The sequence below is a fragment of the Pseudogulbenkiania ferrooxidans 2002 genome, assembly GCF_000174355.1.
GTDB classification, from domain to species: domain Bacteria; phylum Pseudomonadota; class Gammaproteobacteria; order Burkholderiales; family Chromobacteriaceae; genus Pseudogulbenkiania; species Pseudogulbenkiania ferrooxidans.
In genome coordinates, this window is sequence record NZ_ACIS01000004.1 from 56,325 (window position 1) to 112,476 (window position 56,152).

The following is a 56,152-nucleotide window of genomic DNA, read 5'->3' on the forward strand; positions in this document are numbered from 1 at the left end:
TGCTGAAGTTCGGCGGCTGAGCAGCGCGCAACAGCACACCCCGCCGGGATCATAAGGTTGGCCGAAGACCGTCAAGCGCGCGGTCTTCGGCCAACTTTTTTGCTGTGTTGCGGTCATTCGGCTGTGGAGTCCGCTGTGCCGTTCGTGCGCCAGGCCGGGGCCCAAGCACCGGCAAGCGGCGGTGGCTCTGTGGTAGATTGCGCTCATCGTGCGACAGGGTCATCCAACAGGGGGGCAATATGGAAGTGGAAATCAGTGTCGAGGCCAAGAAGAAGCAGCTGAATAATGCCGTCGCGATCACGGTGGTGCTGCTGTCGGTGTTCATGGGGGTGTCGAAGATCAAGGACGACAACATCGTCCAGGCCATGCAGCTGGCCAAGGCCGACGCCGTGGATTTCTGGGCCGAGTACCAGTCCAACAAGGTCAAGCTGCACCTGGCGGAAAGCAATCTGAACCAGACCCGGCTGCTGGCGCAGAGCCTGCCGGGCAACGCCAAGGTGATGGCCGCCGAAGAGGCTCGTCTGGCGCGGGATGTGGAGAAGTACACCGCGCGCTCGGTCGCCATCCAGAAGCAGGCCAAGGCCAGCGAGGCGGAGTACGACCGGCTGAACTTCCACGACGACCAGTTCGACATGAGCGATGCCGCCTTGTCGGTCGCGCTGGCCACGGCCGCGGTGGCGGCGCTGGTGGAAAACTGGCTGCTGTTGCTGTCGGCCTGGGGTTTCGGCGCGTTTGGTGTGCTGTTCGGGCTGGCCGGCTTTGCCGGCTGGGCGATCCACCCCGGCTGGCTGGTGGCCTTGCTGTCCTAGCCGGACGATGGGGTGGGGCGGCGCACGCTGACGCCATTCGCAGGTACAATCGGGTCTTCATCCCCTCGCCAGCGTCACGCCATGTCCCGCCCTGTTTTTTCCGTCCAAGAGGAGGAGGTCGACTTCTCCGCCATCCGCGCGCAGGGCGCGGGCGGGCAAAACGTCAACAAGGTGTCGTCGGCCATCCATCTGCGCTTCGACGTCACCGCCTCGTCGCTGCCGGCCTACATCAAGGAGCGGTTGTTGCAACTGGGTGACCAGCGGGTCAGCAAGGAGGGCGTGGTGGTGATCAAGGCCCAGCAATACCGCACCCAGGAACAGAACCGGGCCGACGCCCTGCTGCGCTTGCAGGCGCTGGTCGACAGCGTCAGCCACACCCCCAAGGCGCGTCGCGCCACCAAGCCGACCTTCGGTTCCAAGCAGCGCCGCCTGGAGGGCAAGGCCCGGCGCGGCGGCATCAAGTCGCTGCGCGGCAAGGTCGATCTCTGAGAACCGGTTTACGATCTGCTGCGCGTCGGCGATACGGCGTTAAAAACGTCTTCGGAATGCTCATTGACCACGTGTAAATGCCGCTTCCTCAGCCGCTTTTGCCTTGTCTCGCTCTAGCTCGCGAGATCGTAAACAGGCTCTAAGGCGGCATGCCCGCCTGCCGCCATTCATCCCGCTTTTTCCCCGCCTGCGGCCGTCACGAATCAGGGGGGCGGCGCGTCGTCACGATACAGCGCCAGCGCGCGCCGACCCGTGCCATCGATCATCGCCCGATACATACCCGCACTGTTGAACGGCATCGCCACGTGGCCTGCCGCGTCGACGGCGATCACGCCGCCACTGCCGCCCAGCGCCGGCAAGGTGCCGTGGATCACGCTGTCGGCGGCGTCGGCCAGCGTCTGCCCGGCGTAGGCGAGGCGGGCGGCGATGTCGTGGGCGACGGCGGCACGGATGAAGTGCTCGCCATGCCCGGTGGCGGATACCGCGCAGCGCCCGTCGGCCCAGGTGCCGGCACCGATCAGCGGGCTGTCACCGATGCGCCCCGGCCACTTGCCGGCGCGCCCGCCGGTGGAGGTGGCGGCGGCGAGCCTTCCCTGCGAATCGAGCGCGACCGCGCCGACGGTGCCATGACCCTGGCTCGCCTGTCCCTCGGCCTGGCGGGCCTTCTCGCGCTGCAGCGCCTGCCAGCGGGCCTCGGTGAAGAAATACTGCGGGGGTTCGCATTCCAGGCCCTGGGTGCGGGCGAAGGCGTCGGCGGCGGCAAAGCCCAGCATGACGCAGGGGGTCGCCTCCATCACACGGCGGGCGAGCCGGACGGGGTTCCGGGCGATACTGACGCCGGTGACGGCGCCGGCGCTCCGGCTGTGGCCATCCATGATGGCCGCTTCCAGTTCCACCCGGCCGTCCAGGGTAAAGTCGGCCCCGCGCCCGGCGTTGAATAGCGGGTCGTCCTCGAGCAGCGCGACGGCCACGGTCACGGCATCGAGTGCGCTGCCGCCCTGTTGCAGTACGCGATGACCGGCGTCGAGCGCCGCCGCCAGCCCGGCGCGCAGCGCCGTGTCCCGCTCTGGATCGAGTTCGGCGCGCTGGACCGGCCCCGCGCCACCGTGCACGGCAAAAGCGATGGTCATCGTGATGGCTCCCCCGGATTTGGCCGCAAGCCGGATGCGGCTTGGCTATGCTTTATATAGCGTAGCCCGCAATTGTGATTGCGATTGCGATGGTGGGCTTTCAACGCCGAGGGGCGTGTCATGCAGAACGAAAAAACAAGACAAGTATTCGAGTTGCTGCTGTTGTCGCTGGGCTGGTTCGCACTCGGCCTGCAGCTCTATCTCGGCATCGTGGCCGAACTCCACCGGGGTGTGGCGTGGCAGTGGACGGTGTTCAACTATTTCAGCTACTTCACCATTCTCACCAACCTGTTTCTCGCCGCCGGGCTGACCGTCCCGAGGCTGCGACCACACTCCCGCTTCGGGGATTTCCTGCGGCGCCCGACGGTGCGCTCGGCCTCGCTGGTGTACATCACCATCGTCGGCCTGGTGTACGCCATCCTGTTGCGGCACCTGTGGAACCCCACCGGCTGGCGCTGGCTGGGCGACGTGCTGTTGCACGACGTCATCCCGATCGGCTACTTCGTCCACTGGGTGCTGTTCGTGCCGCCGGCCCGGCTGCGCTGGCGCGACGCGCTGCTATGGCTGGCCTATCCCGGCGGTTATCTCGCCTACACCTTGCTGCGCGGCGTGTTCGTCGGGCTGTATCCCTATCCCTTCCTCAACGTGCTGCGCCTGGGCTACCAGGGGGTGCTGGTCAACTCGGCCTTCCTGGCGCTCGCCTTCGTGGCGATGGGCTGGCTGGTGGTGGTGCTGGACCGCCACGTCAAGGGCCTGCTGGCGGTACGGGTGAACACCCGGCGCTAGGGTGGGGCATCGATGGCTTCCCGCGCCGCGCCGGCACCATTGCTGACACCCACCAGGCCCGCTTCCTCGCCGCCGAGCCGTCATCCCGCGCTCAAGGTTTTTCCATGTTCCGCCGCGCCGACGGCATGCCGCCTGCTCTTCGGCCAACCTTGATGCCCTCCGAGCGCATTTGCCCCGAGCCCGTCGGCGATGCTACAACGTCGGGTTCTGGCGGCCGCGGCCGTCGTGCTCTGGAGGGTTCATGCCTCATTCCCAGCCCATTTCCGGCAAGGGGGCCATGCTGTCGCTGCTGGCGTCGGTGCTGTTCGCCCTGTTGTCGGGTTACACCACCCTGCTGAAGCCGCTGGATGGCCTCGCCATCTACGCCTGGCGCGTGCTGTGGACGCTGCCCGGCGTGCTGTTGCTGCTGGCGGTGCGTGGCCAGTGGTCGTCGCTAGGGAGGCAACTGGCGCGGCTACGCCGCGAACCCTTGCTGTGGCTGCTGCTCCCGGCGATGGCGGCGTTGCTGGCGACCCAGCTGTGGCTGTTCATGTGGGCGCCGCTGCACGGGCAGGCAATGGCGGTATCGATGGGCTACTTCCTGCTGCCATTGACCATGGTGCTGACCGGCTGCGTGCTGTACGGCGAGCGGCTGTATCGCTTGCAATGGCTGGCGGTCGCCTGCGCCATGGTGGGGGTGGCGCACGAACTGTGGCTGACGCGCGCCTTCGCCTGGCCGACGCTGCTGGTGGCGATAGGCTACCCGCCGTATTTCGTCTTGCGGCGCTGGTCCAGGCTCGAGCCGATCAGCGGCTTCGCTCTGGAACTGGCCCTGATGAGCCCGGTGGCGCTGCTGCTGTTGTGGCACTTGGGCGAGGCCGGCTGGGGCGTGCTGGCCGAGCCGAAATTCTGGCTGCTGCTGCCCGGGCTGGGCCTGATCAGCACCGTGGCACTGGCCAGCTACATGGTCGCCAGCCGCCACTTGCCGCTCGGCCTCCTGGGCATTCTCGGCTATGTCGAGCCCGTGCTGCTGTTCCTGCTGGCGGTGCTGCTGCTGGGCGAACCGCTGTCGCTGGACAGCCTGCTGACCTATGCGCCGATCTGGCTCGCGGTGCTGCTCACCGGCATCCATACCGCGCTGCATCGGCGCCGATCGCTGCGTGCCGCGTAGCCGATGGCAGGGGGAGCCGGGGCGTCTCGATGCCGGTCTAGAGGGATGCAGAGTCTGGCCTCCTGCCCGCTTGTCGGCCGGGGCCGGCTGGCGAGCCCCAGCATTGCCGCGCTTACCTCACCGATACCCCCTCATGACCGCCTCTTTGAAGGCGCCGATCCAGCCCGCCGCCTTATCTCCTCGCGCAGCTTCAAGCCAAGAATGATCGACGACAGCAGCAGCGTCATGGCATTGGAAGCAATCAACGGCCCGGCCCCGAGCAGGATGCCGTAAGCCAGCCACAACGCCACGCCGCTGACGAACATCAGGTACATCGACAGCGAGATGCTGCTCAGGTCGCGCGTGCGCAGGGCGTGCAAAACCTGGGGCAGAAAGCTCGATGTGGTGAGAAAGGCGGCCAGGTAGCCGTAATATTCGAGTTTCATGATATATGGCTGAGACCAAAAGGCCAGCTTAACAGGGTCTTATCCTGTCAGCGATCAGATCGGGTGCTGTTCTTTTCTGAATGATGACCTCTTTGTCTCTTTTGCCAAAACGGGGATAGCTGGACGGCATTGCATGGTGCAACCCGGCCAAAAAGGGGTGATAGGCGTAGCGCTTTGAGTTCAGAGCATGGCGTGTGGCTGCACTTCAGGGGTCTGGCAATCCGGTAGGGGCCGTGATATCGCCAAGCGGCCAGATAGCTTTCTGTATTTGTTCATATCGATATTTTGACTATTTCAAGCGCTATCCAGTCATATCGACATTGCCCTGCAGACGTCGAGAGACAGACTTCAGACAAGGAATGACATACTGATTAACTGTGATATGCTTTAGTCATTACTTGGTGGCTGCCTGATTTAAATGGCATTCTGATCAAGGGAAATGGGAGAGCGGTCATGGGGTGGTGGAAATCGGCAGGGCAGGGCAGCGAAAAAAAACAGTTGTCCTCAAATCAGCGCTCTCGCTTGCTACTGCAAGCGCTGGAACCCAGATTGATGTTCGACGGCGCAGTTGCTGTCTCGCTGGCGGCTGCCGAGCCACATCCTGATGCGTCGCATACCGTCGTGGACAAAACGGTGGATGCACCCGCGCCCACCGATGCCCGCGCCACCACGACGGAATCGCTCGCAGCGCCGGCCCCCACCAACACCGCGAAGCAGGTGGTGTTCGTCGAATCCAACGTCGCCAACTACCAGACCCTGCTCGCCCAGATGCCGACCGGTGCCGAGGTCGTCGTGCTCGATAGCAGCAAGGACGGCTTGGCCCAGATTGCCCAATGGGCGAGCCAGCATCAGGGCTACGCCGCCATCCATATTCTGTCTCACGGCGAATCCGCCGACCTCATGCTGGGCAGTCTGGAATTGACCCAGGGCAACATCGCCAGTCATCAGGCCGAACTGGCTACGATAGGCCAAGCCTTGCAGCCCGGTGGCGATATACTGCTGTACGGCTGCGATATCGGCGTGGGCAGCAGCGGCGCGACGTTTGTCTCGACATTGTCCAGCTACACCCATGCCGACGTGGCGGCGTCCACCGATGCTACCGGCGCCGCCAGCCTGGGTGGCAACTGGACGCTGGAGCGCAGCTCCGGCCAGATCGATGTGGATGGCCTGCATCTTGACTATGACGGCTTGCTGGCGCGGCCGGTAACCGGCACCACTGATTTCAGCTTGTCGGATGGCTATACCTATAACCCCTCAGGTAGCGTGGTTAATGCCGGTGACGTCCAAGGCTGGGATTTCACGTTGCAACTGGGATCGACCAACAACGGCGGCCAGGTGATCATTATCGAGAAGCCCGGCTCGGTGACCACGGAAACGGTGGACGGCTACAGCGATGGCAACATCCCCATCTCCTATTTCAGTGTCAAGTCCAACGACAACAGCCATTTCACGCTGAATTCCATTGGCGTGGTGCTGAACGGTTACGATTCGGGGACTTCCGGCGGCAATCTGCAATTGGTCGGCTACATCAACGGCGTGGCGGTCAGCGGGGCGACGCTGACCCTGAACGTCGGCGACGCGCTGCAAGGCAGCGGCACGCTGGTGACCTTCAATGTGTCCGGCAACAGCGCCTTCCAGGGCATCGATTCCTTCCGTGTGCTGGCGGCCAGCGGCCATAATGTGACGGGCATGATAGGCATAGGCGCCATCGACGCCATCAACTTCGGTTTTGCGCCGGTGCTGACCGCCAGCGGCGGCTCCAGCGCCTACAGCAGCGGCACCGGCACCGCGGTGACGGTGGATAGCGGCATCACCCTATCCGATTCCGACAGCAGCACCCAGGCCAGCGCCACGGTGTCCGTCACCGGCAACTTCCACAGCGGCGAGGACGTGCTGGCCTTTACCAACAACGGCAGCACCATGGGCAATATCACGGCCAGCTACAACAGCGGCACAGGGGTGTTGACGCTGACCTCCAGCGGCGCCACCGCGACGCTGGCGCAATGGCAGGCCGCCCTGCGCGCGGTAACTTACTCTGACAGCTCGCTGTCGCCCAATACCAGCTCCCGCACCATTAGCTTTGCTATCAACGACGGCGCGATCAACAGCAGCGCGGTGACCAAGACGGTCACGGTAGCAGCGGATTCTGCACCGGTGATCGGTAACCTGAACGGCGACAGCCCCACCTTTACAGAGAAGGGCGGGGCGGTGAAGCTGGATGCCAGTACTGTGGTCACAGTGACGGATAGCGACACCCCCAACTTCAACAGCGGCAACTTGACCGTGCACATCTCCGCCAATGGACAGAGCGGCGAGGACGTGCTGGGCATCGATACCAGCGGCACGGTGTCGCTTAGTAACGGCACCAGCGTGGGCAGCGTGGTGTCCGTGGGCGGCGTGTCCATCGGCGTGATCGCCACCAACGGCGATGGCGTTAGCGGTCATGACCTGATCGTGACGCTAAACAGCAACGGCACCCCGTCGCGGGTCGCCACGTTGGCGGCGGCGCTGACCTACAACAACACTAGTAGCGACCCCAGCACCGCCACCCGCACGGTGAATGTCAGTATCAACGATGGCCGTGGCGGCACCGGCTCCAGCAATGTGACGGTGGCGATGGCGGCGGTAAACGACGCACCTACCGGCAGCGCCACCGCCTCCAACCCCACCTTCACGATGGGCGGCTCCGCGGTGGCGGTGTTCAGCGGCGCCAGCATCAGCACCGTCGAATCCAGCCAGAGTGTGATCCTGCTGACGCTGACCGTGTCCGGTCTGCAAGACGGTAGCAGCGAAATTCTCTCCATCGACGGCAGCAATGTAGCGCTGACCAACGGCAACGCGCTTACTACCAGCGGCAACGGCCTGAGCGTTACCGTCTCTGTATCCAGCGGCACCGCCACTGTGTCCATCAGCAGCAGCGGCATATCCGCCAGCACCGCGGGCAGCGTGGTCAACGGCATCACTTATCGCGACAGCAGCGGCAGCCCCTCCATCGGCAACCGGGTGGTGACGCTGACCAGCGTCAAGGACAACGGTGGTACCAGCAACGGCGGTGTCGATACCACCACGCTAGCCGTAGCTTCCACCGTCAGCGTGGCGGTGGTGCCGGTGGTGACCACCAGCGGCGGCAGCGCGGCGTTCACCGCCGGCGACAACATCACCTCCACCCCGGTGGTGGTGGACAGTGGCCTGATGGTCACCGACAGCGCCAGCTCCACGCTGGCCAGCGCTACGGTGGCGATCACCGGCAACTTCCACAGTGGCGAGGATGTGCTGGCCTTCACCAACGATGGCAGCACCATGGGCAATATTGTCGCCAGCTACAACGCCGGCACCGGCGTGCTGACGCTGACCTCCAGCGGCGCCACGGCGACGCTGGCGCAATGGCAGGCGGCGCTACGCGCTGTCACCTACACCGATACCGCAATCACGCCCAACAGCGCCACTCGCACTATCAGCTTCCAGGTTGACGATGGCAGCGCCAGCAGCAGCGTGGTTACTCGCACCGTCACGGTCACCCCGACCGACCAGACCCCGATTGTCACCATCAGCGGCGGCAGCGCGGCGTTCACCGCCGGCGACAACGCCCCCTCCACCCCGGTGACCGTCGATCCCGCTCTCACCGTCGCCGACCTCGACAACGCCACGCTGGCCAGCGCCACGGTGGCGATCACCGGCAACTTCCAGAACGGCGAGGACGTGCTGGCGTTCAGCAACACCAACAGCAGCACCTACGGCAACATCGTGGGCAGCTACAACAGCGGCACAGGGGTGCTGACGCTGGCCTCGAGCGGTGCCACCGCCACGCTGGCGCAATGGCAGGCGGCGCTGCGTGCGATTACCTACACCGATACCGCAATCACGCCGAACAATGCCACGCGCACCGTCAGCTTCCAGGTCGACGACGGCAGCAAGAGCAGCGCCGCCGTCACGCGCACCGTGACCGTCACCCCGACCGATCAGACCCCGATCGCCACCACCAGCGGCGGCAGCGCGGCGTTCACCGCCGGCGACAACGTCGCCTCGACCCCGGTGACCGTCGATCCCGCTTTCACCGTCGCCGACCTCGACAACACCACGCTGGTCAGCGCCACGGTGGCGATCACCGGCAACTTCCAGAGCGACGAGGACGTGCTGGCGTTCAGCAACACCAACAGCAGCACCTATGGCAACATCGTGGGCAGCTACAACGCCGGCACCGGAGTGCTGACGCTGACCTCGAGCGGTGCCACCGCGACGCTGGCGCAATGGCAGGCGGCGCTACGTGCGATCACCTACACCGATACGGCGATCACGCCCAGCAGCGCCACGCGCACCGTCAGCTTCCAGGTCGACGACGGCAGCAAGAGCAGCGCGACGGTGACCCGCACCATCACGGTCACCCAGACTGACCAGACCCCGATCGCGACGACCTCCAGTGGCTCCGGTACTTATGTAATCGGCAGCACGCCGGCCCCGGTGGCGGTGGACGGCGGCCTTACGGTGTCGGATCTGGATAACACGACCTTGTCTAGCGCCCACGTGGCGATCACCGGCAACTTCCAGAGCAGCGAGGACGTGCTGGCGTTCAGCAACACCGACAGCAGCACCTACGGCAACATCGTGGGTAGCTACAACGCCGGCATCGGGGTCTTGACGCTGACCTCCAGCGGTGCCACCGCCACGCTGGCGGAATGGCAGGCGGCCTTGCGCGCGGTAACCTATTCGGACTCCTCGGCATCACCGAACACCAGCACCCGCGTGATCAGCTTCTCCATCAACGATGGTGCCAAGGACAGCGCGGTAGTGTCCCGCAATGTGATCATGCAGTTGCCGGCTCCAACGGTGAGCGGCTTGAGCCCAGGCACCGATACCGGCAGTAACAACCATGACGGAGTGACCAGCGACAGCACGCCCACCATCGTTGGCACCGCCATCGCCAATAGCGATATCACCATCTATGTGGATGGTGTCAGCGTTGGTGTGACCACGGCGGATGGCACTGGGGCTTGGAGTTTTGGCCTGCTCACTACACTGAGTGACGGCCCACATGCGATTACCGCAATGGCCAGCAGTGGTGCGGTCAACAGCGGAGTGTCCACGGCCTATGGTGTCTCCATTGACACCGGTGCGCCCAGCGTACCCAGCGGCCTCGGCCTGAGTTCGGCCACCGACACCGGCAGCAGCAGCTCAGACGGTGTCACCGGCAACAACCAGCCGACACTCACCGGCACGGCCGAGGCCAACAGCGCGGTGACGGTGTACGTGGATGGCGTGGCCGTCGGTACCGCCATGGCCGACGGTAGCGGGGCATGGAGTTACAGCCTGACCAGTGCGCTGAGCGACGGGAGCCACAGTATTCGCGCTACGTCGACCGACCTGGCTGGCAATGCCAGCACGCAATCGTCGGCTTACGCCATAACCGTGGATACCGTGGCGCCACAGGTTGCGTCGATTACCCCCTTGGATACGCTTTCCACCAGCGCCAGCAGCGTCAGCTACGACGTGGTGTTCTCCGAGCCGATTACGGGGCTCGACGCTGGTGCGATCAGCATCGTGACCAGTGGCAGTGCCCATGGCTCAGTTGCTGCCATTACCAAATTGAGCGAAAGCCACTATCTGGTGCAATTGTCTGGCGTGGGAGGTGATGGTTCGTTGGCAATCGCCGTGCGTGCCGGTGGGGTGACCGATATGGCGGGTAATGCGATTCAGCAGCAGGTAGTGGCTACGGCATATCAAGTCTTGACACCCGTCATACAGCCTCCTGTTACCGTCACTCCGGAAATTGTGGCGGCTCCGAGCAGCGAAAGTCCCATCATAGAGATTGCGCCGATTACGCCCAATATCGTGTTGGAGGCAGTTGCGTCGAGCGGTAGTAATACCATTGCGATGTTTGCAAGCGACATCTTCTCCGTTGCCAATGAGGTGCGCAGTATTGTGCCTCCGCTGCAGCTAGCCTTTGGGCAAGATCATTTCAGCAGCGTTGCTCCCAATCGTTTGCCGACTGGGCAAATGCCCCCGCCGGGGACGAGTGATAACGGCTTTGCCTTGCCGTTCGTCAGCCGTTTGACCCTTGCACAGGGCGCTCCTCTGCAGGTCTTGCCCGATCTGGGGGTTAGGTCGTTGATCGTAGGACAGACCTTCAGCTTTGGTTTGCCTCCGGGAACGGTACTAACTCGTAACCCCGATGTCGTTCTCAGTATTAGTGCAAGGCAGAGCAATGGCCAGCCGTTGCCTTCTTGGATTCGGTTTGACCCCAAGACAGGGCGCTTCAGCGGCACGGTGCCGGCAGGTTGGAATAAGTCCGTGTCGCTAGAGGTGACAGTGCAGGACCAAGACGGTCATCGTGGTGTGACACGTATACAGATCAAAGCCGACGGGCAAGCCGCTGTACCGGCAGAAGGGGAAGAGGCATCGCCAGCGTCCGGCAAGTCCTCTCTCAATGAACAGTTCCTGCAGCATGGCAAAAGCGCTTTCGAGCAACAACTGGCGCAATGGTTGCAGCCGGACAACGTGGTTTGAATCGGGTTGCCGGGCGACTCATTGCGGGTCTCGCCAGAGACAATATTTCAGTAGCACAAGGGGACAGGGATGAGAAAACAACATAAACAGAGGGAATCGGCTGGTCGTTATCGCTTGCTTGCCGCATTGACGGTGCTGGCCTTGACAGGATGTGCAGTCACTCCCAAACCACTGAGCTTGGGAGAGAGGCAGGTGACGCTGGCGGCTGATCGCCAGGCGATGTTCGGGACCCAGGAGGCGTTGAATGGGCCTGTCACCCTGCAGGAGGCCATGGCGCGCGCGCTGAAGTACAACCTGGATTACCGCGTGAAGCTGATGGAAGAGGCGATGGCGCAACGGCAGCTGGACTTGTCCAGCCTCGATATGCTGCCCAAGCTGGCATTGGCAGCGGGGTATACCGCACGGGACAAGGACAATGCGTCGTCCTCGCAGAACGTGGCGACGGGTGAGCAATCCCTGGTGCCGTCCATTTCCACCGAAAAGCAGACGCGTACCGCAGACCTGAACTTGAGCTGGAATGTGCTGGACTTTGGGGTCAGTTATTACACGGCCCAACAGCAATCGGATCGCGTGCTGATCTTGCAGCAGCGCAAGCGCAAGGTGGCGCAGCAACTGATGCAACAGGTGCGCGAAGCGTGGTGGCAAGCGGTTGGAGCACAGCAGCTGGAAGGCCGTATCAACTCCCTGCTGAAAGAGGCCAATAAGGCACTGGAGGATGCGCGTCAGGTAGAGCAGCAAAAATTGCGTTCACCGCTGGAGGCGCTGACTTACCGCCGTCAGCTGCTGGATGTGATTCGTCAAATGGGGATGATCCGCAATACCTTGTCCCAGGCCAAACCCAGGCTGGCTGCCATCATGAATGTGCAACCAGGTGCGGATTTCGAAGTAGCAATGCCTTCGGACATGCCAATACCGACTCTGGCGTTGACGCTGGATAAGATGGAGGAGATGGCCCTGCTCAATCGGCCCGAGGTCAACGAGGCACGTTACAACGAGCGTATCGGCGTACTAGAAACTCGGAAGGCCATCGCCAAACTTTTGCCGGGGCTGGAGTTCAGCGTCGGCCATCATTACGACAGCAATAAATTCCTGGTCAACAACTCGTGGAGCGACGCCGGTCTGCGCATCAGCTGGAATCTGCTCAACTTGTTCAGTGCCGGTCCCATCACGCGATCGGCCGAAGCGCAGCTGGAAGTGGCGAAGGCGCAGCACATGGCGTTGAACATGGCGGTGTTGACCCAGGTACATGTTGGCTACCTCGACCTTCAGGGGCGTACTCGCCAATTCGCGTTGGAAAAAGAGCTGAACGATGTCGAGTTGCGTATCTATGAGCAAAACCGCAACGCGACAGCCAGTGGTGCACAAGGCCGGCTGCCGGCGATTCTGGCCGATGCCAATGCCGTGTTCTCGTCGTTGCGGTTGTATCAGAGTTATGGCGACTTGCAGAATGCTTATGGTCTGATGGGGGCGAGCCTGGGTCTGGATCCTCTTCCCAACAGCACTGCCGGATATGATTTGCCAACCCTGGCAGCTGCGTTTAAAGGGGCGGAAACCCACTGGAAGAGCACGGTATCGGGAGACCCGTTATGAGCCGTTGCCTGATCATGGGGATTTCTCTGTTGGCGACCGCAGGGGCTATGGCGGCCGCACTGCCAGCCAAGCCGCTGCCCGCCGCTGCGGTCACCAATGCCAGCGATGGTCGTATCCGAGTGCAGTTGATGGCCCGCAATGCCGTGACCCTGTCGGGTGAAGTCGCAGCCAGAATTGCGGCCTTGCCGGTATCGGAAGGGGGAAGTTTCAAGCGCGGCCAAACCTTGGTCGAGTTCGACTGCAGCAGCTATCGGGCTCAGTTGAATAAGGCCCAGGCTTCGTTGGAGGCCGCCAACCAGTTGGCCAAGGTCAACAATCAACTGGCAAAACTCAACTCCATCGGGGTGATGGAGGTGACACAGGCCGAGGGCAAAGCAAAAGAGGCGGCGGCCGATACCCGTTATATGCAGACCGTTGTCGGCAAATGCGTGATCAGTGCGCCGTTCAATGGCCGGGTGGCGCGACGTGTTGCCGCCGTCCATCAATATGTTAGTCCGGGCAACCCCGTGCTAGATATTGTCGACTCCGGACCGTTGGAGTTGCGCATGCTGGTGCCGTCCAAATGGTTGAGTACGTTGAAACCCGGCAGCCGTTTCACTGTGGCTGTCGATGAGCTGGGAACGAGCTTTCCGGCCAAGATAGAACGTCTCGGCGCGCAGATCGATCCCGTCAGCCAGTCCATTCTGGCGGTGGGTGTGATCGACAGCAATGCGGGCAATCTGTTGCCGGGCATGAGCGGCTGGGCCAGCTTCAAATAGGGTGGGCATGGGGCACGCAGACAAAAGTCGAGAACTGGCCCGCCTGTTGCAGCTGCTGCACCGTGCGCGGGAAGCGGTCAACGTTGCGCAACTGGGTTTCATTGTCGTCAACGAAAGTCAGCAATTGCTGTCCTATCGGCAAGCAGCCTTGTGGCGCGAAGGCGTGCACCGCCATGTGGGTGCCTTGTCGGGACTGGCAGAACTGGACCCTACGGCCCCCTACATGCAGTGGTTGGGAGGAGTCTTCCGGCATGTGGCGACAGTCGTGGACTCCCGGTCCAGCCAGGTTGTGTCCGCGGACGATCTGCCGGAAAGGCTGGCCGCCGAATGGTCCTTGTGGTTTCCCGAGCATGCGCTGTGGCTACGTCTGGGAGGGCAGGGGGCACTGTTGCTGACCAGAGAGTCGGCCTGGAGCGAGTATGAGGTGAAGCTGGCTGAAGAGCTGGCGCATGGCTATGGCCATGCTCTGTCTCTCTTCTTACCGCGACGTAACTGGCGAGAACAGGCCATGCAGTGGCTGCGGCCCGGCTCTCGGCAACGTAAGTTGTTGCTGGTGGCTTTGTTGATTGTTTGCCTGCCGATACGTCTGACCGTATTGGCGCGTTCCGAAGTGGTGCCGCAAAAGCCGTTGCTATTGCGCGCGCCCATCGCAGGGGTGATCGACCATATCGCGGTGGAGCCCAATCAGCGTGTGGCCAAGGGGGCGCCGTTATTCGACCTGGACGCCACTGCGCTGTCGGGCCAGTACGCCATGGCCGCGCGCGAACGCGATGCCGCACAGGAGAGCTTCCGTGCCAGTGCGCAGTTGGCTGTGACCGACGACAAGGGCAAGTTGGCGATGGCGCAGGATCGCGCCAAGCTGGAGGAGAAGAGCATTGCCGCCGATTACACCGGGCGCGAACTGCAGCGTCTGCATGTGACCGCGCCGGCAGCCGGAGTGGTGGTGTTTTCCGACCGCAACGACTGGCAGGGCAAGGCCGTTGCAGTAGGGGAGAAGGTGATGACCTTGGCCGATCCGACCATGGTCGAGTTGGCCGCCTGGTTGCCGGCCGCCGAGGCGATTGATGTCGCTCCCGGCGCCAAGGTGACGTTGTATCCCAATGCCTCTCCGATCGAATCCTACGATGCCGAAATTATTCGTGTCGCTTACAAGGCCGAGGCGGTAGAAGGAGGGCTGTTGGCCTACCGCTTGCAGGCGCGCTTCGTGAGCGGTGACAAGCCACGGCTTGGTCAGATGGGTACTGCCCGGGTGTATGGCGACTGGGTCCCGTTGATCTACTACGCGCTGCGTCGCCCGCTAACGGCGGCACGTCAGTGGCTGGGGTGGTAGATGCCGGCCCGTACTTTGCCCCCATTGCGGCAGGAGTTGACCTTGCATGCCGGCTCGCTGCAAGCGGACGGTTCCCCTAGCTGGGTCCTGCACGATCCTTGTGCCAATCGCTTCTATCAGTTGGGCTGGGCCAGCTTTGAGGTATTGTCACGCTGGTCCCTCGGGTCGGTGGACGTGATCGTGGCGGCGGTCAATGCCGAGACATCGCTGCAGTTGGTCCCGGATGACGTCGAGGCGGTGATCAACTTTCTATCGCGGCATCAGCTGTTGATGGCGGTCTCTGCCGAGCAGAGCCACTGGCTGTGGCAGATGCATGAGGCCAATCGTCCAAGCCGTGCCATGTGGCTGCTGAAAAACTACCTGTTCTTCCGTGTTCCGCTGGTTCGGCCAGAAACTCTGCTCAACCGCCTGCTGCCGTGGTGTGGCTGGCTGTTCCAGACCCGGTTCTGGTGGGCCATGGCGGGCGTGCTGATCTTTGCCTTGGCCATGGTGTCGCGGCGTTGGGATGAATTCACCCACACGTTTTCCGCTTATGGCGGCGTCAGTGCCGCCATCGGCATCGGCCTGTCGTTGAGTTTGGCCAAGGTGCTGCATGAAATGGGGCATGCGCTGACCGCACGGCATTTTGGCTGCCGGGTGCCGGCAATGGGAGTGGCGTTCCTGGTGATGGTGCCCGTGCTGTACACCGATACCAACGATGCCTGGAAATTGCCGTCCCGCAGGCAACGGCTGTTGATCGGTGGGGCCGGGATGCTGGCGGAACTGCTGCTGGCGATCATCGCGACTTTGCTCTGGTGTTTTTTGTCGGATGGTCCCTTGCGGGCCGGAGCATTCTTGCTGGCGTCCACGACTTGGCTCGCGACACTTGCCGTGAATGCCAGCCCGTTCATGCGTTTTGACGGCTATTTCCTGCTATCCGACTACCTGGGGCTGCCCAATCTGCATTCCCGGGCCTTTGCCTTGGCCCGCTGGCAGTTGCGTCGCTGGGTCCTGGGGTTGGATGACCCGGAGCCGGAGTATTTTCCGCAGGATCGACGGCGTGGCTTGATTCTGTTCGCCTGGGCCACCTGGTTGTATCGCCTGGTGCTGTTCCTGTCGATTGCCTTTCTGGTCTACCACTTGTTCTTCAAGGCTCTGGGCTTGCTGCTGCTGGCCGTCGAACTGGGCTGGTTCATCATCCGGCCGATCGTTGGTGAGTTGCTGATCTGGTGGCGGCGGCGTACGGAACTGCACTGGCAGCAGGCGACCCGGCGTAGCGCGGCGCTGTTCGGCATGCTGCTGTTGCTGGTGGTGCTGCCCTGGCAGTCCGATGTATCCAGCCCGGCGATCTTGGGAGCATCGCAATCTCAGGGCTTGTATGCGCCGGCCGCGGCGGAGGTAGATAAGGTGTGGGTGCGGGAGGGGCAAGCCGTCAAGGCCGGGCAGTTGCTGGCCCACTTGCGCTCACCTGTCCTGGCGGCACAGTTGGACTTGGCCGAAGTGCGTGAACGTGCCGTGGCCTGGCAGGTGTCGCAGCAGCCGTTCGACACCGAGCTGCAGCAACAAGGGCCGGCTTTGCAAAAGCAATGGCAGGTGGCGCAAGAGCAGGTCAAGAGTTTGCGTCAGCAGATGGCCCGGTTGGCTCTGGTCGCCCCATTTGCCGGCAGAGTGGTGGATAGCAGCGAGGCGTTACAGGTCGGGACCATGATTGCCGAAGGTGAACGCTTGCTGGACGTCGTCGGTCCTCATGGCGTCAAGGGCGAGGCCTTTGTCGATGAAGCGGCGCTGGCGGGTTTACGACAGGGGCAGGTGGCCAAATTTGTCGCCGATGGGGGTGAGCATTGGGCCGTGTCCTGCCGTTTGGGGCCGATCGACCGTCTCAACCTGACAGTACTGGATCAGCCCTTGCTGGCCTCCAGTTACGGCGGACCGATTCCGACCGAGTTACGAGAGCATGGCCTTGCGTTGTTGTCGACAACCTTCCGCGTGCGTTTGGAGCATTGCGACGGCCAAGCAGCTCCATTGAGGGAAATGGCCGGGGTGGCACGCTTGCAAGGGGAACGTCACAGTGTGTTGGGCCGCATGATTCGTTATCTGCTGGCTGCGGTGCAGCGTGAGGCTGGATTGTAGTGCTAGGCAGGAGGTCCGCAGAGCTATGGCGAAGTGTGGTGGTGTTGCGTGGGCGGGTTGTCAGGGCCAATCGGAAGAGGGCTGGCGCGCGACTGTCAGGTTGACGATGCCCGGAATGCCCGGCTTTCTGCAATGGGATTGAATTGAAAAGGAGCGGGCAGTGACGACTATCTTGAACACATCTTCACTGGCGCAGGGACTGACGCTGCGGCCGGCCAGACAAAGCGATGCCGCCTTCATCGCGCAGTTGTATCGCAACGCACGACCCGATCTGCGATTGATCGATGGTGAAGACGACCTGATCCGGACCGTACAGGAGCAGCAGTACCAGGTATTACTTCAAGGGGCGGGCAACAACTATCCCAATGCGATGCATTTCATCATTGAAAAGACGCTTTCTCGGATCGGCGTGGTGATGGTGGATTTTGGCCATAACGAGATCCGCATCATCTTTCTGACGCTGTTGCCCGACGTACGTGGTCTGGGGTATGGGAAACAGGTGCTGACGGGTTTGCAGCAAGCGGCCAGAGAGGTACGCGCTCCTCTGGCCGTGGTGGTATGGCACAGCAATGTTCAGGCTCGGCGGCTCTATCAACAGCTCGGTTTTGTCCTGGAAGAGGCGGGGGATATCGCCGACAAGCTCGTGTGGTACCCCGATGCAGGCTTCTCGCAAAGCCGCGCAGGGGGAACTGTTCAGTTGAATGGCAGCTGGAAGTAGGCCAGAGACGGATCGCGCCCGGCCGGGATCACCCGGCCGATCCAAACCAAATCCAGCTGGCGTGTTTCAACAGTGCCATGCCCTGGCAGGGTGAAGCGGCCGACCGCATCGACCACGGTGGTGTTTGGAGATGCCGCCAGTTCCACGACGAAAGGTGTACGGCGCGAAGTCGCACTGGGCGTTTGAGCTTGGGGTCTCAGTTTGACGGCCTGGATCTGCAATGTCAGTTCCGGGTGGTGTTCGCTCTGGAAGGAGCAGTATTGGCCGACCAGACCAATGAAGTCGTCGGCGCATAAGGTTGCCAGCATGACGGTATCTTTCAGTTCAAAACAGCGGGCATGGCGCGTGCTGCTTCTGCCCGCTGTTGGCGTGTTGTCGTGGGTTCAGGGACGGACCGGATAGAGTCCGTTGATAGCAATACAGAAATTGAGCGCGAGGAAGGGGTTGAGCACGCTCACCGGTGAGTTGCCGCCGGTAAGGTCGGTGTTCCCTGTCGCGGAAAGCCCCTGAACGCTGACAGGATTGTTCAGGGCGGAGGACCAGATATTTGCCAGACCCGTACCGCCGCCGGAGGCACCCAAGTAGGGGTTGGAAGCACTAGGCGTACTGGCCGGCGTGGCTGGCGTCGGTGTGCCGGCGGCGTGGAAGGTCACCGCCATCGAGGTGGCGGTGTGGGAGTGCGCAGGCAGATTGGCGACGCTCAGCGCGACATTCTGGGTGCCGCCGAACTGGCCAGGATTATAGGCGGGCAGGTTGTAGGTTGGCTGGGCGGGTCCGGTGCCGATGGGCATGCGGCCAGTCAGGTTGGGTAGCTTGAAATTTTGCGAAGCAGTGCCGCCGTAGAGGGTGCCAAGCAAGGAGTACAGTGCTTCATATTGCGAGACCTGATAGGTTTGGCCTTGGCATAGCGCCCAGTCTTGGGGGGCGTAGTTGAAGCCGAAGACCGTGATCGTGCCCATGTATGCATCCATGCTTTTCCTCCTGTAGATTGCCTTGGCGGCGGCCTCCCCCTAAGGAGGGCTCTCCGTATAATCGAATTGATTATGCTATTTGTTTAACACAATGATAAATTTATGCAATATAAATTTATGCATTTGTTGTATTTGTTGGGCGCTTAAACGGAGTTAGTCGGCATCTGCGCGCGCGGCGGTATTGCATGGCGCTTGTCATGCGGCAGAAAGCTGTTCCCTGGCGCGCTATGAAAACCAGGCCGGCTTGTGTTAGGTTTTATCGATTCGACATGTCACCCGCTGATCTTTGTCAGGGAGTGCGATGTCGCTGTCTGTGACGACGATACCCCGCACTGGAACTCGCGATGCCAGAAGCCCATTCCCCCACCGAAAAACGGGTACGCCATTTCCGCCAGATTCTGGTGTGGCCGCTGCAACTGATGCCGATCCATGCTAGCAGCCAGATTCAGAAGCACTGGGAGCTGTTGCAGCAAAGCGGTGCCGACAACCCCTGGCGCGAGATCGACGACGTTTTCCCCGACGATCCGGCGCGGTTTCATGCCCAGCAGTACCACGAGTTCATCACCTTTCTGCCGCATGTCCAGCGCTTTCTGTACGGCGAGAGCCGCACCGCGCGCCAGGGTCGCGTCGCTGGTGCCTCGCCGATGAGGGTGTTCCGTCGCCGTGACATCGCCGCAGTGCGGCTTGTGCCGGAGCCGGGTAGCGCTCCGTTGACGTTGCAGGTGGCGCGGGTCGATCTGCATTTTTTCTTCGACATCGATGTGGTGCAACTGGTGGTCGAGGTGGCCGGCGACGACCTGACGTTGTTCCAGGCGCAGGACACGCTGTACCGGTTCGGCCGGGCCTATCCAGCAGGCTGGGACGAAACAGGGCAGGGTGTGCACTGTCTGCACCGCGTAGAGTGGCTGGGGGCGGATGGCGGCACACTGGCGGCGTCCGACTTCGAGAAGCGCGACAAGTACCTGTCCTTCGTCGGCCGCCATCGGGCGCCGTGCATCGCGGCGCATTGGGATTTCCTGCTGCGGCCGCTGGTGCTGGACCATGCCGACGAACCCGGCCTGATCCGTTACCGCCAGCTCGAGTATTACCGCATGCCGGTGATCGCCTACCTGGCGCTGGACGATCCTCGCGCCTTGTCGCGCAGCGACTTCATCCGCCTGGGGTTGCTCACTGCGGCCAGTGAGCAGTCGGGCTTGCCGTACGCCGACCGGCACGTTGCCGACTTCGAGCAGCGCTATTGCTACGACCGTTATTGGGGGGATCGGGTGGACGGTCCGCCGACGCGGTTTTTGTGCTGTGGCCATGCCCTGGTGATGGTGGGCGATGCGGCCTCGCCGGTGTTTACCGGGGCGGAGACCGGGCTGTTGGCGCAGTTCCGGCACCAGTATTTCCTGCTGTTTCTGATCGCGCATTTCCAGAAGGCGAGCCTGCTGATGTTTTCGGACCGGCTGGTCGAGGCGCTCAACCGGCTCGACATCCATCACGCGGAATCGGTCAAGGAATTCAAGCGGGTGATCCGCCAGCTGTTCGAGATTTTCCTGCGCTTTACCCACCGCTATTGGTTCCACGAGCTGTCGGACCTGGCGCAATCGCGAGCCTTGTTCCGCATGTGTACCGATCATCTCGGCACCGCCGCCTTGTTCGACGAGGTGCGCGACGAGATCCGCGAGATGAGCGAATACCTCGACAGCGACAGTCTGCGCCGCCAGGCCAATACCGTGGTGCGGCTGACCATCGTCACCACCTTCGGCCTGATCGGTTCGATCACCACCGGTTTTCTCGGCATGAACCTGCTGGCCGCAGCGGACAGTCCGTTCCCGCTCAAGGTGTGGTATTTCCTGCTGACGCTGATTCCGACCACCTGGCTGACACTCTATACCGTGGTGAAGTCGAAACGCCTGTCGGACTTCCTCGAGGCGCTGTCGGACGAACGCCTGCCGCGCCGGGCAAAGCTGGGGGCGCTGATCGCGGTCTGGCGTCACAAAAAGGCGGCGGGGTGAGCCGCGAGCGTGGCGAGCCTGGCGCCGTGTCCTTGCCAGGAGCCATTTTCTGACGTTTGCCGTCGCGATTTGCCTGCCCGGCGGCGTTCTATCGCGGCGGCGGCGTGGTAAACTCGGTGGGATTTCGTTTTTATCCCCCGCAGCGTCGACCGGCCTCCTGCACAGACCCGGTGACGTTGCCGCAATCGGCAATACTCATGGAGCCCCTGATGACCACTTCGATCTTCGCCGCCGTGGAAATGGCGCCGCGCGACCCCATTCTCGGCCTGAACGAAGCCTTCAACGCTGACACCCGTGCCACCAAGGTAAACCTGGGCGTGGGCGTGTACTACGACGACAATGGCAAGATTCCGCTTCTGGCCGCCGTCAAGGCCGCCGAGAAGGCCCGCCTGGAAGCCATGCCGCCGCGCGGCTACCAGCCGATCGAAGGTCCGGCCGCTTACGCCCAGGCCGTGCAGAACCTGCTGTTCGGCGCCGGCAGCGAGCTGGCCGAGAGCGGCCGTGTGGTGACCGCCGAAGCGCTGGGCGGTACCGGTGCCCTGAAGATCGGTGCCGACTTCCTGAAGCGCCTGAACGCGTCGTCCAAGGTCTACATCAGCGACCCGAGCTGGGAAAACCACCGTGCGCTGTTCGAGTCCGCCGGTTTCGTGGTGGAAAACTACCCGTACTATGACGCGGCCACCCGTGGCGTGAACTTCGCCGCGATGAAGGAGTTCCTGCTGGGTCTGGATGCGGGCTCCGTGATCGTGCTGCACGCCTGCTGCCACAACCCGACCGGCGCCGACATGAGCGACGCGCAGTGGGCTGAGGTAGTGGAAGCCTGCCGTGCCCGCGGCCTGGTGCCGTTCCTCGACATGGCCTACCAGGGTTTTGCCGACGGTATCGACGCCGACGCCGTGGCGGTACGCCTGTTCTCCGCTTCCGGCCTGCAGTTCTTCGTGTCGAGCTCGTTCTCCAAGAGCTTCTCGCTGTACGGCGAGCGCGTCGGCGCGCTGTCGATCGTGACCGCGTCCAAGGAAGAAGCCGGCCGCGTGATGTCGCAGCTCAAGCGCGTGATCCGCACCAATTACTCCAACCCGCCGATCCACGGCGGCGCCATCGTGGCGGCCGTGCTGTCCAGCCCGGAACTGCGTCAGCAGTGGGAAGACGAACTGGCCGGCATGCGCGACCGCATCCGCGCCATGCGCTCGAGCTTGGTCGAGAAGCTGCAGGCCAAGGGTGTGGCCCAGGACTTCTCGTTCGTGATCAAGCAGCGCGGCATGTTCTCCTACACCGGCCTGACCGTGGAGCAGGTCGAGCGTCTGAAGAGCGAGTTCGGCATCTACGCCGTGTCCACCGGTCGTATCTGCCTGGCCGCGCTCAACAGCAAGAACATCGACTACGTGGCCGATGCCATCGCGGTGGTGGTCAAGGGCTGATTTGGTCAGTCGCCGTTTCAGAGAAACCCGGCCGGAGCGATCCCGCCGGGTTTTTTTTGTGGCCGGCCTCAAGGTTGGCCGAAGATTCGCCGCGCGCGCCGCGCCAAAAAGCGCGATAATCGCGCTCCTTTCCATCCAACCACGAAGCCCCTGCCATGAGCGATACCGTCCGCCTGTCGAAACGCATGACCGAACTGGGCCTGTGCTCGCGCCGCGAGGCCGACGAATTCATCGAGATGGGGCTGGTCAAGGTCGACGGCGTGGTGGTGAACGTATTGGGCAGCCGGGTGCGCCCGGAGCAGACCATCGAGCTGACGCGCCAGGCGATGGCGCTACAGGCCGAGCGCGTCACCTTCCTGCTCAACAAGCCGGTGGGCTACGGCTCCGGTCCGTCGGAGGCCGGCGAGCGCCCGGCGTGGCAGTTGATCAAGCCGGAGACCCGTTCGCCCAGGGACCGTTCCGGCTATACCTTCCTGAAGAAACATCTCAATTACCTGGCGCCGGCGGGCAAGCTCGACGTCGATTCGTCCGGCCTTTTGGTGCTGACCCAGGATGGCCGCATTGCGCGAGCGCTGATGGCCAAGGCAGCCGACTTCGAACAGGAGTTCCTGGTGTGGGTCGAGGGTGAGGTCAGCGATGCCATGCTCGAGCAGCTGCGCCATGGCCTGAGCCTGGACGGCGAAGCGCTCAAGCCGGTCAAGGTCAGCCGCCAGAGCGATAGCCAGCTGCGCTTCGTGTTGCGTGATCCGGTGCGGCGCCAGATCCGCCGCATGGCCGAGCTGGTCGGCCTGCGCGTGACGGCGGTGAGGCGCATCCGCATCGGCCGCATCGCGCTGGGCGATCTGGAGCAGGGGCAGTGGCGCTACCTCACCGAGCACGAACGGTTCTGACGCACACCGCTCGGGGCTGCGGGTCGTGGCGAGCCGCTACCCGGCGTTGCCGTCCAGTCCGATCATGGCATGGCCGGCGACTCAGCGCGTGGGCGCGGGGCTGACCCGCACCAGCTGGCCGTCGTCCTCGTCGGTGAGCAGGTAGACCAGGCCGTCCGGGCCGACGCGCACGTCGCGGATGCGCCCCAGCGCGCCCTTCAACATGCGCTCTTCTGCTACCACCTTGTCGCCGTCCAGTTTCAGCCGCACCAGCATCTCCCCCTTCAAAGCGCCGATCAGCAGGTCGCCCTGCCAGTGCGCGAACGGTTTCCCCTGGTAGAACGCCATGCCGGACGGGGCGATCGACGGCACCCATACCTTCCGCGGCTGTTCCATGCCGGCTTTGTGTGTTCCTTCGCCGATCGGCAGGCCCAGGCCGTAGGTCTTGCCGTAGGTGATCACCGGCCAGCCGTAGTTGGCGCCGGCGCGGATCACGTTGACCTCGTCGCCGCCCTGCGGGCCGTGCTCGTGGGTCCAGATGGCGCCGCTGCGCGGGTTGAGCGCCATGCCTTGCTGATTACGGTGGCCGAGGGTGAATTTCTCCGGCTTCCAGCCGGAATGACCGACCCAGGGGTTGTCGGGCGGCACGCTACCGTCGTCATTGAGGCGGATGACCGAGCCGGCGTGATCGTTGTGGCGCTGGGCGCGGGCGTCCTCGCCGCGGTCGCCCAGTGACAGGTAGAGCTTGCCGGCGCGGTCGAACAGCAGGCGGCCGCCGTAATGGTGGTCGGAATCGGAACGCGGCAGTTGGCGGAAGATCACTTTGAGGTCGCGTAGCGCGTGGCCGTCGAGTTGGGCGCGAGCGATCTCGGTGCTGCTGGCTTCGGGCGTGCCGCCGGCGTAGCTGAGGTAGATCAGGTGGTTGTCCGCGAAACGCGGGTGCGGCAGCACGTCGAACAGCCCGCCCTGGCCCACGGCGACCACCGCTGGTACGCCGCTCACCGCTTGCGGGTCGATCCGGCCCTGGGCATCGAGCAGGCGCAGGCGACCGGCGCGCTCGGTGAGCAGCATGCGGCCATCGGGCAGAAAGGCCAGCGACCAGGGGTGGTTCAGCCCGCGGGCCAATGCGGTTAGCTGCAAGGGATAAAGCTGGCTGGGGTAGGGGTTGGCCGAAGCGAGGCCGGCGAGGCCCAGCAGCAGTGCGGCGAGGATGAAGCGCAGAGGCATGGCGGATTCTCCTGACGAGGGCAGGCCGAACGGGCGGCGCCGCTCCTTGTCATTGATTATGATGGAGAAAGACGGCCTTGCCAGGTGCTGCGTCGGCCAATGTCGGGGGCCTGGCCATGCCCCCATCGTTGCCTGAGCGGGGATGCGGGGCAGTTGCTTTCCCTTCAAACGCGAGTCCCCGGCTGGGCCGCCGGGGCAGGAGAAAAATCATGAAGATGCTGATGATGGCGCATATTCCCCACGAACCGTTCAACCAGCTGGTGCGGGAGGGGCGGGCCGCCGAGATCATTGCGCAGATCGTGGACGAACTGAAACCCGAGGCGATCTACTTCACCGAACAGAACGGTCTGCGTACCGTCGTTGCGGTGATCAACGTCAACGAGTCGAGCGAGATTCCGCGCTATGCCGAACCGTTCTTCCTGCAGTTCGAGGCCGATTGCGAATTCCGTATTGCGATGACGCCGGCCGATCTCAACCGCGCCGGCCTGGAGCTGTTGGGCAAGCGCTGGGGGTGATAGCCTACCCTAGGCAGCAAAAAGGCGGCGCCGTAGGGCACCGCCTTGTTCTTGGGGGCGTCAGTCAGTGATCAGTCGTCCCAGCCGCGGCGCTCCCAGCCGCGATGCTTCCAGCCGTGATGCCGCCATTCCGGGCGGCCTGCCCAGTACGGGCCCGGGCCGTAATCCACGTAGCGCTCGCGTTCGATGATGACCGGGCGCGGGCGGACGTAGACCGGCTCCTCGACCACCACCGGACGCGGCGGGGCATAAACCACGGGTGCCGGCTCGTAGTAGTAGGGGCGCTGACTGATGGCGACCCCGGTCGCGGCACCCAGGGCACCGCCGACGATGGCTCCGTCACGCCCGCCGATGGACGAGCCGATGACGGCGCCGGCTGCACCACCGAGCGCACCACCCAAGACGGCGTCGGAATGTGCCTGGGCGGCGGTGGCCGCGAGCCCCAGCGACAGTACGGCAATCCATTTCTTCAGCAGCATGATCGTTCTCCCGTGTGTTGATGAGCTTAGTGTAGGCACTCCCCGGAGGCCGTGGGGCGGCAAACTGTTAGCAAATGTTTAGTACCGGAGGATGGTGACGCGGGAGGGGTGAGGGGCCGGCTTCGGGGCCGTGCCGCGCATGGTGTCGGGACATGGCAAGCCCTTGTCCGGAAAGGATTATGCCGGATCGTGGCGAGGGGAAAGGGCGCTGTCGGACGGATGCGCAGAGGGGGCAAAGTGTTAACGGCGCTTCATAAAATATCCGGTGGCCACTGTGTCGTCGGGGCTACATTGCCGTGACTGACGCGAGCGGTGGTGTGTTCGCCTCTGGCGATGCCGATCGGCGGGCGTCCCGGCCTGCGGTGTCGGTTTGAAGGGCGATAGCGATAGCGTACGGTTGGCGACGGAGGCGGGGGCTCGGCATCGAAGCTGCGGACCAGACCGACACCACTGTAACGGCCACCATGCCGTGCCGACCGCGGGCGTCGGGACGAAGGGCACCTTCAGGGGTTCTGCTTGACGGTGTTCTGGCGTTGCGGAAAAATCCTGTCCGCCCATATTGCGGGCCGTTTCAGCGGCGGCAAGGTGCCGCCTGGTGCGTTTTGTTTTCCTTTCTCCATCATGAGCGAAAAGAGCAATCCGTGTCTGCGTTGCGGTGCCTGTTGCGCTGCCTTCCGCGCCTCGTTCTACTGGGCCGAAGCCGATGACGGCGGCGGTCCGGTCCCGCTGCATCTCACCGAAAAAATCAACGATTTTCGCCGCTGCATGCGCGGCACATGGTCCGACACACCGCGTTGTGTGGCCTTGCAGGGCGAGGTTGGTCGCGAGGTCGGCTGTGCTATCTACCCACAGCGCTCGTCGACCTGCCGTGAGTTCGAGGCCTATACCGAGGCGTGCAACAGGGCGCGGGGGAAGTACGGGCTGGCCGAGCTACCGGTACTCGTCGCGGTCGCCTGAACTCCGCTCGGCGTCCGTGACGCAGGGCACAAAAAAGCGCCGGCCCCGCACAAGCGGGACCGGCGTCATGGTGTGCCGGTGCAGGGCTTAGTGGCCGGAGCAGCCGCAGCCACCGCCACCGCCGCCGCAACCGCCGCCCTGGGCCGGCGCTTCGCTCGTGGCTTGCTGCTGACCGTCGGCAGCCTGCTCGCCCAACTGCACCTTGAAATCGATAACGATATTTCCCGGCTCGCGGGCGACGTAGCTGAAGGTCAGCTGGTGGCCGTAGCGCTGACGCAATTGGTCCAGCAGCGGCAGCGGATCGTGATCGTTGATGAAGCGCATGGTGTCGCCGTCGTACAGCGATTCGATGGCGCCGAAAATGGCGGCATGACGGAAACGCTTGGCTACGCCGCGCGCGTCGAAGGGGAAGACGTTGTTGTCGAGTACCGGCAATTCGCTCATGGTAGGGGTCCTGTCATGTGGGTGAACAGTTGGCAGGATGCCCGTAGCAAGGCGACGCATCCTTGAGCGAAGATAAGAAAAGTGCGAGCCGGAACGACAGGCAAGAAAAATGGCGACCGAGGTCGCCATTTTTCATTGCTGCCGCTTAGTCGGCGGCGCGAGTGGTGCGGTTGCCGTAGCCGCCGCCGCTGCCACCCTGGCGCGGACCACGGTTACCGTAGCCACCGTTGCCGCCCGGCTTGCGGTTGTTGCCGCCATAGCCGCCGCCACGACGCTCACCCGGCTTGCCGCTGCCGGCGCGGCGCGGGCCGCCCTTCGGCGGGCGACGGGTCGGTTCCATGCCTTCGATCACGCCTTCGGTGATCTGGCGCTTCAGGTACTGCTCGATGCGGCGCACCTTGTGGAATTCCTTGGACTCGGCCAGGGTGATCGCCACGCCGTCGCGACCGGCACGACCGGTACGACCGATGCGGTGCACATAGTCTTCGGCCTGCTTCGGCAGGTCGTAGTTGACCACGTGGGTGATGGTCGGCACGTCGATGCCGCGCGCAGCGACATCGGTGGCCACCAGGATGCGCACGCGGCCGCGACGCAGGTCGTTCAGGGTGCGGTTACGCCAGTTCTGCGGCATGTCGCCGTGCAGGCAGGCGGCAGCGTAGCCCTGGTCCGACAGCTTGTCGGCCAGCTCTTCAGAACCGATCTTGGTGGCGGTGAAGATCACCGCCTGGTCGAAGCCGGCTTCCTTCAGGATGTGGTCGAGCAGACGCTCTTTGTGACGGTTGTCGTCGGCGTACAGCAGGTGTTCTTCGATGTTGCCGCCGGTTTCTTCGCGGGCGATTTCGATACGCTGCGGGTCGCGGGTCAGCTTCTGTGCCAGCTTGCCGACGGTGCCGTCCAGCGTGGCCGAGAACAGCACGGTCTGGCGGCTGTCCGGGGTGGCCTTGACGATGGTTTCGATGTCTTCGATGAAGCCCATGTCGAGCATGCGGTCGGCTTCGTCGAGGATCAGCATTTCCAGTCGCGAGAAATCGATACGGCCGGAACGCATGTGGTCCATCAGGCGACCCGGGGTGGCAACCATGATGTCAACCGGGCGCGCCATGGCGCGGATCTGGTAGCCGAAGGAGGCGCCGCCGACCAGGCACACGGTACGCAGCCAGCGCAGTTGGCTGCCGTATTCGGTGGCGTTCTTTTCCACCTGCTGCGCCAGTTCGCGGGTCGGGGTCAGCACCAGGATGCGCGGGCCCTGGCCCGAGCCGGTGGAGCGTTCGGTCAGCTTCTGCAGCGAGGGCAGCAGGAAAGCGGCGGTTTTGCCGCTACCGGTCTGCGCCGAAACCAGCAGATCGTGGCCAGCCAGCGCGGCCGGGATCGAGGCGGCCTGAACCGGAGTCGGGGTGGTGTAGCCGGCAGCGTCGAGAGCGGAGGTAATAGCGGGGGCGAGGCCCAGATCAGCAAAATGCATGATGTCCTTTCAGTGCCGGCATGTCCGGCGTCACTTGGCCTGGTATAGGCGGGATGCGGTGACCATCTTCAAAATCGGGTCACCCGACTCATCGGCACTAACCAAGCAAGCGGCGAACAGCGGTCCGGAAAAGGAGCATTCCGTGGTCGAAGCCTAAAATAGCGGTCAGGGACGATGAAACTCTGTTTGAGCGGGGCAAAGGCGTGAACTGCTAACTGCAGGGGGAGAACAACGAAGAAGCCCGGCTGAAACTTCAAGAGGCCGGATAGTACGGGAAAAAAAGCCGCCTGGCAAGTTATTCCGCCAAACAGCCTTTCTAAGTGATTGATTTGCGTGTGTCTTGTCGCGGGCGTCCGGAAAATTTCACTCCGCCGCCCACGTGGCAGGCAGCCACGGTGCCGTATCAGGGCTCCCGGTACAGTTGCACCACAGTGCTCAGGTCGGCCTGAGCGTGACCCTGTCCGGCGTGCAGGCGCATCAGCTGGTCGGCCAGCGCCGCCAGGGGCGAGCTCGCGCCGGCCTCGCGTGCCAGCTTGACCGCGTTGTCGAGGTCCTTGAGCAGCGTCGCCACCTTCCATTGCACCGGTTCGAAGCTCTGGCTGGCCATGCGCGGCGCCAGGATCTGCAGCGGCAGCGAATCGGCAAAGCCGCCCGCCAGCGCCGGCGCCAGCAGCGCAGCATCGACGCCAGATTTTTCTGCCAGCGAGACCGCCTCGGCAATCAGCAGCGCGTTGGCGGCGACGATCAGCTGGTTGCATACCTTGGTGACTTGGCCGGCACCGACCGGGCCCATGTGGGTCAGGCGCTGACACAGCGCCGCCGCCAGCAGGCGCAGGCGGGCGATGTCGTCTTCCTGCCCGCCCGCCATGATCACCAGTTGGCCGCTTTCCGCCCCGCGCACCCCGCCCGATACCGGTGCATCGACCCAGTGCATGCCGCACTGCGCCTCCAGTCGCGCCGCCATCTCGCGCGTGGCGGCCGGTTCGATGCTGGAAAAATCGACCAGCAACTGATCCGGGCGGCCGTGCGCGGCGAGGCCGTCCGCGCCGAACACCACTGCTTCCACGGCCGGCGTATCCGACACGCAGCTCATCAGCAGGGTGCAGTCGCGAGCCAGTTCGGCCAGGCTGGTTGCGATGTGGGCGCCGTGTCCGGCCAGTGCCTGGCTTTTCCCCGGGTTGCGGTTCCAGACGGTGACGTGATGCCCGGCGGCCAGCAGCCGCCTGACCATGGGCTGACCCATCAGGCCCAGGCCGATAAATCCGATCCGTTCCATGTGCTATTCCTGTTGCTGGAGGCGTCCATGGTAGCGGGGCCGGGTGCCGGCTGTCATCGGGCGCATGCCGTGGCCGGAGGAACAACCGGGCGGAACGGATAAAACCAGCTTGGACTTTATCTGCGATGAATGTGACATTATCCTGAGAGCTCGCCATCCACAGCGGGGTGGCGGTAGCGCACACGACGCTGGACGAGCAGGATGAAATCAGTCATGGGGCGAGAGGCGGAATGCGCAAGTTGAAAATGGTGTGGGGCCGGGCCCTGTTGGGGGCTCCCGCGTGGGCCGTCTATGTCTCGGCCATGGTGCTGTGCGTCCTCGTCGGGGTGCTGCTGGTGACGCTGGAGTCGCGGCTGACGCTGGCCATGGGCGGGCTGCTGGCGCCGCTGTTGATGGCGTTGCTGGCGGGGGGCGCTCTGGGCTGGGCCATCAACAGCACCAAGGACAGCCGTAATTCCAATAACTGGGAGATCGCCCAAGGGCTGCGCAAGCGCGAGTTTTTCGTCCACTACCAGCCCATCGTCACGGCCCAGTCGGGTCATTGCATCGGCGTCGAGGTGCTGGCGCGCTGGCGCCATCCGGTGCAGGGCTTCATCCCCTCGCAGCTGTTCATTCCGGCGGCGGAGGAGGCCGGACTGATCGTGGCGCTGACCCGCTACCTGCTGCGCTGCGTCGGCCACGAGCTGGGGCAGATGATGCTGCCGGCGGGGTTCGTGGTCGGCGTCAATATATCCGCCAGCCACCTGACCACGCGCGACATCATCGAGGACTGCCGGTTGCTGCTGTCGGTGTTGAAGGACAAGCACATCCAGCTGGTGCTGGAAGTGTCCGAGCGGGTCGCGCTGGAAGAGCACGAAGAGAGTCTCAAGGTGGTGCGCGAGCTCAAGGCCATGGGGGTCCAGCTGGCGCTCGACGACTTCGGTGCCGGCCACGCCGACCGTCACTACCTGCAAACCTGGGGTTTCGACTACCTCAAGGTGGAAAAGGGCTACGTCTCGGCTATCGGCAAGGAGGGTTTCCGCGGCAACATCCTCGACGACATCCTGGTCAATGCGACCCAGCTCGGCCTCAAGGTGATGATCAAGGGCGTGGAAACCCAGGGGCAGCAGAGCTACCTCAACGCCAAGGGCTTCCAGTTCCTGCAGGGCTTCTTCTTCGGGCGGCCGATGACGTTGAATCATTTCCGCCGCTGGCTCTACGCCGAAGTGGCGTCCGAGACCGAGTCGCCGCGTCCGGCGGCGCCACGGGTGGAAGGCACCTGAGCCCGCTTCAGGGCAGGCTTTGAACGGCAAAACCAAGGTCGGCTACAATCCGGCCTTTTTTCTTGGCGGACATCCCGATGAGTATGCAATACGGTGTGCAGCGTTACGCCCTGACCCGGCCTTGGGCCAAGCGCGTCGGGCAACTCTTATCCCAGCCCGGCAGCGCCACGTTGGCTGAAGACGCTGTCGGTGAACTGGTCGGGCGTGAGCTGGCCCGGGTTGCCCAGGTGTACGGCGAGGCGGACGGCGTGCCCGAGGCCGAGCGGGTGCTGGCCTTGGCGTACGGCGGCCACGTCCGGCACGGCCGCCTGATCGCCGAGTTCGACGCCGGACTGGCACGGGCGTTGGCGCACACGCGACTGCCGTCCCATCTGCCGGATACGCTGATCCTGCCGGCGGAGGCCTTCTTTCTGCAGGTGAGCGGCGAGGCCAGCGGCGGGGCCTTCATCCGCCATCGGCCCGCTGACCGGCAGCTCGATCTGGTGCTGGTAGAGGCGGCGTTCTCCGGGCAGGGGACGAACTGGTGGCAGGTTCCCGAACCGCTGTGGGCCCTGACGGTCAGCTACCCCGGGGAGCTGGCGCCGCAACTCGACGGCGTGCCGGCACCGTGGCGTCCTCTGCTGGAGTCGGTGTTGAACGGTTTTGCCATGATGACCCAGCCGAAGGTGACGCTGGAAGCGGTGTGGGAAGCGGGCTCTACGGCGGGATGGGTGGCGGCGGCCACGCACCCGACCTGTCCCAAGACGCGCCAGAAAGGGCGTGGCGCACTGCTCAAGGCGGGGTTCATCGAAGTGACGCGCTGCCAGGTGCCGGAGTTGCCGGGGCTGGACGGCGTGGTGAACAGCGCCGGCTACTGGCGCCGCCAGGCACTGGGTGACGACAAGAGCCGCAGCCGGCTGGTCTGGGTGGCGCCGCGCTAACCGCGCCACGCCCTCGGGTCAGGAGCGCTCGGCGACGAACTGCCTGACTAACTGGCGGATCACCGCGGTGTCGAACGGCTTGTCGCACACCGCCGACACCCCGGCGTCCTGCACCGCCGCCAGCCGGCGCTGGTCGGTTTCGCTCGAGACCATCAGGATCGGCACGGTGAACTGCATGCTCTGGGTGCGGATGTACTCCACCAGTTGCTTGCCGTCCATGTGCGGCATGTTGTAGTCGGTCACCACCAGGTCGAAGTGGGTGGCGTTGATCAGCGGCACCGCCTCGCTGCCGTCCTCGGCTTCGGCGATCTGCTCGAAGCCGATTTTTTCCAGCACGGTGCGGATCAGGCGGCGCGAAGTGGCGCTGTCGTCGACGATCAGCACCTTCAGCATGCTGAAATCCTCGTCGCACTCGTTCAGCATCGGATCGCTGTTGAGGTACTCCAGCACGTTGCCGAGCGCCTTGTCGAGCTGGGCGGTGGTGAACGGCTTGGGCAGGATCGCCAGCGCGCCGGCCTGGCGTACCGGGTTGAGGTAGTGCGGCTTGGTCTCGCTGGAGATCAGGATGAACGGGCGGTCCCGGTGGGGGGGCTGTGCCCGCAGCGTATAGACCAGTTCGGTGCCGGTCATGTCGGGCAGGTAGAGCGCGCTGATCACCACGTCCGGGGTGTGCTGCTGCAGGTGTTGCAGCAAGGCTTGCCCGCTGTGGAACACGTCCACATTGCGGATGCCCAGTTCGTTCAGGGCATGGCGGATGATCTGGGCCTGCAGCGGCGAGGGCTCGGCCAGGGCGATGGTCAGGAGCTGTGGAAGCGGCACGTCGGCGTCCTCGTTGGCTTGGCGGGATGGGATGTTACAGTCCGGTCGGACGGTTGGCCGAAAAAAAGCCCGTGCGGGGCACGGGCTGGTTCTGGGGCTTACTCCGCGTGGTAGCGGGTGACGAGCTCCACTTCTTCCTTGGAACCCAGGAACACCGCCACGCGCTCGTGCAGCTTGGCGGGCTGGATGTCGAGGATGCGCTGATGGCCGTTGGTGGCGACGCCGCCGGCCTGCTCGATGATGAAGGCCATCGGATTGCCTTCGTACATCAGGCGCAGCTTGCCCGCCTTGGACGGGTCGCGCGCGTCTTTCGGGTACATGAAGATGCCACCGCGGATGATGATGCGGTGCACTTCGGCCACCATCGATGCCACCCAGCGCATGTTGAAGTCCTTGCCGCGCGGGCCAGTGGTGCCTGCCAGCAGCTCGTCCACGTAGCGCTGCACCGGGGCCTCCCAGTGGCGCATGTTGGACATGTTGATGGCGAATTCCTTGGTGGCTTCCGGTACGCGCATGTCCGGGTGGGTCAGCACGAAGCTGCCGTTCTCGCGGTCCAGCGTGAAGCCGTGCACACCGTTGCCGAAGGTCAGCACCAGCATGGTCTGCGGGCCGTACACGGTGTAACCGGCGGCGACCTGGGTCGTGCCCGGCTGCAGGAAATCGGCTTCGGTCGGCTGCGTTACGCCCTCGGGGCAGCGCAGCACCGAGAAGATGGTGCCGACCGAGATGTTGACGTCGATGTTGGACGAGCCGTCGAGCGGATCGAACAGCAGCAGGTACTCGCCCTTCGGGTATTCGCCCGGGATGGCGTGCGGCAGTTCCATTTCTTCCGACGCCATCGCCGCCAAGCTGCCGCCCCATTCGTTGGCTTCCAGCAGCACGTCGTTGGCGATCACGTCCAGCTTCTTCTGCGCCTCGCCCTGCACGTTGCCGGTGCCGGCCTCGCCCAGCACGCCCGACAGCGCGCCCTTGTGCACGGAGTGGCTGATGGCCTTGCAGGTGCGGGCGATGGTTTCGATCAGGAAACGCAGTTCCGGCGGAATGCTGCCTTGCTTGCGCTGCTGCTCGATCAGAAAGCGGCTGAGGGTGGTGTGACTCATGGATATCCTCTGTATCGGGGTGGGCTGCCGCCGGGGCGTATCGGCCGGCGGAAAGAACAGGCGGCATTATAACGCTTCGACAGGGCTTGCTGTTAGCGTGTCAGCCCGCCTTGTTGCGGCTCAGGGTGACGCGCAGCGCGTCGGGGACGGTGCGGATGTCGGTAATGGCAATGCGCTCGGCCAGGGGTTGGCCGAACACCGGCCGCTCCAGCCAGCCCGCCACGCGCGGCAGGCGGTCGAGGTGCAGCGTGAGTCGTTGCGACCCGCTCGACAGCCACGCCAGCGGCTCCGTCAGCTTGCGGATGAGCCGTTCCCCCCAGCCCGCTTCCAGCGTGGCCAGCACCAGCCCGGTCAGGGCGCGCCGCGCCAGCGAGGACGAGCGTGCCTCGCCCTTCAGGGTGTAGGCCAGCACCAGCTCGCGCCGCGCCCAGTCCACCGGCAGAAAGTGGAAGCGGATGGCGAGCCGCGCCGGCGCCGGGCGCAGCACCTCGAGCGTCAGGAGGCCGGCGTCGTCGGCGAGCTCGAGGTCGAGCACGGTGAAGTCGTCGCCGTCCAGGTGCTTGCGCAACTGCGCCAGCAGCAGCTCGCGCGGCAGCGAGAAGCCGTCGCGGTGCAGGCGCGGCAGCCGGGCCGAGGTTTTCTGCCAGGTTTCGACCAGCTTTGTGCTCCAGTGGTGCATCAGTCGAACAGCGTGCGCGCGCCTTCGAAGCGCGCGGCGAAGTAGCGGTTGTCGAGGCGCTCGACGCGGATGGTGCTGTTGCTGCGCGGCGCGTGCACGAACTTGCCGTCGCCGATGTAGATGCCCATGTGCGAGAACGGCCGATTCATGGTGTTGAAGAACACCAGGTCGCCCACTTGCATGCGGCCGGCCTCGATCGGCCGCGCCACGCTGGCGATCTGCGCCGCGTTGTGCGGCAGCTTCACGCCGACGGCGTTCTGATAGATGTAGCTGACCAATCCGCTGCAATCGAGCCCGGCCTCGGGATTGCTGCCGCCGAAGCGGTAGTCGAGATCCAGCAGGCCCAGGGTGTACATCAGGATCTCGCGCCCGGCGCCATCCGCCGTGAGTCCCGACAGGGTCGGGCTGGCCGGCGGACGCGGTCGGCTGCCGGCTGTCTTGCGGGGCGGGGCGCTGCTGCAGGCCGCCAGCGCGGCGGCCACAACGGCAACGATGAGGGCGGAGATCCGGCGAGAGGTCATCCCTGTTTGCTTTCCAGTTCTTCCCAGCGCGCCAGCTTTTCCAGCAGCAGCTCGTCGATCGCTTCGATGCGTTGCTGCCAGGCGATGGCCTCGCGTGGGGTGTCGCGGTAACAGTTCGGGTCGAGCAGTTTCTGATTCAGTCCGGCCTGCTCGGCTTCCAGTGCGGCGATCAGCTCGGGCAGGCCGGCCAGTTCGCGCGTTTCATTGTAGGACAGCTTGGTGCGCCCGCTTTTCGGCTTGTCCTGAGGCTTGTCCTGGCGCGCCATCGGGGCCTTGGCCGCCGCTTCGGCCGGCTTCAGCGCCGCCATGCGCGCCCTGGTGTCGATCCAGTCCTGATAGCCGCCCGGGTATTCCTCCAGCTTGCCGTCGCCCTCGAAGGCGATTACCTGCGTCACCACGTTGTCGAGGAAGGCGCGGTCGTGGCTCACCAGAAACACCGTGCCGCTGTACTTGTCGATGACGTCTTCCAGCAATTCCAGGGTGTCGATGTCGAGGTCGTTGGTCGGCTCGTCCAGTACCAGCACGTTGGCCGGGCGGGTGAACAGACGAGCCAGCAGCAGACGATTGCGCTCGCCGCCCGAGAGCGAACGCACCGGGCTCCTGGCGCGCTGCGGCGAGAACAGGAAGTCCTCCAGGTAGCTCATCACGTGTTTTTTCTGCCCGGCGATCTCGATGAAGTCGTTGCCTTGGCTGATCACGTCGGCCACGCTCATGTCCTCGTCCAGCTGCTCGCGGAACTGGTCGAAGTAGGCGATCTCGAGCTTGCTGCCCTGCTTGACGGTGCCGCTGTCGGGCGCCAGCTCGCCCAGGATCATCTTCAGCAGCGTGGTCTTGCCGACCCCGTTGGGGCCGATCAGGCCGATCTTGTCGCCGCGCAGGATGCGCGTGGTGAAGTCGCGCACGATGACCTTGTCGCCGAAACGCTTGCTGACGTGTTCCAGCTCCGCCACCAGCTTGCCCGAGCGTTCGCCGGCGTCGAGCTGGAAGTTGACCTGGCCCACGCGTTCGCGCCGCGCCGCGCGCTCGCGGCGGATCTGCTCCAGCCGGCGCACGCGGCCCTCGTTGCGGGTGCGGCGCGCCTCGATGCCCTTGCGGATCCACACTTCTTCCTGGGCGTGGTACTTGTCGAACAGGCGGTTCTGTTCTTCCTCCACCGCCATCTCCTCGGTCTTCTTGGTCTGGTAGGCGGAAAAGCTGCCGGGGTAGCTGCGCAGGATGCCGCGGTCGAGCTCGACGATGCGCGTGGCGACGTTGTCGAGGAAGCGGCGGTCGTGGGTGATCAACAGCACGCTGCCGGCGAAATTCTTGATCAGCCCCTCCAGCCATTCGATGGCGGAAACGTCGAGATGGTTGGTCGGTTCGTCCAGCAGCAGCACGTCGGGTTTGGCGGCCAGCGCCCGCGCCAGCGCCACGCGTTTTTTCCAGCCGCCCGACAGTTCGCTGATGCGGGTGTCGGCGTTGAGGTCGAGGTAGGAGAGGGTGGTGGCGATCAGGGCGTCAAACTGCCAGCCGTTGCGCGCCTCCAGCTCATGCTGGATGTGCTCCATGTCGGCCAGCAGGGCTTCATGATCGGCCGCCGGGTCGGTCAGCGCCTGGGTCGCCTTGTGATAGTCGGTGAGCAACGCCTTGAGGTCGCCCAGTCCTTCGGCCACGGCTTCGAACACCGTGTGCCCGGGATTGAATTCCGGCTCCTGCGGTACGTAGGCCACGCGCACGTCGCCCTTGATGTTGATGCGGCCGTCGTCCAGCGCCACGGTGCCGGCGATGCCCTTGAGCAGGGACGACTTGCCGGCGCCGTTGCGGCCGATCAGTCCGACCACTTCGCCGGGTTCCAGCACGAAATCCACCTTGTCCAGCAGCGCATTGTGCCCGAAAGCCAGGCAGGCCTTGTCGACCGTGATGAGAGCCATGAGTCTGCAATGATCCAGAGATACCGTAATGCGCCGAATTGTAGCACGGGCGCGAAGTCCGCTTCGCGCCCGGCCGGCCGGGCTGTTACAATGCGCGCCATTACCGCCGGCCCCACCCGCGGCCGCTTTAGCGAAAGGAATTTCATGTACTTCGTCGATCGATCCGTCGCCGTCATTAAGCCGAAAGAGCCGTTTCTGAACTGGCTGAACAACGTGCCGGGCAACGACACCGATCTCACCCTCGACAGCCTGCGCGCCGACTGCACGGTGATCCTGCTGCCCGAATTCACCGACCCGGAAGAAGGCGTGTCGCGTATCGACGACATGGCCGACCAGCTGTTCAAGATCGAACTGGCTTCCTGGTACGAAGACGAAGCGTTGTGGCCAACCGATCGTTCGCTGAAAGCCTTCTGGGAGTGGTTCGACGTCGAAATCCACTCCACCGTGCTCGACAGCGTCGACGAAGACATCCACAACTACCCGGCAGCCGAGCTCTGAGCCAGCCATGAGCGCGCGCCAGCGTGCCGTGCCGCCGTTTGCCGTCGAGCTCAGTCCTTCGCGAATTTGGCTCGCGCTGCTGATCGGCTGTGCACTGGCATGGGTGGCGGCCAGCCTGTACTACCTGCCGCCGGCCATGGCGGCCTGGCTGCTGCTGCCCCTGCCCGCCGTGTTGTGGCACGGGCTGCGCCATGACGGCTGGTGGCCGTCGCGGCAAAGCATCGGCCGCCTCGAGGTCTCGCCCCAGGGGCAGCTGGTGGCCTGGTTCGGCCCCTTCGCCGTGCCGGCCGATATCGAGCGCGACACGGTGATCACCCCTTGGCTGGTGGTCGTGAATCTGAGGCTGGAAGGGCGTCGCCGCTCGCTGGTGTTGTGGCCTGATTCCGCCGCTCGGGAATCCTTACGCGCCTTGCGGGTCTATCTGCGCTGGTTCCACGCGCCGGAGTCCACCTCCGCACCGAATCTGAATACATAACCATGACAAACACGACACCGACTACGTTGCCAGAGTGGCTGTCACACCTGGAAAGCCTGCACCCCGTCACCATCGAGATGGGGCTTGAGCGCGTCCGCCGCGTGCGCGACGCCATGGGGCTGGCGCCCCGTTGCCCGATCGTGCTGGTGGCAGGGACCAACGGCAAGGGCTCGGTCTGCGCCATGCTGTCCACCATGCTCAACCGGGCCGGTTTCAAGGTCGGCACCTATACCTCGCCGCACTTGCTGCGCTACAACGAGCGCGTCGCCATCGACATGCAGCCGGTCAGCGACGACCTGATCGTGCAGGGCTTCGCCGCCGTCGAGGCCGCGCGTGGCGAGACCTCGCTGACCTATTTCGAATTCGGCACCCTGGGCGCCGTCAAGACCTTCGTCGATCAAGAAGTCGACGTGATGGTGCTGGAAGTGGGCCTGGGCGGCCGCCTGGATGCGGTCAACGTGTTCGAGCCGGACGTCTCGGTGGTGGTCAGCGTCGATCTCGACCATCAGGCCATCCTCGGTGACAACCGCGAAGACATCGGTTTCGAGAAGGCCGGCGTGTTCCGCGCCGGCAAACCGGCGATCTGCGCCGATGCCAACCCGCCGCAGCGCCTGCTCGACCACGCCGCCGAAATCGGTGCCGACCTCAAGTTGTACGGCCGCGACTTCGGCTTCAACAAGCTGGAAAACCAGTGGTCGTTCCGCATGGGCGAGGTGTTTCGCCATGCCTTGCCGTTCCCGGCGCTGCGTGGCAGCTACCAGCTGGTCAACGCCTCCACCGCGCTGGCGGTGCTCGACTGCCTGAAGGAAAAACTGCCGGTGAGTATTGGCGCGGTCAAGCGCGGCTTGCTTGAAGTCGATTGGCCGGGGCGCTTCCAGGTCCTGCCGGGTCGCCCGCTGGTGATCCTGGATGTCGGTCACAACCCGCACGCCGTCAAGGCCATGGTGGCCAACCTGAAGAAGCTGGCCTTCGCCGAAAACCGCTACGCCGTGTTCTCGATGCTGGCCGACAAGGACCTCGATGCCGTCGTCGAACTGGCGCGCGGCGAGTTTGATGGCTGGTTCGTCGGCGGCCTCGACATGCCGCGCGGGCAGAGCGGGGCGCAACTGGCGGAACGCCTGGCGGGTCTTGGCGTGCGTAACGTGAATGTGTACGACACCGTCGCCGAGGCGTGGGCGGCTGCCTTATCGGCAGCCGGGGAAAATGATAGAATCGTCGCATTCGGCTCGTTCCACACCGTTGCCGCGGTGCTCGAGGCGCGACATCACACATCCTGAGGAAGGCATGCCCGGACTGTCCACCCATGAGGAACTGATTCTGCTGCGCAAGCGCGCGCGCCGCCGCCTGGTCGGCGCCATCGTGCTGGTGCTGGTGTCGACCGTCGTCTTGTGGAAGGTGGTTGGCAGCGTGCCGGAGCAGCAGATGAAGCCGGAGTCGGTCGAGATCGTCGGCCAGAAAGCGTCCGAGGCGCCGTCGGCCGCTGCCTCGCCGAATCCCGACGCAGCGGTTGCCGCCGGTGCAGATGGCGCCCCACCGGAGGATGCCGCCGATTCGGCCGCGGCGGCGACGCAGTTGCCAGCCAAGCTCGATGACGCTGCACCGACACCGGTTGCCCCATCCGCGCCGCGACCGCCTGCCGTCGCGCCCGAGACCAAGTCCGAGGCCAAAACATCCGTCAAGGAAGAGCCCAAGCCGCATCCCAAGGCCGAAGCCAGGCTTGAGCCCAAGCCGGAACCCCGGCAGGAGCCCAAGAAAACCGAAGCGCCGGCACCGAAGAAATCCGACCCTGCGGCCATTCTGGAGGGGCGCGCCGAGGCCGAGCCGGCCAAGGCTGCTGCCAAGGAGCAGAGCCAGCCGGCGGCGGGCAACGGCAATGTGGTGATCCAGTTGGCCGCGCTGTCCGACCCGGCCAAGGCCGAAGCCTTGAAGTCGCGGTTGTCGGCGCTGGGTGTGACGGCGCATTTCAGCAAGGTGGAAACCAGCAAGGGCAATGTTACCCGTGTTCGGGTAGGGCCCTTCGGTTCCCGTGCCGAGGCCGAAAGCGTCCTGAAAAAACTGTCCAGTGCCGGTGTGACAGGCATTATCGTAAGCCGATAAGACGCAATGACCGTTTTCGACTATATCGTCATTGCCATCTTGGCGGGTTCGGTCATCATCGCGCTGATGCGGGGTCTGGTGGCCGAGGTGCTGTCGCTGGGGTCGTGGATCGCGGCGCTGTGGTGCGCCAAGGAGTTCGCGCCGACGCTGGCGGGTTTCCTGCCGGCGGAACTGCCGAGCGAAGGATTGCGTCTGGCCGCCTCCTTCATCGCCCTGTTTTTCCTAGTCTGGCTGGCCACGGCGCTGCTGCGCGTGGTGCTGACCGGCCTGATCGATTCGATCGGCCTGGGTGCCGTCAATCGCGTGCTGGGTGCCGTGTTCGGGCTCGCGCGCGGCGGCGTTCTGGTGACGGTCATGGTTTTGCTGGGCGGTCTGACCGATATGCCCAAGCAGCCGATGTGGCGCAACGCCCTGTTCGCCGCGCCATTCGAGGCCGCCGCGTTGTCCTTGCGGCCCTGGCTTCCGCCCAAGATGTCGGAGCATCTGAACTTCTCGGGGCGGCGAAGCGAAACGTTGCGGCATGGCCCGGCGCAGGAGTCGCCGGATCGTGCTTTATATTCTTAAGTTCTGTTGGTAGTTGGGAAAACTTGAAATGTGTGGAATTCTAGGCGTGGTCGGGCAGACTCCCGTCAATCAGCTGTTGTACGACGGCCTGCAACTGCTGCAACACCGGGGTCAGGATGCTGCCGGCATCGTGACGGCCAACGGGAAGTCTTTTCACATGCACAAAGGCAGTGGCATGGTGAGAGACGTGTTCCGTACCCGCAACATGCGCTCGCTGCTGGGTAACGCCGGTATCGGCCACGTACGCTACCCGACTGCCGGTTCGGCGTCGAACCTGGCCGAAGCGCAGCCTTTCTACGTCAATTCGCCGTTCGGCGTGGTGCTCGCGCACAACGGCAACCTGACCAATACCGACGAGCTCAAGGCGGACATGTACCGCTATGACTTGCGTCATATCAACACCAACTCCGATTCCGAAGTGCTGCTCAACGTGTTCGCCCACGAACTGGCGCAGCGCGTCGAGGGCTACGAGCTGTCGGTCGACGCGGTATTCGAGGCGGTCGAGGCGGTGCACCGCCGCGTGCGCGGCGCCTATGCTGTGGTCGCGATGATCGCCGGGTACGGCCTGGTTGCGTTCCGTGACCCCAACGGCATCCGTCCGCTGGTGATCGGCACCAACGACAGCAACGGCAAGACCGAGTACATGTTCGCTTCGGAGTCGGTGGCACTGGATTGCTCCGGCTTCAAGGTGCTGCGTGACGTCGAGCCGGGCGAGTGCGTGTTCGTCAGTTTCGATGGCGACTTCCACGCCCAGCCGAGCAAGGGGCCGACCCGCCATGCGCCATGCCTGTTCGAATTCGTCTACTTTGCCCGCCCCGACTCGGTGATCGATGGCGCCTCGGTGTACCAGGCGCGTACCGTGATGGGCGAAACGTTGGCCGAAAAGATTCGCCGCGTGCTGCCGCAGCTGGATATCGACGTGGTGATGCCGATTCCCGATACCAGCCGTCCCAGCGCCCTGCAGCTGGCCAACCACCTGGGCCTGCCGTACCGCGAGGGCTTCATCAAGAACCGCTACATCGGCCGTACCTTCATCATGCCGGGCCAGGCGGTGCGCAAGAAGTCGGTGCGCCAGAAGCTCAACCCCGTGGCGTGCGAGTTCAAGGACCGTAACGTGCTGTTGGTCGATGACTCGATCGTGCGTGGCACCACCTCCAAGGAAATCGTGCAGATGGCACGCGACGCCGGCGCCAAGAAAGTCTATTTCGCCTCGGCAGCTCCGGCGGTGCGCTTCCCCAACGTCTACGGCATCGACATGCCGACCCGTGCCGAGCTGTTGGCCACCGGGCGCACCGAGGAAGAGATCGCCGCCGAGATCGGTGCCGATGCGGTGATCTATCAGGATCTGGATGCCCTGAAGGAAGCCGTGCACAGTGTCAACCGCGAACTGCGCGACTTCGAGACCTCATGCTTCAACGGTGAGTACATCACCGGGGACATCACCGAGGCCTATCTCGACGCCATCGAGAGCGCGAGGGGTGACGGCAAGGGGCAGAAGGAGGAGGTCGAAGGCGCGCAGCCGGTCGATCTCAACCTGAACGTCGCCGAGCAGAACTTGATTTGACCATGCGCCCCGTGGGGGCGCATTTTTCTTCCCGCATCCGGAGCCTGTCGCGCCTCTCCCGGGTCGCTGCCGCGGCCTCGTCAGGGGCGTGCCGGGCTCCGGGTGCATTAACCGGCGGTGGAATGTTATGACTGAAAAGAACAACCTCCTTTCTCTGCATCCGGAGACCCTGGCCATCCGGGCCGGACTGGAAGCCAGCCAATTCCATGAGCACAGTCAGGGGCTTTACCTGACCTCCAGCTTTACCTTCGACACTGCCGAGGAAGGCGCGGCGATGTTCATCGGGCAAAAGCCGGGCTACACCTATTCCCGCTTCACCAACCCGACGGTAAATGCATTCCAGGAGCGCCTGGCGGCACTGGAAGGCGCCGAGCGGGCCATCGCCACCGCGAGTGGCATGGCCGCGATCCAGGCGTGCATGATGTCCCTGCTGAAGGCGGGCGACCACATCGTCGCCTCGCAGAGCCTGTTCGGCTCCACCATCAACCTGTTCTCCGGCACCCTGTCCAAGTTCGGCATCGAAACCACCTTTGTCGATGCTGGCGATCTGCAGGCCTGGCGTGCCGCGGTCAAGCCGACTACCCGGCTGTTTTTCCTGGAAACGCCGTCCAACCCGCTCACCGAAGTGGCCGACATTGTCGCCATCGCCGACATTGCCCATGAAGCCGATGCTCTGCTGGTGGTCGATAACTGCTTCTGTTCGCCCGCCCTGCAGCAGCCGCTGAAGTTGGGTGCCGACCTGGTGGTGCATTCGGCCACCAAGTACCTCGACGGCCACGGCCGGGTGCTGGGCGGGGCCGTGGTGGGGTCGAGCGCCCTGATCGAGCCGATCTACCTGCACGTGCGCACCGCCGGGCCTTCGCTGGCCCCATTCAATGCTTGGGTGCTGTTGTCCGGCATGGAGACACTGTTCATCCGTATGGAAAAGCAATGTGCCTCCGCGCTTGAACTGGCACGCTGGCTGGAGGCGCATCCGGCCATCGAGCGGGTATTCTACCCGGGGCTCGCCAGCCATCCCCAGCACGCGCTGGCGATGCGTCAGCAGAAACTGGGCGGGGCGGTCGTCTCCTTCGTGGTGAAGGGGGGGCGCGAGGCCGCGTGGCAGCTGGTGGACGGGGTCGAGGTCATTTCCCGCACCGCCAACCTGGGTGATGTGAAGAGCACCATCACCCATCCGGCCTCGACGACGCACGCCCGCATCACCCAGGAGGCGCGGGAAAAAGCCGGCATCGTCGAAGGTCTGCTGCGTGTGGCCGTGGGCCTCGAGCATGTCGATGACCTGAAAAACGACATCGCACGCGGTCTCTGTTAGTATTTATATGTTTGTTTGAAACGGCAGGCTACTATCAAGGTAGCCTGCCATTTTTTTTGTGCGGGAGGTGGCAGGAATCTGATCGCGCGATGATTTTCTTGACACTAATCGATTTGAAACTTAAGTTTGAAACGCTTGTTCGAGAGCTATTATGGGCAATGCAAGTCAATCCGTAAAAACAAAGAAAGCACCAGAGATCATGGAAGCGAGCAAACCCGATACCGCAACGCGCATTCAGGATGTCGCCGAGCGCCTGTTCGTCGAGCACGGTTTCGAGGCCACCTCGCTTCGCATGATCACGCAGCAGGCCGAAGTCAATCTGGCCGCGGTGAACTACCATTTCGGTTCCAAGGATGCTCTGTTCGAATCCGTGTTCATGCGCCGGCTTGCCCCGCTGATTTCGGGTTGCCTGGCTGAACTGGACGAGCTGGAGCAGCAGGGCGGGAAGCTGGAAGTCGAAGACCTGGTCAAGACATTCATTCGACCCTGTCTTGCCTTGTCCAAGGACCCGTCCCGCGGCGGGGCGCTGTTTGTCCGCCTGCTATCGCGTACCCTGGTGGAAAACCACCGTCAGCTGCGTGAAGTCATCTCCCAGCAATACAGTGTGTTTGTCCAGCGTTACTCGGTGGCTTTCCAGAAGGCGCTGCCGGAACTGGGGACGGAGGAACTGGCCTGGAGGATGCACTTTGCCTTCAGCGTCATGTTCAATGCCTTTGCCGGTAACGATGTACTGAAGATTTTCGTGCGCAGCCAGGTCGTTTCTGCCCGGGACCCGGACATGATCGTCAAGCATCTGGTGCCCTTTGTCGTTGCCGGGTTGACTTCGCCTGCCTGAGGGGCGATCCAGTTCCGTTTTTAGCCGCCGGGGTGACGGTAAACCGCACTAAGGCAGGCCGTGAGGGGCTTGGACGCGGGGCTGGGTCGGATGGGTCAACACGAGGTAACACCATAATGATATCTGCCGTCCTTGTTGTCGCGCTGGTCGGGGGGCTGGCGTATTTTCGCGCTCCGGTTCTGGCCTGGACCATCGCTCTGGCCGGCTGGCTGCTGGTCTCTCAGTTCGCTCTCTACGTCCCGGTTCCCGCCGCGCTCTGGGGCGTGTTTGTCACCCTGGCGCTGGTACTCAATGGCGTGCCGTTGCGGCGGGCCTTACTCACCGGGCCGCTATTCCGGCTTTTCAAGAAGATTACCCCGGCAATGTCGCAGACCGAGCAGGAAGCGATCAATGCCGGCACGGTGTGGTGGGATCGCGACCTGTTCTCCGGCAAGCCGGACTGGCAACGGCTGTTGTCTTATCCGGAGCCCCGGCTGACACCCGAGGAACAGGCATTTCTCGATGGGCCGACCGAGGCGCTGTGCCGCATGGTCGACGACTGGCAGGTCACCCACGAGCTCAAGGATCTGCCTCCGGCGGTGTGGCAGTTCATCAAGGACAACGGCTTCCTGGGCATGATCATCAAGAAGCAGTACGGCGGGCTTGAATTCTCCAATTACGCCCACGCCAAGGTGGTGACCAAGATCGCCACTCGCGGCGGTACGGCGGCAGTCACGGTGATGGTGCCCAACTCGCTGGGGCCAGGGGAGTTGCTGCAGCATTACGGCACCGCAGAGCAAAAAGACTACTACCTGCCGCGTCTGGCCCAGGGGCTGGAGATTCCGTGCTTTGCCCTGACCAGCCCGCATGCCGGCTCCGACGCCGGCAGTATTCCGGACTACGGCGTGGTGTGCCGAGGTTCTTATACCGACCCGCGTAGCGGCGAGCTTCACGACAACGTGCTGGGCATCCGTGTGAGCTGGGAGAAGCGTTGGATCACGCTGGCGCCGGTGGCGACCATCCTCGGCCTGGCCTTCAAGCTGTACGATCCGGACCGGCTGTTGGGCGACAAGGTTGAGATCGGCATCACCTGCGCCCTGGTGCCGACGACGCACCACGGGGTGATGATCGGACGCCGCCATTGGCCGGGCGGCACCGCCTTCATGAACGGGCCGACCTGGGGCAAGGACGTGTTCATTCCACTGGAGTGGGTCATTGGTGGCCGAGACTACGCGGGCCAAGGCTGGCGCATGCTGGTGGAGTGTTTGTCGGTAGGGCGGTGCATCTCCCTGCCGGCCATGTCGGTCGCCTCGGGCAAGTTCGCCACCTACGTCACCGGTGCCTACGCCCGTATTCGGGATCAATTTGGCCTGCCGATCGGCAAGTTCGAAGGGGTGGACGAGGCGATGGCACGCATCGCCGGCTACACCTACCAGATGGAAGCGTCGCAGGACCTGGCGCTGACCGGCCTGGATATGGGTGAGAAGCCCTCGGTACTGTCGGCGGTGCTGAAGTACCACAATACCGAGCGCATGCGTAAAACCCTGAACGACGCAATGGATGTGCATGGCGGCAAGGCCGTGGTGCTGGGGCCGCGCAATTATCTGGCGCAAGTCTACCAGTCGATCCCGATCGCCATCACGGTGGAAGGGGCCAATATACTGACCCGCTCGATGATCATCTATGGCCAGGGCGCCATCCGCTGCCATCCGTTCGTCTTGCGCGAGATGCGCGCGGCCATGGAGGAGGATGGCCGGGAGTTCGATCTGGCCATCACCGGGCATGTCAATTTCGTCATCAGCAACGTGGTGCGTTCCTTCTGGCTGGGCTTGACCGGCAGCCGCCTGGCGATGTCCCCCAAAGCGGGTGCGACGGCACGCTATTATCGGCAGCTGACCCGTTTCTCCACGGCCTTCGCCCTGCTGTCGGACATGGCCATGTTCAGTCTTGGCGGCACCCTCAAATTCCGTGAGAAACTGTCGGCTCGACTCGGCGACATGTTGTCTAACCTGTATATCGCCTCGGCCTGTCTGAAGCGCTTCGAGCGTGACGGGGCGCCGCAGGAGGACTTGCCGGTGCTGCAATGGGCGGTGGAAAACGCGATCTACGAGTTGCAGCAGGCGATGGACGGTTTCCTGGCCAACCTGCCGAATCGGGCGTTGTCGTTCGTGTTGCGCCGGGTGATCTTCCCGTGGGGGCTGACGCTCAAGCCGGCTGGCGACAAGATCGGCACCCGGGTGGCGCGTGCCATGATGGAGGAGGGCGGAACCCGCGCGCGGCTGACGCATGGCATGTACGTGCCGCAGGACGAACGCGATGCGGTCGGGGTGCTCGCCCCGGCGTTGCAAGCAATCGTCGAGACCGAGCCTATCGAGCAACGGCTGCGGAAGTGGGCCCGCGAGGGCCGGTTTGCCACGATCACGGCACGCGAGAGGTTGGCCGAAGCGCGGCATGCCGGCTTGGTCACCCAGGCCGAGTTCGATGCGGTCACGCGCGCGCGCAAGCTCAAGCGGGACGTCATCATGGTCGACGACTTCGACAGTTCGCTGACCCAGCATGACGAGGCCTTGCTCGAGCGTCTGATTTTCTGATCATCCAGGACCGGTTCCGCTAGCGGGGCCGGTTCGTCCGGGAACGGGCTTTCTTCCGAAGCGCCATTTCCCGGAGCGACCCTGTGTTGGAGTACAACCCTATGAATACATCGCAAGCCCGCATCCCGACCCTGCGCGTCAGGGCCCTGCCATCCAGTACCAACGCCTACGGGCAGGTTCAGGCCGGGTGGTTGATGGGGCAGATCGACATGGCGGGCAGCATGGTTGCCGAGCGCTTGTCGAAAGGGCCGGTGACCACGGTTGCGGTCAATGCCTTCCAGTTTGCCGCCCCGATTCAGGTCGGGGATACCGTCAGCCTGTACGTGGACACCTTGCGTGTCGGACAGAAATCGCTGACGTTCAAGATTTGCGTGCTGGCCGAGCGCTTACAGGGAGAAGAGGTGCTGGTGACGGAAGTGATCGTCACGTTTGTTGCCATCGATAGCAACGGCAAGTCGCGCCTGCTGTCCAAAGCCGACTGACTTTTTAGCGTATCCATTAACGGAAAGGCCTACTGTTGCCATTATGTTGAATCAAACGTTCGTTTCGAACAAACGATCGTAAATTTCTGGACAAGCCAAGGGGCTCTCAATAGTATCGACGAGGCGTAGGCACCACATGAGTGCATATCGCCACGAGGCGTCTAGCCAAATAAAAGATACAAGGAGAGGGATAACATGAAACTCAAGAGTCTCAGCTTGTCCGTGATGGTGGGACTGACGTTCGGCCTGCCGGTTCCTGCTGCCATGGCTTCGGGCTATCACTTTGGCTCGCAAAGCGTTTCGGCGCAGGGGACATCTCACGCCAACAGCGCCGAAGCCGCGGATGCCTCGGTATTGTTCTACAACCCGGCGGGCATGTCCTTGCTCGACGGAACCCAGTTTGCCGGCGGTCTGACCTTCGTCATTCCGGACTCGTCCTATACCGATCACGGTTCCACCAACTACCTTGGCCAATCGACCGGTAGCGGCAATGGCGGCACCTACGCGCCGGATTTGGTGGTGGCGCCGTCGTTTTATCTGACCCACCAGCTCAACGACCGGGTGCACATCGGTCTGGGGATATTCGTGCCGTATGGCGCCAAGCTGGATTACGGCAGCAATTGGGCCGGGCGCTACAGCCTGGAAAAGATTGATATGAAAACGATCAATATCAATCCGTCCATTTCCTTCAAGCTGGACGATCGCCAATCCCTCGGCTTCGGCGTGTCGGCGCAGTACATGGATGCCGAACTGGTGCAGGGGGCGGACGCCAAGACGGGGGTCGCCTTGTTGGCCGCCAAGCGTCTGGGCCTGTCGCCGACGAGTCCGATTGTTCAGGGGGCCTTGGCGAGCTATGGCATCAGTGGCGACGGCACCGGCACGGTCAACGGGGACGATTGGGGTTTCGGCTGGAACGTTGGTTATATGTTCAAGCTGGATGACCGTACTCGCTTCGGTTTGGCCTACCGTTCCAAGGTGAACCACACCCTCAAGGGGACATGGGACTGGGACTTCTCCAATGTAACGGGCGCGGTGCCCAATGCCATCCTCACCGGTTTGCCTGTCCCTGGCTCCACGTCTGTTGCAACGTTGGCCGGCATGGAACACCCGGACTCTAATTCCACCGTCAAAGTAGTCACTCCCGAGTCCGCTTCGGCCAACTTCTTTCACGAGCTGAACGACAAGATCGACGTGATGGGCGATCTCACCTGGACCCGCCACTCGCGCCTGAACGAGATCCGTATCCAGCAGAGCACTGTCAATGGTGTAGCGCAGGGTGACCTGGTGATCAACCAGCAATGGAAGAACACCTACAAGCTGTCGCTAGGGATGAACTATCACTACAGTGACAACTTGCTGCTGCGCACCGGCGTCGCCTACGACCAGTCCCCGGTGAAGAACGACAACCTGCGTCACCCGGCGTTGCCGGACAGCGACCGCTACTGGTTCTCGGTGGGCGCCAACTACAAACTCAACAAGCAGTCCTCGGTGGACCTGGCGTACAGCTACGTCTACTTCAAGGATGGCAACATGAACTATACCGACAGCTGCAATCCAGCTGGCGGTGCGTCCTGCACCGGCAACGGCGAAACCACCAAGGGCGAATACAAGACCAACCTGCAGATCGTCGGTGTGCAGTACAACTACCACTTCTAAACGCCCCACGCGTTAGAAGGGTGAAAGCAAGAGCCGGGCCTTGCCCCGGCTGCATCAAGGCAAGGCAGGTATGAGGGGCCTGCCTCACGACCGTGTTCAACCAACGAGGAAACCCATGTCTCACACCAAATTCATTGTGCGCAAGGTGGCCGTGCTCGGCGCCGGCGTCATGGGCGCGCAGATTGCCGCCCACCTGGTCAATGCCAAGGTGCCGACGGTCCTGTTCGACCTGCCGGCCAAGGAGGGGGACAAAAATGCCATCGCCCTCAAGGCCATCGACGGGTTGAAAAAGCTCAAGCCGTCGCCGCTGGCCGCGGTGGAACTGGCGCAGTACATCCAGCCGGCCAACTACGACGACGACCTGTCCTTGTTGAAAGACTGCGATCTGGTGATCGAAGCCATTGCCGAACGCATGGACTGGAAGGGTGATCTGTACCGCAAGGTAGCGCCGCATCTGGGGGCGCATACCATCTTCGCCACCAACACCTCCGGCTTGTCGATCAATGCCCTGGCGGCAAGTTGCCCAGAAGAAGTGCGCGCGCGCTTCTGCGGTGTGCATTTCTTCAACCCGCCGCGCTACATGCACTTGGTCGAAATCATCCCGTGCCTGGGCTCGGACGCGGCCATGCTCGACAATCTCGAGCGCTTCCTAGTCACCACGCTGGGCAAGGGGGTGGTGCGGGCCAAGGATACGCCGAACTTCGTCGCCAACCGCATCGGCGTGTTCTCGATGCTGGCCACCATCGCCAACGCCGAGAAATTCGGCATCCGCTTCGACGTGGTGGACGACCTGACCGGCCCGCGCCTGGGACGTCCGAAATCGGCCACGTTCCGCACCGCCGACGTGGTCGGTCTGGATACCTTTGCCCACGTGGTGAAGACCATGCAGGACACCCTGCCCAACGACCCGTGGCACCCCTTGTTCAAAGCGCCGGAATGGCTGCAGAAGTTGATCGCTGCGGGTGCGCTGGGCGCCAAGGCCAAGGTCGGCATCTACAAGAAAGACGGCAAGAAGATGTTCGTGCTCGACCCGCTCAAGGGCGAGTACGTGGGGGCGGGCGAGAAGGGGGACGATGCCGTCAAAGACATCCTCAAGATCGCCGACCCGGCGGAGAAATTCCGCAAGCTGCGTGCCAGCAGCCATCCGCAAGCGCAGTTCCTGTGGGCCTGCTTCCGCGACGTATTCCATTACATCGGCTTCCACTTGGGCGACATCGCCAACTGCGCGCGCGATGTGGACTTTGCCATTCGCTGGGGCTTCGGCTGGAGTATCGGCCCATTCGAGACCTGGCAGGCGGCCGGCTGGCAGCAGGTGGCGCAGTGGATCGACGAGGAGGTCAAAGCCGGCAAGGCGCTGGCTTCGGCCAACCTTCCGGCCTGGGTGCTGGAATCCGATCGCGCCGGCGTGCACTTTGCCCAAGGCTCGTACGATGCCGCCGGATCGCGGCTGATTGGCCGCTCGACGCTGGACGTGTACCAGCGTCAGCTGGCGCCAGCCAAGCTGCTGGGTGAGGCAACGGCACCGTTGGGAGAAACGGTGTTCGAGAACGATGGCGTGCGTGCCTTCACGACCGGTGACGACATCCTGGTGGTGTCGGTCAAGACCAAGGCGCACACCATCGGCCCGGACGTGCTGGAAGGGCTCAACCAGGCCATCGATACCGCCGAGGCCCGTTTCAAGGGCCTGGTGCTCTGGCAGACCGAAGAGCCGTTCTCGGCCGGGGCCGATCTGCAATCCATGCTGCCTGCATTCATGATGGGCGATTGGGACAGCATCGACGGCATCGTCAACCGCTTCCAGGCCACTTCCATGCGCCTGCGCTACAGCCAGATTCCGACCATCGCCGCGACCCAGGGCTACGCGTTCGGCGGCGGCTGCGAGTTCGTCATGCACTGCGACCGCGTGGTGGCCGCGCTGGAGTCGTACATCGGTCTGGTCGAGGTGGGCGTCGGCCTGCTGCCGGGCGGTGGCGGCTGCAAGGAGTTTGCCCTGCGGGCCTCCCTGGAGGCCAGGGGTGATGTGCTGGCGGCGCTGAAGGATTACTTCATGGCCATTGCCACCGCCAAAGTCGCGACCAGCGCGCTCGAGGCGCAAGAGATCGGCTTCCTCCGCAAGAGCGACTGCGTGGTGTTCAACGCCTACGAACTGCTCTACGTGGCCAAGCAGCAGGCGCTGGCCTTGGCCGAAGCGGGCTACCGTCCGCCGCTCAAGATCAAGCGTTTTGCGGTGGCCGGCCGGAGCGGTGCGGCGTCGATCAAGGGGCAACTGGTCAACATGCTGGAGGGCCACTTCATCAGCGAGCACGACTTTACCATCGCTTCGCTGATTGCCGACGTGATGACCGGCGGCGATCTCGAGGCCGGCACCGAAGTCGACGAACAGTGGATTCTCGATCTCGAGCGCAAGGCCTTCATGCAGCTCTTGAAGAATTCCAAGACCCAGGATCGCATCGCCAATATGCTCACGACCGGCAAGCCGCTGCGCAACTGATCGCTTGGGAATAATCCTGCCGCGCGTGCCGATCTCCAAGCTGCGGTACTCGCTGTACCACTTGTACAGCTTTATTCCTCACTTTGACCTCGACCCGCTCGCGACGGATTCTTCCACAAGCTCGGATGGCAGCCAGAATACCGGCAGACTGGCAAGGTTGAGAGCTTGTCCAGTCTGCTCTCAGGAGAATTGCAAACATGGTTAAACAAGTACAGGAAGCTTACATCGTCGCGGTAACGCGCACCCCGGTCGGCAAGGCGCCACGCGGCATGATGCGCCACGTCCGCCCGGACGACATGCTGGCTCACGTCATCTCCGGCGCGCTGGCCCAGGTGCCGATGCTGGACCCGAACCGGATTTCCGACTGCGTGGTGGGCTGCGCCTTCCCGGAGGCCGAGCAGGGTCTGAACATGGCGCGCATCGGCGTGCTGCTGGCCGGCCTGCCGGACACCGTGGGCGGCATCACCGTCAACCGTTACTGCTCGTCCGGCATCAATGCGGTGCAGATCGCGGCCGACCGTATCCGCATGGGTGAGGCCGACGTGGTGATCGCCGCCGGTGCCGAGTCGATGTCGATGGTGCCGATGATGGGCAACAAGGTGTCGCTGAACCCGGCCATTTTCGCCAAGGACGAGAACTACGCCATCGCCTACGGCATGGGGCTGACCGCCGAGAAAGTGGCGCAGCAGTGGAAGGTGTCGCGTGAGGACCAGGATGCCTTTGCGGTGGAGTCTCACCGCCGCGCCATCGCAGCGATTAACGGCGGCAAGTTCAAGAACGAAATTAGCCCGCTGGAAGTGACCTACCGTACGCCGAACCTGGAAACCGGCGAAGTGATCAGCAAGACCCGCGTGCTGGACACCGACGAAGGCCCGCGACGCGATACCTCGCCGGAAGGCCTGGCCAAGCTGAAAACGGTGTTCGATGCCAAGGGCTCGGTGACGGCGGGCAACAGCTCGCAGATGTCCGACGGTGCCGGCGCGGTGATCCTGGTATCGGAAAAAGTGCTGAAGGAATTCAACCTCACCCCGCTCGGCCGCTACGTGACGTTTGCGGTCAAGGGCGTGCCGCCGGCCATCATGGGGATCGGCCCGAAAGAAGCCATTCCGGCGGCTTGCCGCCAGGCTGGCATCGGGCAGGAGGAGCTCAAGTGGATCGAGCTGAACGAGGCGTTCGCCGCCCAGGCGCTGGCGGTCATCCGGGATCTCGAGCTGGATACGGCGCGTGTCAACCCGCACGGCGGCGCCATCGCGTTGGGCCACCCCCTGGGGGCGACCGGTGCCATCCGGACTGCGACGCTGGTTCATGGCATGCGTGACCAGGGGCTGAAAGGCTACGGCATGGTGACGATGTGCATCGGGACCGGCATGGGCGCGGCGGGTATCCTGGAAGTGTTCTGAGCCACATGCCCGCAAAGGAAAACGCCAGCACAAGGGGCTGGCGTTTTTTTATTGAAGGCGATGGCTATTCGAGTTTGGCCAGCGTGTCGAAGTCGATGTGGGCGCACTCCTGCAACTCCTGGCTGGGGGATTTCAGCCGTATCTTGTAGGTCTTGCCCTGTGCGACCAGATGCAGTTCCCGTCCAGGTTCGGCGAGTGCCTTGGGAATCAGGAACCAGCGCTGGCTCTTGGTGGAATTCAGCTGGGTGATGTAGAGCGCGCTGGCCGGGGTGCTGTCCGGGCTGTCGGGCTCGATCAGGGTGATGCCGGCGGGCTGGGTGCCGAGGATTTCCACACCGACCAGGGTGCCGTTCTTGTGGCGGGACAGGCGGCGAATGATGCCCAGGGCGTCCGAATGCGACAGCGAGCAGACCCGGATCAGTCGGCCCAGTGCCAGCTCGTCGACACTCTTGCCAAGGTAGGTCAGGCCCAATCCGGTGGCGCTGTAATCGGTAATGCGCCAATCGTCATTCTCGGGTGGGGCCGCGCGGTCATCGTCCTGTACCTTGGTCAGGTAGGCGATGCGTTCGAAGCCGATGTCGACCGTGGCCGATTCCAGCTTGGGCGAGCGCTCGGCCTTGCGGTGAGATTTCCCGCCATCGTCGGACCAGCGCACCGCCAGTTTTTCGCAGATCGTTGACCAGTCCTTCTGGGTGAGTCCCAGCCCGAAATTGGCCAGCGCGGAGGGCAGGCGCTGGTCCAGATCGAACATCAGGTCGGCCAGCTTTTGGGTCACCTGTTCGGTATTCCAGTAGCGGCAGTCCTTGCCGGCCATGCCGCGCAGCATGCGGCGGGGAGGCTCCGGCAAGGTCAGGTTGACGAGGAAGACGGTGCGCTTCGGCTGCGGCTGAAAATCGAGCTTCAAGGGCTGACACAGAATATTCAGCAGCCGGTCGGTCGCGAGGATTTCCGTCTGCTGCATATTGTCGGTCTGTGCCAGGTGCATCATGCAGGCGTGTATCAATACGGTTTCGCAGCTGACTTCCCAGGGGTGGTCCTCGAACAGCCGCATCGGCGTGCGGGAAAAGTCATGCGCTTCCGCGTACTGGTAGAACCGGTAGGCCTGCTGCCACACCGTCGCCTCCGGCTTCAGGTAGCGCATGGCGCTCCAGGTGACGAGCTGCTTCTGGTAATTCAAGCCGCGCAGCGTTGCCAGGGCCAGCTCGTCGTCGAGCGAGGAACCGTTGGATTTCTCGGCCAGGCGCACGCAGATGTGATAGGCATTGGCCAGCTCGTGCCAGTAGGCGAGGATAGTCGGGAGGTAGTTCTTGCTGCCGGGTTTCTGATCCAGATAATCGTTACGCAGGCGGCGCTGGATGCTGTGGGCCTTTTCATCGATGTACAGCAGCGTGCGCACCCGCTCCTTCAGCGACATCTTGACGTCGGCGCTGATCTTGGCAACGGCCTTGATGATTTCGACGGTCGCAGTGAAGTATTCGGTTTGCGGCAGATCTCTGACAAGGACTGTAGCGGAAGGCAGGATGTCGCTTTCCGGGGAGTCTTTGCTCAGCAGGGAGCTGACTAGAGATTTGAAATCGAACATGAGGGTGACGCTTTATGAAATTTGAATGCCACTGCGTGGCAAGTTTACGCTAGTTTGCATTTGTCGTGAAAGCTGTTCCAAGCAATGGTAGCGGTAAAACTACCGTTGTGGACAGCGGCCGTGGCGCTGGGGGCCGGCACGGCCGGGTGACAGGTCAGGGCGTCCTTCATCGTCGGGGGTGGGGCGGCCAACGGTCTCCCATAGGGTAACGCGTTGGCCGAAGGTGGCCGAGGTCAGGGCGCTTCAACCGCGGAACAGCTGCTCCAGCGCTAGGCCTGGATCCGGCTCGCGCATGAAGGCCTCGCCGACCAGGAAGCTATGCACGCCGTGGTCGCGCATCAGTCGTACGTCTTCGGCGCTACGGATGCCGCTCTCGGTTACCGCGATACGGTCTTCGCCGATACGTGGCAGCAGCTTCAGGGTGTTGTCGAGGCTGACCTCGAAGGTGCGCAGGTTGCGGTTGTTGACGCCGATCAGCGGGGTGGCGAGTTGCAGCGCCAGTTCCAGCTCGGCCTCGTCGTGCACTTCCACCAGCACCGCCATGCCCAGTTCCAGTGCCAGCGCTTCAAAGGCTCGCATCTCGGACAGCGACAGCGCCGCGGCGATCAGCAGGATGCAGTCGGCGCCCATCGCGCGCGCTTCGTAAATCTGGTACTCGCCAACCATGAAATCCTTGCGCAGCACCGGCAGGGCGCAGGCGGCACGGGCTGCCTGTAGATACGCGGCGCTGCCCTGGAAGTATTGGCGGTCGGTCAGCACCGACAGGCAGGCCGCACCGTGATCGGCGTAGCTTCTGGCGATGGCGGCGGGGTCGAAGTCGGCACGGATCACGCCCTTGCTCGGGCTGGCCTTTTTGGCTTCGGCGATGACGGCAGCCTGTCCGGCCGCATGCTTGGCGCGAATCGCGGCCACAAAGTCGCGGCGATCGTCCCGGCGTGCTTCGGCGTCGGCGCGGACGTCCGCAAGGGGACGGGTTTTCAGGCAGTCGGCCACTTCGATGTGCTTGGTGGCTATGATGGTCTTCAGGATGTCGGACATCGTGATGGCAATCTCTCGGTTAGGGCGTGGGACCGGCGGCGAGCTGTTGGTCGAAGTAGGCCAGCAGGCGCTTGGGCAGCCAGTCGAGCTGGCCGGGGAAGCGCCCGGTGGGAAAGCCGACGTGCCCCCCTTCTTCCGGCTGTTCCAGCGTCACCCAGCGGCTGGTGTCCTGCGGCAGGGGCAGGGCGCTGGGAGGAAGGAAGGGGTCGTTCTTGGCGTTCAGCACCAGGGTCGGGGTTTCGATCCGGCTCAGGAAGGGCTTGCTGCTGGCGCGGTCCCAGTAATCAAAGGCATCACGGTACCCATGTATTGGTGCCGTGACAAGGTTGTCGAATTCGCGGAAGGTCTTGGCGCGGTCCAGCTTGTAGGCGTCGAAGAGGCCGGGGTGGAGGGCAAGTTGCTCGCGCGCCTTGGGTTTGAGGGTGGCCATGAACATGCGGGTGTAGATCACCTTGCCGAGGCCGTGGTCGAGCTGTGCGCTGGCGGCGGCGAGGTCCACCGGAACCGAGATGGCGGCGGCGGCGAGTGGTAGGGCGCGGCGGCCATGCTCGCCCAGGTACTTCAGCAGCATGTTGCCGCCGATCGAGACACCGGCGGTGAGCACCACGGCGTGGCTTTCGGCCAACCTTTGCAGGATCCAGCCGATCTCGGCCGAATCGCCGGCGTGGTAGGCGCGGCGCAGGGTGTTGCTGATGCCGCCGCAGCCACGGAAGTGCGGCACGGCGCCATGCCACCCGCGTGCCTGCACCTCCAGCATCAGCGCCTTCGCGTAATGGCTGTCGCTGTCGCCCTCCAGTCCATGGAACAGCACCACCAAAGGGGCGCCGCCATCACCGTCGATGCAGTCGACGGCGATCTCGCCCCCATCCGGCGTGCTCCATACTTCGCGCCGGTACGGCGGGCGCGGCAGATGGATGAACAGGGCCGGCCACACCGTCTGGGCGTGGCCACCCTTGAGCCAGAG

At 63.7% G+C, this 56,152-nt stretch carries 48 protein-coding genes (2 of these 48 only partly in view); 31 read left to right on the forward strand and 17 right to left on the reverse strand.

Annotated elements, in window-relative coordinates; translation table 11 throughout:
• The 3 genes from FURADRAFT_RS07620 to arfB all read left to right on the forward strand — a co-directional run.
• Nucleotides 1-20, forward strand: the 3' portion of a protein-coding gene (locus FURADRAFT_RS07620; RefSeq protein ID WP_008953551.1) for a DMT family transporter. 298 nt of this gene lie to the left of the window's left edge; only the last 20 of its 318 coding nucleotides appear in the window; its start codon lies beyond the left edge, outside the window; it ends in the stop codon at nt 18-20.
• A 219-nt stretch (nt 21-239) separates the two neighbouring features.
• Nucleotides 240-809 carry a DUF4337 domain-containing protein gene (locus FURADRAFT_RS07625; RefSeq protein WP_008953552.1) on the forward strand — a complete coding sequence of 190 codons (570 nt, stop codon included), beginning with the start codon at nt 240-242 and terminating at the stop codon, nt 807-809.
• An 81-nt stretch (nt 810-890) separates the two neighbouring features.
• Complete coding sequence (gene arfB, locus FURADRAFT_RS07630; protein ID WP_008953553.1) at nt 891-1,298, forward strand: alternative ribosome rescue aminoacyl-tRNA hydrolase ArfB; 408 nt, start codon at nt 891-893, stop codon at nt 1,296-1,298.
• Nucleotides 1,299-1,501: 203 nt separating this feature from the next.
• Here arfB and FURADRAFT_RS07635 read toward each other — a convergent pair whose 3' ends face one another.
• Nucleotides 1,502-2,428, reverse strand: coding sequence for an isoaspartyl peptidase/L-asparaginase family protein (locus FURADRAFT_RS07635; RefSeq protein WP_008953554.1), 927 nt, complete (start codon nt 2,426-2,428; stop codon nt 1,502-1,504).
• 120 nt (nt 2,429-2,548) lie between these two features.
• Between FURADRAFT_RS07635 and FURADRAFT_RS07640 the strand changes: the two genes are divergently transcribed.
• Complete coding sequence (locus FURADRAFT_RS07640; protein ID WP_008953555.1) at nt 2,549-3,214, forward strand: Pr6Pr family membrane protein; 666 nt, start codon at nt 2,549-2,551, stop codon at nt 3,212-3,214.
• A 241-nt stretch (nt 3,215-3,455) separates the two neighbouring features.
• On the forward strand, nt 3,456-4,364 hold the full coding sequence (rarD, locus tag FURADRAFT_RS07645; protein WP_008953556.1) for an EamA family transporter RarD: 909 nt from the start codon (nt 3,456-3,458) through the stop codon (nt 4,362-4,364).
• A gap of 131 nt (nt 4,365-4,495) precedes the next feature.
• Here the strand turns inward: rarD and FURADRAFT_RS07650 are convergent, their stop codons facing one another.
• Nucleotides 4,496-4,789 carry a SemiSWEET transporter gene (locus FURADRAFT_RS07650; protein ID WP_008953557.1) on the reverse strand — a complete coding sequence of 98 codons (294 nt, stop codon included), beginning with the start codon at nt 4,787-4,789 and terminating at the stop codon, nt 4,496-4,498.
• A 552-nt stretch (nt 4,790-5,341) separates the two neighbouring features.
• Between FURADRAFT_RS07650 and FURADRAFT_RS07655 the strand changes: the two genes are divergently transcribed.
• The 6 genes from FURADRAFT_RS07655 to FURADRAFT_RS07680 all read left to right on the forward strand — a co-directional run bounded on the left by FURADRAFT_RS07655 (nt 5,342) and on the right by FURADRAFT_RS07680 (nt 17,795).
• Nucleotides 5,342-11,290 (forward strand): DUF4347 domain-containing protein, encoded by a 5,949-nt coding sequence (locus FURADRAFT_RS07655; RefSeq protein WP_040652582.1) that lies wholly within the window; start codon nt 5,342-5,344, stop codon nt 11,288-11,290.
• A gap of 69 nt (nt 11,291-11,359) precedes the next feature.
• Nucleotides 11,360-12,880 carry a TolC family protein gene (locus FURADRAFT_RS07660; protein ID WP_008953559.1) on the forward strand — a complete coding sequence of 507 codons (1,521 nt, stop codon included), beginning with the start codon at nt 11,360-11,362 and terminating at the stop codon, nt 12,878-12,880.
• Nucleotides 12,877-13,638, forward strand: coding sequence for an efflux RND transporter periplasmic adaptor subunit (locus FURADRAFT_RS07665; RefSeq protein WP_008953560.1), 762 nt, complete (start codon nt 12,877-12,879; stop codon nt 13,636-13,638). Before FURADRAFT_RS07660 ends, FURADRAFT_RS07665 begins: the two co-directional genes overlap by 4 nt.
• A 7-nt stretch (nt 13,639-13,645) precedes the next feature.
• Nucleotides 13,646-14,968, forward strand: a complete 1,323-nt coding sequence (locus FURADRAFT_RS07670; RefSeq protein WP_008953561.1) for an efflux RND transporter periplasmic adaptor subunit — start codon at nt 13,646-13,648, stop codon at nt 14,966-14,968.
• Nucleotides 14,969-17,077, forward strand: coding sequence for an efflux RND transporter periplasmic adaptor subunit (locus FURADRAFT_RS07675; RefSeq protein ID WP_236261559.1), 2,109 nt, complete (start codon nt 14,969-14,971; stop codon nt 17,075-17,077). It begins immediately after the preceding gene.
• A gap of 160 nt (nt 17,078-17,237) precedes the next feature.
• Nucleotides 17,238-17,795 (forward strand): GNAT family N-acetyltransferase, encoded by a 558-nt coding sequence (locus FURADRAFT_RS07680; protein WP_008953563.1) that lies wholly within the window; start codon nt 17,238-17,240, stop codon nt 17,793-17,795.
• Here FURADRAFT_RS07680 and FURADRAFT_RS07685 read toward each other — a convergent pair.
• Together FURADRAFT_RS07685 and FURADRAFT_RS07690 are read right to left on the reverse strand one after the other, a co-directional pair.
• Nucleotides 17,771-18,103: a hypothetical protein gene (locus tag FURADRAFT_RS07685; protein WP_008953564.1), complete on the reverse strand. Its 333-nt coding sequence runs from the start codon at nt 18,101-18,103 to the stop codon at nt 17,771-17,773. The two genes, FURADRAFT_RS07680 and FURADRAFT_RS07685, sit on opposite strands and share 25 nt — an antisense overlap.
• A 75-nt stretch (nt 18,104-18,178) precedes the next feature.
• A complete protein-coding gene (locus FURADRAFT_RS07690) occupies nt 18,179-18,766 on the reverse strand; it encodes a phage tail protein (protein ID WP_008953565.1) in 588 nt (195 codons plus the stop codon).
• A 344-nt stretch (nt 18,767-19,110) separates the two neighbouring features.
• Between FURADRAFT_RS07690 and FURADRAFT_RS07695 the strand changes: the two genes are divergently transcribed.
• The 3 genes from FURADRAFT_RS07695 (at nt 19,111) to FURADRAFT_RS07705 (ending at nt 23,074) form a co-directional block, all read left to right on the forward strand.
• Nucleotides 19,111-20,766, forward strand: coding sequence for a magnesium transporter CorA family protein (locus FURADRAFT_RS07695; protein ID WP_008953566.1), 1,656 nt, complete (start codon nt 19,111-19,113; stop codon nt 20,764-20,766).
• Nucleotides 20,767-20,975: 209 nt separating this feature from the next.
• The gene (locus FURADRAFT_RS07700) at nt 20,976-22,184 is read left to right on the forward strand and encodes an amino acid aminotransferase (protein WP_008953567.1); all 1,209 of its coding nucleotides are present in this window, start codon (nt 20,976-20,978) and stop codon (nt 22,182-22,184) included.
• 155 nt (nt 22,185-22,339) lie between these two features.
• Nucleotides 22,340-23,074, forward strand: a complete 735-nt coding sequence (locus FURADRAFT_RS07705; RefSeq protein WP_008953568.1) for a pseudouridine synthase — start codon at nt 22,340-22,342, stop codon at nt 23,072-23,074.
• A gap of 81 nt (nt 23,075-23,155) precedes the next feature.
• Here the strand turns inward: FURADRAFT_RS07705 and FURADRAFT_RS07710 are convergent, their stop codons facing one another.
• A complete protein-coding gene (locus FURADRAFT_RS07710; RefSeq protein ID WP_008953569.1) occupies nt 23,156-24,280 on the reverse strand; it encodes a PQQ-dependent sugar dehydrogenase in 1,125 nt (374 codons plus the stop codon).
• 209 nt (nt 24,281-24,489) lie between these two features.
• Between FURADRAFT_RS07710 and FURADRAFT_RS07715 the strand changes: the two genes are divergently transcribed.
• On the forward strand, nt 24,490-24,795 hold the full coding sequence (locus FURADRAFT_RS07715; RefSeq protein ID WP_008953570.1) for a hypothetical protein: 306 nt from the start codon (nt 24,490-24,492) through the stop codon (nt 24,793-24,795).
• 71 nt (nt 24,796-24,866) lie between these two features.
• Here FURADRAFT_RS07715 and FURADRAFT_RS07720 read toward each other — a convergent pair whose 3' ends face one another.
• Entirely contained in the window at nt 24,867-25,274 is a 408-nt protein-coding gene (locus FURADRAFT_RS07720; protein WP_008953571.1) for a YMGG-like glycine zipper-containing protein, read from the reverse strand.
• A 522-nt stretch (nt 25,275-25,796) separates the two neighbouring features.
• Between FURADRAFT_RS07720 and FURADRAFT_RS07725 the strand changes: the two genes are divergently transcribed.
• The gene (locus FURADRAFT_RS07725) at nt 25,797-26,231 is read left to right on the forward strand and encodes a YkgJ family cysteine cluster protein (RefSeq protein ID WP_236261565.1); all 435 of its coding nucleotides are present in this window, start codon (nt 25,797-25,799) and stop codon (nt 26,229-26,231) included.
• 87 nt (nt 26,232-26,318) lie between these two features.
• Here FURADRAFT_RS07725 and FURADRAFT_RS07730 read toward each other — a convergent pair whose 3' ends face one another.
• The 3 genes from FURADRAFT_RS07730 to FURADRAFT_RS07740 form a co-directional block, all read right to left on the reverse strand.
• The gene (locus FURADRAFT_RS07730; protein WP_008953573.1) at nt 26,319-26,675 is read right to left on the reverse strand and encodes a DUF2249 domain-containing protein; all 357 of its coding nucleotides are present in this window, start codon (nt 26,673-26,675) and stop codon (nt 26,319-26,321) included.
• Between the two features lie 145 nt (nt 26,676-26,820).
• Entirely contained in the window at nt 26,821-28,137 is a 1,317-nt protein-coding gene (locus FURADRAFT_RS07735; RefSeq protein ID WP_008953574.1) for a DEAD/DEAH box helicase, read from the reverse strand.
• A gap of 403 nt (nt 28,138-28,540) precedes the next feature.
• Nucleotides 28,541-29,413 carry an NAD(P)-dependent oxidoreductase gene (locus tag FURADRAFT_RS07740; protein ID WP_008953575.1) on the reverse strand — a complete coding sequence of 291 codons (873 nt, stop codon included), beginning with the start codon at nt 29,411-29,413 and terminating at the stop codon, nt 28,541-28,543.
• A gap of 230 nt (nt 29,414-29,643) precedes the next feature.
• Here FURADRAFT_RS07740 and FURADRAFT_RS07745 point away from each other — a divergent pair, with 230 nt between their 5' ends.
• Nucleotides 29,644-30,675 carry an EAL domain-containing protein gene (locus FURADRAFT_RS07745; protein ID WP_008953576.1) on the forward strand — a complete coding sequence of 344 codons (1,032 nt, stop codon included), beginning with the start codon at nt 29,644-29,646 and terminating at the stop codon, nt 30,673-30,675.
• A gap of 77 nt (nt 30,676-30,752) precedes the next feature.
• Nucleotides 30,753-31,595: a hypothetical protein gene (locus FURADRAFT_RS07750; protein ID WP_008953577.1), complete on the forward strand. Its 843-nt coding sequence runs from the start codon at nt 30,753-30,755 to the stop codon at nt 31,593-31,595.
• A gap of 18 nt (nt 31,596-31,613) precedes the next feature.
• Here the strand turns inward: FURADRAFT_RS07750 and FURADRAFT_RS07755 are convergent, their stop codons facing one another.
• The 5 genes from FURADRAFT_RS07755 to FURADRAFT_RS07775 all read right to left on the reverse strand — a co-directional run bounded on the left by FURADRAFT_RS07755 (nt 31,614) and on the right by FURADRAFT_RS07775 (nt 36,624).
• Nucleotides 31,614-32,414, reverse strand: coding sequence for a response regulator (locus FURADRAFT_RS07755; protein ID WP_008953578.1), 801 nt, complete (start codon nt 32,412-32,414; stop codon nt 31,614-31,616).
• Between the two features lie 98 nt (nt 32,415-32,512).
• Nucleotides 32,513-33,514 carry a class 1 fructose-bisphosphatase gene (locus FURADRAFT_RS07760; RefSeq protein ID WP_008953579.1) on the reverse strand — a complete coding sequence of 334 codons (1,002 nt, stop codon included), beginning with the start codon at nt 33,512-33,514 and terminating at the stop codon, nt 32,513-32,515.
• Nucleotides 33,515-33,614: 100 nt separating this feature from the next.
• Nucleotides 33,615-34,193, reverse strand: coding sequence for a hypothetical protein (locus FURADRAFT_RS07765; RefSeq protein WP_008953580.1), 579 nt, complete (start codon nt 34,191-34,193; stop codon nt 33,615-33,617).
• The gene (locus FURADRAFT_RS07770; RefSeq protein WP_008953581.1) at nt 34,193-34,714 is read right to left on the reverse strand and encodes a C40 family peptidase; all 522 of its coding nucleotides are present in this window, start codon (nt 34,712-34,714) and stop codon (nt 34,193-34,195) included. The genes FURADRAFT_RS07765 and FURADRAFT_RS07770 overlap by 1 nt, the downstream gene beginning before the upstream one ends.
• A complete protein-coding gene (locus FURADRAFT_RS07775; RefSeq protein ID WP_008953582.1) occupies nt 34,711-36,624 on the reverse strand; it encodes an ATP-binding cassette domain-containing protein in 1,914 nt (637 codons plus the stop codon). Before FURADRAFT_RS07775 ends, FURADRAFT_RS07770 begins: the two co-directional genes overlap by 4 nt.
• Before the next feature lie 144 nt (nt 36,625-36,768).
• On the opposite strand from FURADRAFT_RS07775, the gene FURADRAFT_RS07780 reads away from it, so the two are divergent.
• From FURADRAFT_RS07780 to FURADRAFT_RS07840, 13 genes are all read left to right on the forward strand, one after another.
• Nucleotides 36,769-37,122 (forward strand): hypothetical protein, encoded by a 354-nt coding sequence (locus tag FURADRAFT_RS07780; RefSeq protein WP_008953583.1) that lies wholly within the window; start codon nt 36,769-36,771, stop codon nt 37,120-37,122.
• Nucleotides 37,123-37,129: 7 nt separating this feature from the next.
• The gene (locus FURADRAFT_RS07785) at nt 37,130-37,597 is read left to right on the forward strand and encodes a protein YgfX (protein WP_008953584.1); all 468 of its coding nucleotides are present in this window, start codon (nt 37,130-37,132) and stop codon (nt 37,595-37,597) included.
• Nucleotides 37,598-37,599: 2 nt separating this feature from the next.
• Entirely contained in the window at nt 37,600-38,874 is a 1,275-nt protein-coding gene (folC, locus tag FURADRAFT_RS07790) for a bifunctional tetrahydrofolate synthase/dihydrofolate synthase (protein WP_008953585.1), read from the forward strand.
• A 7-nt stretch (nt 38,875-38,881) separates the two neighbouring features.
• Entirely contained in the window at nt 38,882-39,694 is an 813-nt protein-coding gene (locus FURADRAFT_RS07795; protein ID WP_008953586.1) for an SPOR domain-containing protein, read from the forward strand.
• A 6-nt stretch (nt 39,695-39,700) separates the two neighbouring features.
• Nucleotides 39,701-40,258: a CvpA family protein gene (locus tag FURADRAFT_RS07800; protein ID WP_008953587.1), complete on the forward strand. Its 558-nt coding sequence runs from the start codon at nt 39,701-39,703 to the stop codon at nt 40,256-40,258.
• A 28-nt stretch (nt 40,259-40,286) separates the two neighbouring features.
• Nucleotides 40,287-41,822: an amidophosphoribosyltransferase gene (gene purF / locus FURADRAFT_RS07805; protein ID WP_008953588.1), complete on the forward strand. Its 1,536-nt coding sequence runs from the start codon at nt 40,287-40,289 to the stop codon at nt 41,820-41,822.
• A gap of 127 nt (nt 41,823-41,949) precedes the next feature.
• The gene (locus FURADRAFT_RS07810; RefSeq protein WP_008953589.1) at nt 41,950-43,134 is read left to right on the forward strand and encodes an O-succinylhomoserine sulfhydrylase; all 1,185 of its coding nucleotides are present in this window, start codon (nt 41,950-41,952) and stop codon (nt 43,132-43,134) included.
• A 199-nt stretch (nt 43,135-43,333) separates the two neighbouring features.
• The gene (locus tag FURADRAFT_RS07815; protein ID WP_014087665.1) at nt 43,334-43,969 is read left to right on the forward strand and encodes a TetR/AcrR family transcriptional regulator; all 636 of its coding nucleotides are present in this window, start codon (nt 43,334-43,336) and stop codon (nt 43,967-43,969) included.
• A gap of 116 nt (nt 43,970-44,085) precedes the next feature.
• The gene (locus tag FURADRAFT_RS07820) at nt 44,086-46,539 is read left to right on the forward strand and encodes an acyl-CoA dehydrogenase (protein ID WP_008953591.1); all 2,454 of its coding nucleotides are present in this window, start codon (nt 44,086-44,088) and stop codon (nt 46,537-46,539) included.
• Nucleotides 46,540-46,640: 101 nt separating this feature from the next.
• Nucleotides 46,641-47,021, forward strand: coding sequence for an acyl-CoA thioesterase (locus FURADRAFT_RS07825; protein ID WP_008953592.1), 381 nt, complete (start codon nt 46,641-46,643; stop codon nt 47,019-47,021).
• Between the two features lie 195 nt (nt 47,022-47,216).
• Nucleotides 47,217-48,677, forward strand: a complete 1,461-nt coding sequence (locus FURADRAFT_RS07830; protein ID WP_008953593.1) for an OmpP1/FadL family transporter — start codon at nt 47,217-47,219, stop codon at nt 48,675-48,677.
• 115 nt (nt 48,678-48,792) lie between these two features.
• Nucleotides 48,793-51,168, forward strand: coding sequence for a 3-hydroxyacyl-CoA dehydrogenase/enoyl-CoA hydratase family protein (locus FURADRAFT_RS07835; protein WP_008953594.1), 2,376 nt, complete (start codon nt 48,793-48,795; stop codon nt 51,166-51,168).
• Between the two features lie 197 nt (nt 51,169-51,365).
• Nucleotides 51,366-52,568 carry an acetyl-CoA C-acyltransferase gene (locus FURADRAFT_RS07840; protein ID WP_008953595.1) on the forward strand — a complete coding sequence of 401 codons (1,203 nt, stop codon included), beginning with the start codon at nt 51,366-51,368 and terminating at the stop codon, nt 52,566-52,568.
• 64 nt (nt 52,569-52,632) lie between these two features.
• On the opposite strand, the gene FURADRAFT_RS07845 is transcribed toward FURADRAFT_RS07840, so the two are convergent.
• The 3 genes from FURADRAFT_RS07845 to FURADRAFT_RS07855 form a co-directional block, all read right to left on the reverse strand.
• On the reverse strand, nt 52,633-54,150 hold the full coding sequence (locus FURADRAFT_RS07845; protein ID WP_008953596.1) for a hypothetical protein: 1,518 nt from the start codon (nt 54,148-54,150) through the stop codon (nt 52,633-52,635).
• Between the two features lie 243 nt (nt 54,151-54,393).
• Nucleotides 54,394-55,188: an indole-3-glycerol phosphate synthase TrpC gene (gene trpC, locus FURADRAFT_RS07850; protein WP_008953597.1), complete on the reverse strand. Its 795-nt coding sequence runs from the start codon at nt 55,186-55,188 to the stop codon at nt 54,394-54,396.
• A 19-nt stretch (nt 55,189-55,207) separates the two neighbouring features.
• A protein-coding gene (locus FURADRAFT_RS07855; RefSeq protein WP_008953598.1) for a YheT family hydrolase crosses the window boundary here: on the reverse strand, nt 55,208-56,152 show its 3' portion. 18 nt of this gene lie beyond the right edge of the window; only the last 945 of its 963 coding nucleotides appear in the window; its start codon lies beyond the right edge, outside the window; it ends in the stop codon at nt 55,208-55,210.

What these genes read in the sequence shown, in the direction of transcription:
- FURADRAFT_RS07625 (WP_008953552.1), top strand. Translation starts at nt 240, where the DNA reads ATGGAAGTGGAAATCAGTGTCGAGGCCAAGAAGAAGCAGCTGAATAAT.
- arfB (WP_008953553.1), top strand. Translation starts at nt 891, where the DNA reads ATGTCCCGCCCTGTTTTTTCCGTCCAAGAGGAGGAGGTCGACTTCTCC.
- FURADRAFT_RS07635 (WP_008953554.1), bottom strand. Translation starts at nt 2,428, where the DNA reads ATGACCATCGCTTTTGCCGTGCACGGTGGCGCGGGGCCGGTCCAGCGC.
- FURADRAFT_RS07640 (WP_008953555.1), top strand. Translation starts at nt 2,549, where the DNA reads ATGCAGAACGAAAAAACAAGACAAGTATTCGAGTTGCTGCTGTTGTCG.
- rarD (WP_008953556.1), top strand. Translation starts at nt 3,456, where the DNA reads ATGCCTCATTCCCAGCCCATTTCCGGCAAGGGGGCCATGCTGTCGCTG.
- FURADRAFT_RS07650 (WP_008953557.1), bottom strand. Translation starts at nt 4,789, where the DNA reads ATGAAACTCGAATATTACGGCTACCTGGCCGCCTTTCTCACCACATCG.
- FURADRAFT_RS07655 (WP_040652582.1), top strand. Translation starts at nt 5,342, where the DNA reads ATGTTCGACGGCGCAGTTGCTGTCTCGCTGGCGGCTGCCGAGCCACAT.
- FURADRAFT_RS07660 (WP_008953559.1), top strand. Translation starts at nt 11,360, where the DNA reads ATGAGAAAACAACATAAACAGAGGGAATCGGCTGGTCGTTATCGCTTG.
- FURADRAFT_RS07665 (WP_008953560.1), top strand. Translation starts at nt 12,877, where the DNA reads ATGAGCCGTTGCCTGATCATGGGGATTTCTCTGTTGGCGACCGCAGGG.
- FURADRAFT_RS07670 (WP_008953561.1), top strand. Translation starts at nt 13,646, where the DNA reads ATGGGGCACGCAGACAAAAGTCGAGAACTGGCCCGCCTGTTGCAGCTG.
- FURADRAFT_RS07675 (WP_236261559.1), top strand. Translation starts at nt 14,969, where the DNA reads ATGCCGGCCCGTACTTTGCCCCCATTGCGGCAGGAGTTGACCTTGCAT.
- FURADRAFT_RS07685 (WP_008953564.1), bottom strand. Translation starts at nt 18,103, where the DNA reads ATGCTGGCAACCTTATGCGCCGACGACTTCATTGGTCTGGTCGGCCAA.
- FURADRAFT_RS07690 (WP_008953565.1), bottom strand. Translation starts at nt 18,766, where the DNA reads ATGGATGCATACATGGGCACGATCACGGTCTTCGGCTTCAACTACGCC.
- FURADRAFT_RS07695 (WP_008953566.1), top strand. Translation starts at nt 19,111, where the DNA reads ATGCCAGAAGCCCATTCCCCCACCGAAAAACGGGTACGCCATTTCCGC.
- FURADRAFT_RS07700 (WP_008953567.1), top strand. Translation starts at nt 20,976, where the DNA reads ATGACCACTTCGATCTTCGCCGCCGTGGAAATGGCGCCGCGCGACCCC.
- FURADRAFT_RS07705 (WP_008953568.1), top strand. Translation starts at nt 22,340, where the DNA reads ATGAGCGATACCGTCCGCCTGTCGAAACGCATGACCGAACTGGGCCTG.
- FURADRAFT_RS07710 (WP_008953569.1), bottom strand. Translation starts at nt 24,280, where the DNA reads ATGCCTCTGCGCTTCATCCTCGCCGCACTGCTGCTGGGCCTCGCCGGC.
- FURADRAFT_RS07715 (WP_008953570.1), top strand. Translation starts at nt 24,490, where the DNA reads ATGAAGATGCTGATGATGGCGCATATTCCCCACGAACCGTTCAACCAG.
- FURADRAFT_RS07720 (WP_008953571.1), bottom strand. Translation starts at nt 25,274, where the DNA reads ATGCTGCTGAAGAAATGGATTGCCGTACTGTCGCTGGGGCTCGCGGCC.
- FURADRAFT_RS07730 (WP_008953573.1), bottom strand. Translation starts at nt 26,675, where the DNA reads ATGAGCGAATTGCCGGTACTCGACAACAACGTCTTCCCCTTCGACGCG.
- FURADRAFT_RS07735 (WP_008953574.1), bottom strand. Translation starts at nt 28,137, where the DNA reads ATGCATTTTGCTGATCTGGGCCTCGCCCCCGCTATTACCTCCGCTCTC.
- FURADRAFT_RS07740 (WP_008953575.1), bottom strand. Translation starts at nt 29,413, where the DNA reads ATGGAACGGATCGGATTTATCGGCCTGGGCCTGATGGGTCAGCCCATG.
- FURADRAFT_RS07745 (WP_008953576.1), top strand. Translation starts at nt 29,644, where the DNA reads ATGCGCAAGTTGAAAATGGTGTGGGGCCGGGCCCTGTTGGGGGCTCCC.
- FURADRAFT_RS07750 (WP_008953577.1), top strand. Translation starts at nt 30,753, where the DNA reads ATGAGTATGCAATACGGTGTGCAGCGTTACGCCCTGACCCGGCCTTGG.
- FURADRAFT_RS07760 (WP_008953579.1), bottom strand. Translation starts at nt 33,514, where the DNA reads ATGAGTCACACCACCCTCAGCCGCTTTCTGATCGAGCAGCAGCGCAAG.
- FURADRAFT_RS07765 (WP_008953580.1), bottom strand. Translation starts at nt 34,193, where the DNA reads ATGCACCACTGGAGCACAAAGCTGGTCGAAACCTGGCAGAAAACCTCG.
- FURADRAFT_RS07770 (WP_008953581.1), bottom strand. Translation starts at nt 34,714, where the DNA reads ATGACCTCTCGCCGGATCTCCGCCCTCATCGTTGCCGTTGTGGCCGCC.
- FURADRAFT_RS07775 (WP_008953582.1), bottom strand. Translation starts at nt 36,624, where the DNA reads ATGGCTCTCATCACGGTCGACAAGGCCTGCCTGGCTTTCGGGCACAAT.
- FURADRAFT_RS07780 (WP_008953583.1), top strand. Translation starts at nt 36,769, where the DNA reads ATGTACTTCGTCGATCGATCCGTCGCCGTCATTAAGCCGAAAGAGCCG.
- FURADRAFT_RS07785 (WP_008953584.1), top strand. Translation starts at nt 37,130, where the DNA reads ATGAGCGCGCGCCAGCGTGCCGTGCCGCCGTTTGCCGTCGAGCTCAGT.
- folC (WP_008953585.1), top strand. Translation starts at nt 37,600, where the DNA reads ATGACAAACACGACACCGACTACGTTGCCAGAGTGGCTGTCACACCTG.
- FURADRAFT_RS07795 (WP_008953586.1), top strand. Translation starts at nt 38,882, where the DNA reads ATGCCCGGACTGTCCACCCATGAGGAACTGATTCTGCTGCGCAAGCGC.
- FURADRAFT_RS07800 (WP_008953587.1), top strand. Translation starts at nt 39,701, where the DNA reads ATGACCGTTTTCGACTATATCGTCATTGCCATCTTGGCGGGTTCGGTC.
- purF (WP_008953588.1), top strand. Translation starts at nt 40,287, where the DNA reads ATGTGTGGAATTCTAGGCGTGGTCGGGCAGACTCCCGTCAATCAGCTG.
- FURADRAFT_RS07810 (WP_008953589.1), top strand. Translation starts at nt 41,950, where the DNA reads ATGACTGAAAAGAACAACCTCCTTTCTCTGCATCCGGAGACCCTGGCC.
- FURADRAFT_RS07815 (WP_014087665.1), top strand. Translation starts at nt 43,334, where the DNA reads ATGGAAGCGAGCAAACCCGATACCGCAACGCGCATTCAGGATGTCGCC.
- FURADRAFT_RS07820 (WP_008953591.1), top strand. Translation starts at nt 44,086, where the DNA reads ATGATATCTGCCGTCCTTGTTGTCGCGCTGGTCGGGGGGCTGGCGTAT.
- FURADRAFT_RS07825 (WP_008953592.1), top strand. Translation starts at nt 46,641, where the DNA reads ATGAATACATCGCAAGCCCGCATCCCGACCCTGCGCGTCAGGGCCCTG.
- FURADRAFT_RS07830 (WP_008953593.1), top strand. Translation starts at nt 47,217, where the DNA reads ATGAAACTCAAGAGTCTCAGCTTGTCCGTGATGGTGGGACTGACGTTC.
- FURADRAFT_RS07835 (WP_008953594.1), top strand. Translation starts at nt 48,793, where the DNA reads ATGTCTCACACCAAATTCATTGTGCGCAAGGTGGCCGTGCTCGGCGCC.
- FURADRAFT_RS07840 (WP_008953595.1), top strand. Translation starts at nt 51,366, where the DNA reads ATGGTTAAACAAGTACAGGAAGCTTACATCGTCGCGGTAACGCGCACC.
- FURADRAFT_RS07845 (WP_008953596.1), bottom strand. Translation starts at nt 54,150, where the DNA reads ATGTTCGATTTCAAATCTCTAGTCAGCTCCCTGCTGAGCAAAGACTCC.
- trpC (WP_008953597.1), bottom strand. Translation starts at nt 55,188, where the DNA reads ATGTCCGACATCCTGAAGACCATCATAGCCACCAAGCACATCGAAGTG.